The sequence below is a fragment of the Moorena bouillonii PNG genome, from assembly GCF_001942495.1.
Taxonomy (GTDB): Bacteria; Cyanobacteriota; Cyanobacteriia; order Cyanobacteriales; family Coleofasciculaceae; genus Moorena; species Moorena bouillonii.
The window spans coordinates 6,592,872-6,647,520 of sequence record NZ_MKZS01000001.1; the positions used below are offsets into that span (position 1 = coordinate 6,592,872).

The following is a 54,649-nucleotide window of genomic DNA, read 5'->3' on the forward strand; positions in this document are numbered from 1 at the left end:
CTGCATCCTATATCATTGTCTATCAAAAAAATCAGCTGATTGCCACCTGCTTATGTGACCATAATCTCAAGGTTGGCTTGAGCTAGTCAAAGCAAGGAATTGAATTATCTATCTTTTAGGGAGCTGTTGCCGTAATCAACTGCTTCGTAGTCAACATCTACTTCTAAGGTTTCATTCTCAAAATCAACCACAAATTCTCCTACAGCATCCGGTTCTATTTGGGTGGAGTCGTTTGAATTGGACTCTTGAACTGTTTCGTCAGACGCGATAAATTCCGGGTCTGACCCCAGGCTGGCACTCGCGTAAATGATCCCCCCAATTTCCAAGACAGTTTTCTGCAAAGTTTCAATAGCTTCTTTCACCTCCTCGACCTCAATTGAGGGGTCTGTCATTATGGTGTCTAGGTGCTGCTTTTGTTGATCTGCTTGCTCCTTTAGTCCTTGAGCCTGAAGGTTAGCGCTAATCAATTCCCCATGGTCTTTGATAGTAGATTCATAGTTATATAGTAAGCCATCGGCTTGGTTTTTCAGTTGCACCAATTCCATGCGACGGCGGTCTTGGTCAGCATAGTCTTCTGCCTCACGGCGCATCCGTTCCACTTCCGCTGGACTTAATCCCCCCGTATTGGTAATCACAATACTTTGCTCTTTCCCAGTTCCTCGATCACTGGCAGCGACTTTAAGAATGCCGTTGACATCGATTTCAAAGGTAACTTCAATTTGAGGGACACCACGGGGAGCTGGGGGAATACCAGTGAGCAGGAATTTTCCCAGGCTTTTGTTATCTCTAGCCATTGCCCGCTCCCCCTGCAATACGTGGATTTCTACGGAGGTTTGTCCATCAGTAGCTGTGGAAAATACCTGGGACTTACTGGTAGGAATAGTAGTATTGCGCTCGATAATTTTGGTGAACACTTCTCCTAACGTTTCTATACCCAGGGAAAGGGGAGTAACATCCAGTAGCAGGACATCCTCTACTTCCCCGCCCAAAACACCAGCCTGAATTGCTGCTCCCAATGCCACAGCTTCATCGGGGTTAACCGAACGATCGGTAGCCTTACCATTAAAAAACGTTTTAATAGCATCCTGCACCGCCGGGATACGGGTGGAACCCCCTACCAGCAAAATCCGGTCAATGTCCTCTGGCTTGAGGTCACTATCTTTGAGCGCCTGCTTTACCGGTTTTAGAGTTGCGTTAATCAGGTCCCTGGATAGTTCTTCAAACTTAGCCCGGGACAACTCCATCTCTAAATGTTTTGGTCCTGTTTCATCAGCAGTAATGAAGGGCAAGTTGATGGGGGTGGCTACCATGCTAGACAGTTCAATTTTTGCCTTTTCCGCCGCCTCTCGCAAACGCTGAAGAGCCATTTTGTCTTCGGTGAGATTGATGCCCTCTTTGGCTTTAAAGTTTTGAACCATCCAGCGGACAATCACATTATCGAAGTCATCTCCCCCCAAGTGATTGTTCCCAGAAGTTGCCTTTACTTCAAAGACCCCATTCCCCAGTTGCAGAACTGAGACATCAAAGGTCCCACCACCCAAGTCAAACACCAATATAAGCTGGTCTTGATCCAGCTTATCTAAACCATAGGCAAGAGCAGCAGCAGTGGGTTCGTTTATAATGCGCAATACTTCCAAACCAGCAATGGTACCCCCATCCTTGGTGGCTTGCCGTTGAGCATCGGTAAAGTAGGCAGGAACTGTGATCACAGCTTGAGTCACTGACTCCCCAAGAAAGGTTTCAGCATCAGCCTTGAGCTTTTGTAAGATCATGGCCGAGATTTCCTGAGGGGTATACTCTCGATGCCGAATCTTTACATCTACCGTCTCATCACGACCCTTAACACAGGTATAGGGGACACGGGAACGCTCTGTAGCGGTTTCATCCCAACGACGTCCGATAAAGCGCTTGATACTGTAGACACTGTTTTCCGCATTGGTCACTGCTTGACGCTTGGCCAGTTGACCCACCAGGTGCTCCCCTGACTTGCCAAATCCCACAATACTCGGTGTAGTTCGCCCACCTTCCGAGCTGGAAATGACTATGGGTTTACCCCCTTCTAAGACAGAAACACAACTATTGGTTGTGCCTAGGTCGATGCCAATAACTTTTCCCATAGGGTTGCGGCTTAACGGTTATGTTAAGTTATTTTAGTTTGATTTTTTGTTGAGTTGTTGACACTCCCCACGGCGCTTATGCCGGGGGATTCTTGGTTCAACGAGCTGACTTGCTCAACCAGACCGGAATCAGGAAGAGTAGAGGCCAATTCTCCCCAAGCGTTAAGTAAAGTTCCCGTGTGCCCCACGGTACTCAAGGCTCTAGTTAGGATATTTTTGGCGGCATTGTGGTCGCGGTCTAGCCGACACCCACACTGACAGACATGGGTTCGAGTTGATAATGACTTTTTGACCACTTCACCACATTTGGAACAATTCTGGCTTGTATAGGCAGGATTAACTGCAACAGTTATCCGACCAAACTTTTGCCCAAAATATTCCAACCATTCCCTAAACTGGTACCAACCTGCATCATTAATAGACTTAGCGAGACAGTGATTTTTAACTAAATTTTTAACCCTCAAATCTTCGTAAGCGACCAGGTCGTTAGACCGGATTACGCAACTTGCCGGAGACGAAACCTTAGAATAAAGAAGCCTTAATAACAAAGATTTAACCCTTTTATGCATAGCCGACTAACCATAAAGGCTTCTTTATTCTTACGGTAACTTCTAACCAGTCTCTTGGCATGTTCTTCACGTTGCCTACTTATTTTAAGGTGATGTCTACCCAGCCTATTAATTGCGCGTCTTAGGTTAGTAGAGCCTTTCTTTTTTCGGGAAACCCGACGTTGATAAAATTTTAAACGCTTTTCACCTTTTCTGTAAAATCTTGGGTTAGGTTCAGAATACCCATCAGAGTCTGTATAGAACTCTTTTAGCCCAACGTCCAAGCCAACAGTAAACCCAGTTGCTTCTAATTGGTCATAATTATCTACCTTGACGCAAAACTGGACATAGTACCCATCGGATCTTTGAACAATCCGAACTCGCTTAATTAGCTTCTGGTCGAAGCGCCACAAGTCCCAGTTACCTTTGAGCTTGACTTGCCCAATGCCTTTCTTGTCGGTGAATTTTATGGACTTCTTATCTGGGGATAACTTCCATCCAGATTGCTTATATTCGACTGACCTAGAATGCTTTTTGAAACGGGGATAACCTTTCTTCCCAGGGATTTTATTCTGGCAATTATCAAAGAAACGTTTGATAGCGCGTTCTACGTTCTCAACTGATGCCTGACAAGCATGACTATTGAGGTCTTTAACAAACTTGAATTCGTCTCTTAGTTGAGTGTTGTAGCGATAGAGTTCTTTTTTCCCTGTACCACGATTGTCCATCCAGTACCGAAGTACTTTATTGCGGACAAAGCGAGCCGTTCTAATGGCTTCATTTATTGCAAACCTTTGAGGCTCTTTGAGAACAGCCTTGAACTCCATGACCAACACCTAAAACCACCTCCTTGGGGTTAATACATTGCTTACTATTATAGTCGATATATTGAAGCAAAAGTTCGGATCGCAGTTAGGGAATAAATTCCTGTTCGGGCTAACCCCATGGATAGAATCGGTGGGGCGTTGCGCCCTCAGGGTCTTCGGTCAAAATAATAGAACTTCCCTTGGTGCGTTCGTCCCTTTTCGTAGGATGGTCAGAGACTGACACCAAAGGAAGGTTAACCACTCAATGGCAGCTAATTTTCTGACTCAGCAGATTTCTGAGCTTCCGAGGTTTCCTGTGGTTCTGCCGCAGCAGCTACTTTCACCATAGCGTGACGTAACACCCGCTCCCCAAGTAAATAACCCCGCATTAGCTGTTCTATGACTACTCCTTCTGGATAGTCATCCGTTGGTTCTCGCATAACCGCTTCGTGGAGATTGGGGTCAAACTCTTGCCCTTCTGGTCGCATCGCAGCAACCCCAAGGCGCTTGAGGCTATCTACCAGCTGTTTATAAACACCTTGATAGCTTTTGTGAATTGACATTTCCCCATCATTTTGAGGCTTAATTTGGGTGCGCGCCCGTTCAAAGTTATCTACTACTGACAATAACTCAGTGATGGTGTTTCCTTTAACTTGATGTTCCAAGTCTTCTTTCTCTTTAGTTGACCGTTTGCGGAAATTCTCAAAATCTGCCGCAATCCGGATGTATTGAGATTTAAAGGAGTCACATTGCTGAGTTCGCTCTTCTAGTTGAGCTTTCAGGGCCTCATTTTCCTGCTTGATGGTTTCTAGAATTTTGGAATCGTCCTCCGTAGGTGATTCATCGGTAGCTGCTTGAGCTACCTCGGTCTGGGCTTCTTGGTCTACCGACTCTGACTCAGATGCTTCCGCAGCAGAGGATTCAGTTGGTTGTGCTGCTTCAGAGTTGACCTCTGAGTCAGAGGCTACGGCTACCGCTTCCACCTCAAGATTGTCTGCGAGTACCGTAGTGGACTCTTCCTTTGTCTCCTGCGAAGTGTTATCTGACTGTTTTGCTTCGTCAATCATGCTCCACTCATCCCAATTCAATAGACTGCTAGTTTATCTATAATTTCTTACTAGCCAACCAATTTTCCAGCAAATTTTTTAAACTAACCACGTTCAGTCTAACGACTATAGCATCGGTTTGTGACAGCTCCTATACTGACCTTACAGGTTCAGTGTAGGCTTCCCAGCCAGTCCGGCTATCGCTTAGGAGGCGCTGGGCTTTAAGAACGGACTGCCCTTCCGCTCTGTTTTTTATATTTATTGCTGCATTGTGGTCTCTGTCCAAACTGCAACCACAGTGAGGACAATCATGCCACCGAACATGCAACTTTTTAGGGACTTTTTTGCTGCAACTGGAACAGTTCTGTGAAGTGTTCCGAGCACTTACTGGAATCGCCAACAAGCCAGCATTTAAGGCTTTGCTTGCCAGGATTGTCAGAAAGCTAGACCACCCAGCGTCTAACACAGATTTAGCCAATCGAGATAAGACAAGTCCCTTTACGTTTAATTTTTCGTGAGCAATTACATCGTATTTTGACAGCAAATATTTTGCTGTCTTAAAATGAAAGTCTTTTCGCTTGTCCGATACTTTTTTGTGCTGCTTTCCAAGTTGTTTGATAGCTTTGAGTCTATTTTTACCTCCTTTTTTTCGTCGAGATACTCTTTTCTGAATAACTCTCAGCCTTTTCTGAGACCGTCGATAATATTGAGGAATGCTTACTGTTTCCCCTTCAGAAGTGGTCAAAAATTCTTTAAGGCCAACATCAATCCCAATTATAGATTCAGGGTTAATGTCGGGCTTAACCTTGGGAACCGTCTTATCTTCTAGAGACAATACCAGATAATAACCATCACACTTTTTTGTTATTGAAGCTGTCTTTATCTTAAAGCCATTCGGGGTAGCCGACGCTTCGCGAACAGGGATAGGGCGGTGTAATATAATCTTTACCTTACCTATTTTGGGAAGGTTGATTAAATTCCCTTCTAGACACCCTTCTTTTATTTGAGGGTAAGTGAAAGTACGATAGCGGTGCCTTTTTTTGAACCTAGGTCTTCCGCTTCGTTTACCGTTACTATCTCCTTTTATAAACCGATCGAAAGCTAGTTTTACTCTCTTTACTACATCCTGTAGTACTTGAGAATGAATCTCTTTATACCAGGAATGACTTTTTTTGAGATTTGGTAAAGTCTTTTTCTGAGAGTAGTAATCTGGATTGTTTCTTAATTCGGGAATATGACAAACGAGAGGACAAGCATTGATTGAGCAGCGATTTTGCTCATACCAAGAAAATCGCTCAGCCAATAAATAATTATATTGAGCACATAGCATTGATAGCCAGTGATCTATCTTAGCCTGTTGATGTTTTGTCGGTTTTAGCCGGTACTGGTAAGCAATTATCATTTGACTTGCTATGCATGTTTATCGACCTAGTAATATTATACTTAACGTACAGCCACGTCTCAATTCAAAATGAAAAATAAAAAATTAACAATTAGGATTACCAATTTTGAAAAAAGACAGTTAGCACAAGAGGCAGAGCGACGCGGAATGACTCAATCAGATTTAATAAGAAGCTTGATAGCTCGTTTCCCTGTTCGCGTAGCGGAGGCCGTAGGCCAAATCCGGAAGACTCTGTGCAAAATTCATCCCACACCTATGCTACGCATAGGTGTGGGATGAATTTTGCCGGACAGCTAAGCTTATTGAGAGTTGTTACGACCTGACACTTACCTCAACTGTGTGGTCTTCCACGGCCTCCATCAGCAAGAATGCGGGTCTTGGGCAGGGTCGCCGATCAGATCCTTATGGCCTGTACGCTTACTGAGCCACCTACTGTGGTTTTTCCACGGACTGTCTTTGATGGTGCTACTTGAGTTTGCTGGTCTTGTTGCATACTTTGGCTGGCCTTGTTGCATAGTTGAATGTTGTGATGATAAATCGGTCATTAACGAAAATCTAGTAGCATCTGAGATGGTAACCAACCTTGAGCGAGTAGGACTTGATAAGAATTATACAGCAAATGAGTTGGCTTAGTTTTTATGATGTATACTGTGATATTTAGCTAAGACAAATTATCCTAATCCGTCAATCTAACTAAAACGTAAAAATAAGGGAGTGGCTGCCACTCCTATGTCACTTAACATAAGGCTTTTGGGAATACTGTGTAAAGTAAGGAGACTTCCTATTCCGTCATGACTTACTCCTCATCTCAACGACGCGCCCTAGTAGTCCGTAACGATTTTTCTCCCTTTGGTAATAAACTTATTCAGGCTGGTTACGTTAATGCTGACCAGATGCAGCAAGCTTGGCTGGAAACTCGCAAGTCCGGAAGACCCCTGACGGAAGTCATCGAAGCAATGACCGGACGTCAGTTACCACCGGACTTGATCCGCCAATACAAGAAGCAGCAGTTGTTTGAACTGAAAGTTCTGTTTGGTGTTGAGTCTCTAGATCCGGAAATTAGTGATATTTCCACTCAGCAAGTCGGTGGCTTGATCGAAACCCTGATTCCCATTGATATTTGCCGTCGCTATCACCTGCTCCCCATATCTAAGCATGAAACTGAGCCGCCATCGGTTTTGGTGGCAATGGTTTCTCCTGATGATTTAGAAGCCCAGGATGATTTGAATCGGATTCTACGACCTCAGGGAATCAAGTTGAAACGGATGGTCATCACTAAGGAAGACTATCAGCAAATCATTAGTCAGTATCTTGACGATCAGTTGGCACGGCAAAAGCAACTAGATCAACAAAAATCCGTAGATGTAAAGGAGGATTTAGAAAATTTAGGCTCATTTGAGAGTTTACAGGATGCCCCAGAGGAAGCGGAAGCAGACCTAGATTCTTCTTTGAATGAGGCAGGGGGGGCTCCGATCATCAACCTGGTCAACAAAATCCTGGCTAAGGCTTTACAAGAAGGGGTTTCTGACATTCACATCGAACCCCAAGAGGATCAGTTGCGGGTGCGCTATCGCAAAGATGGGGTACTGCGTCAAGCCTTTGATGCCTTACCACAGCGAATACATACAGCAGTGGCGGCTCGTTTCAAAATTATGGCAGATCTCGACATTGCTGAAAGACGCTTACCCCAAGACGGTAAAATTCGGCGTATGTTCCAGGGGCGGAAAGTTGACTTTCGGGTCAATACCTTGCCCAGTCGTTATGGGGAAAAGGTGGTTCTGCGGATCCTAGATAACGAATCCACCCAGTTGGGCTTGGATAAGTTGATCACAGACCCAGACACCTTAGAATTGGTCAGGGAAATGGCTAAGCGTCCCTTTGGATTAATCTTGGTGACGGGTCCGACGGGATCGGGGAAATCAACCACCTTGTATTCAATTCTGGCAGAACGTAATGACCCTGGGGTGAATATTAGTACTGCAGAAGACCCGATTGAGTATTCGTTACCTGGGATTACCCAAGTCCAAGTTATCCGGGAAAAAGGCATGGATTTTGCCTCAATTCTACGAGCCTTTCTGCGCCAAGACCCGGACGTGATTCTGGTGGGTGAGACCCGAGACAAAGAAACAGCTAAAACCGCGATTGAAGCAGCTTTGACTGGTCACTTGGTCTTGACTACTCTACACACTAATGATGCGGCTGGTGCGATCGCTCGTTTAGATGAAATGGGTGTTGAACCCTTCATGGTTTCTGGTGCCTTGCTGGGAGTGTTAGCTCAACGATTGATGCGGCGTGTTTGTTCCAATTGCCGCATTTCTTACCAACCAAGTTCTGCGGAACTAGCGCGCTATGGTTTATCATCCTCTAGAGAAGGGGGGATTACCATCTATCGCGCCAATACCCTGACACCGGAGCAAATTGCTGAAGCTAGGGCACAAGGTACACTCTGTAAAACCTGTAATGGTATTGGTTACAAAGGACGGGTTGGTGTTTATGAAGTTATGCGCATCTCTGAAAACCTCCAAGCCTTAATCAACGAAGGTGCCCCCACGGAGGAGATTAAGGAAGCTGCTGTAGAGGAAGGGATGATCACCATATTAGCCTATAGCTTGAATTTGGTACAGGAAGGTTACACCACCTTTGAAGAAGTGGAACGAGTAACCTTTACTGATTCCGGCTTAGAGTCAGAACTGAAAGCTAAGCGCAAGAGTTCTCTGACCTGTGCCACTTGCTCAGCTCAATTACAGCCGGAGTGGCTAGACTGTCCTTACTGTATGACACCGCGTTTTCAAAATTAATTTAGTTATTAGTTTATTGTTAATTTGAAAGTAAAAATTAACAATTGGCTATTTTATTTTGAGTAATAAGTAATCACTAACGACTATTGACGTTTTTAAGGGAGGCAACATTATGGAACTGATGATTGAAGACTTGATGGAGCAGATGATTGAGATGGGGGGGTCAGATATGCACATCCAAGCGGGTGCGCCAGTCTACTTCCGCGTCAGTGGTAAACTCCAACCCATTGATGACGAAGCCCTAAACCCTCAAGCCTGTCAGCGATTGATTTTCAGTATGCTTAACAATTCCCAGCGTAAGGAATTGGAGCAAAACTGGGAACTTGATTGTTCCTATGGTGTCAAGGGGTTGGCTCGCTTCCGTGTCAATGTTTACAAAGAACGGGGTTGCTATGCGGCTTGCTTGAGGGCGTTGTCTTCCAAGATTCCTAATTTTGACAAATTGGGTTTACCGGATGTGGTGCGGTCGATGAGTGAACGACCAAGGGGAATGGTATTGGTCACCGGACCGACCGGTTCTGGGAAAACCACTACCCTAGCAGCCATGATTGATTTAATTAACCGCACAAGGGCAGAACATATTCTGACAGTGGAAGACCCGATAGAATATGTGTTTCCTAACGTCAAGAGCTTGATTCACCAACGTCAAAAAGGTGAAGATACTAAGAGTTTTGCCAATGCCCTGAAGGGGGCACTGCGGGAAGACCCGGATGTGATTTTGGTGGGTGAAATGCGGGATATGGAAACTATTGGTCTAGCTATTTCCGCAGCTGAAACTGGTCACTTGGTATTTGGAACACTACACACTAACTCAGCTGCTCAAACTGTAGACAGGATTATTGATGTGTTTCCATCTGGACAGCAAGCTCAAATCCGAGCTCAACTGTCTAACTCTTTGATTGCAGTATTTAGTCAATGTCTAGTACCAAAGAAAAATCCTAAACCTGGTGAGTTTGGTCGGACTATGGCTCAGGAAATCATGGTAGTGACACCAGCTATTTCTAACCTGATCCGGGAAGGAAAAACGTCTCAAGTTTACTCTGCTATCCAAACCGGTATGAAATTGGGAATGCAGACCCTGGAACAAGCTTTAGCTTATCAGGTGAAATCTGGCTTGATCTCTTTGGAAGCAGGACTTAGTAAAAGTTCTAAACCGGATGAATTGCAGCGTATCCTTGCTGGTTCTGCAGGGATGAATGCTAAGGGCGCTAGAGCAAAGGCGACTCGCTAGTCTAGAGAAAGCACTGACTCGTACCATCAAACTTGCTATTAGACTTAATCTAGAAAAAAGCCATGCCTACTTTTATTGCTCAAGTTCGGGACAAATCAGGGAAATCCAAAAAAGAAAAAATTGACGCTGCTACTCCTGAACAAGCCCGCACCATGCTAGAACATCGGTATGCTACTGTTGGCAGCGTCAAGAAAAGCATAGATATTGACTTTAGCCTATCAAGCCTTTCTGAAAAATTTACCAATGTCACGATCAAAGACAAAGCGGTCTTTTCTCGTCAGTTTGCCGCTATGGTTAATGCTGGTGTGGCTATTGTCCGATGTCTTGGGGTATTAGGGGAACAGTGTTCTAATCCTAAGCTGAAAAAGGCGTTGATGAACATCAGTGCTGAGGTCCAACAAGGAACTAATCTATCGGATGCCATGCGTAAGCATCCAGATTGTTTTGATGATCTTTACGTGAGTATGGTTCAGGCTGGGGAGGTTGGGGGTGTGCTTGATGAAGTGCTCAACCGATTAGCCAAGCTGCTGGAAGATATGAATCGCCTGCAAAACCAAATCAAATCAGCTATGGCTTACCCTAGTGTGGTAGGATTTTTAGCCCTACTGGTTTTTCTGGCAATGACGATGTTTCTGATCCCAATCTTTGCTGGGATATTCCAAGATTTAGGAACTGAATTGCCACTTTTAACCCGATTTATGCTATGGTTGAGCGGCATCCTTAGAAGTTGGAAAGTTCTGATTCCTATTGTTGTTGTAGCTGCTTTATATACAGCTTTCAAGTATTACTACAAAACCCCGATGGGTAAGTTACAAATTGATGGCTTGCAGTTGAAAATGCCTTTGTTTGGTGAGTTGAATGAAAAAGGCTCTGTAGCTCGCTTTTGCCGAGTGTTTGGCTCCTTAACTCGTTCGGGAGTACCGATCCTGAATTCCTTAGATATTGTCAGAGATACAGCGGGTAACCAGGTAATTTCTAATGCTATTAACTCAGCGAAGAATGAGATTCAACAGGGTGGAATGATTAGCCTCGCTTTACAACGAGAAAATATTTTTCCTCCTTTAGCAATTCAAATGATTAGTATTGGTGAAGAGACGGGGGAGTTGGATTCTATGGTGATGAAAGTTGCTGACTTCTATGAAGATGAAGTCGAGCAAGCGGTTAAAGCACTAACTAGTATCTTGGAACCAATTATGATTGTAGTTTTGGGAGGCATGGTTGGTGTGATCTTGGTATCTATGTATTTACCAATGTTTAAAGTGTTTGACACTATGGGCTAATTCGATGCCTGTTCAGAAATCTGATTACGAAGCTTGGCTAGCAGAGTATAGTAACCATGATGGTGCGATCGCACTCCTGAAATCCTATCGACCTTACCTGGAAATGATTCCTAGTATGCGCCGACCTTACGAGAGTGTGATCACCATTCCCTTGCCAGTAGTGAGAATTCGTCACTCGCCATCCTCCTTAGGGCATAAAAGTGTTAGCCATGGCACTGTTACCGAAGCGGTAGGTTTGCCCTGTGATCTAGCTATGGTAATGTGTGATCCGGAATGGAAAGTCAAGATGGAGATAGAGATTCTCCTATTCATCCATCGTCCCCATGAAGACTTTTCTGACTTGCTCAGTCGCTGGCGTCAGACCCAAGTTTTACTAGACAAAGACTATGAATGGCTAATGCCTCCTGGCTATCAACACATTCTCAGTGATGGCGTCAACCGTATCTATCCCCTGTTTGTGGTTTTCCCAGAGACACCCCAACGGATTCAGCGAGGCTTACTAGGGGCTAGTCTACCATTTGTGGTACAAACGACCGATACCATTAATCTGGAACAGGATGAAACATCAAGCTTAGTTGAAGAGGGTAAGCAGATGGGGAGATGGGGAGATGGGGAAATGGGGAGATAGGGAGGTGGGGAGATGGGGAGATGGGGAGATAGGGAGATAGGGAGATAGGGAGGTGGGGAGATAGGGAGATAGGGAGATAGGGAGATAGGGAGATAGGGAGATAGGGAGATAGGGTAATTATCAGGAAATTATTTCAGTATAGCGTTTTTCTCAGCTATAGACAGAAGAGGGCTCGCCCAAAGGTGGTGCGTTACGGGGCGGACTATCCCAACCCGGGCGTTGAGGCGAAAAATCATGGCAAGTCCGCCCCTAACGCACCCTACGCACGATTCCCGATTCCCGATTCCCTACTCCCTACTCCCTACTCCCTACTCCCTAAAACCGACTATTTCACAAACTGCGGCATAACTTCAGCAGCAGTCAATAGACCATAAATCCCCTTGTGATGTAGGGAAACTCCTGCTTTTAGATAGCCAAAGGCGGGACCACAGACATTAGCCGCCATACTGGTTTCATCACCAAGGGTAAAGGTGTGAGTGGAAATCCTACCCTCAAAGGTGCGACCTGTGATTTGGACATTGGTACTGAGGGGTTTTTTAGGATTGCGGGTATCCACGACACCACCAACAGAAACGCGATCGCGTGAGCAAATCCCTGCTAGTTCCAGCATCACATCATCAGCATGTTCCATATTCTCTAGGCTGATGATGCCTTGGGTTTGATCTAATAACGCTTCGACTTCAGCATCACTCATGGCTTTGGCTCGTTCTACATCATAACCGGGAAGGTGAGCAATATCTTCTCGAATGGTGGCTCGATAGGCTTCCCAGTTAGCAATCCCTACCCCAAAGGTAATGTTGACACTATGAATCTCGGCATAGCTTTGAGATGCGATCGCAGCAGCAGCGGTCAATAGTCCTGGTGTAGCACCGCAGCCAGTCATATAGGTAATTCCAGCAGCTTGCAATTCATCTTGCAGTTGCAACAGTTGCTCTACAGCACTAGTGCGCTTGAGAGCATCTACTAACACTCCCTGCCAACCCGATTGAATAAATTGCTTAACCACCGATGCCATAAAGGTATTCGGTAAATTTGGCAGTGCTAAGAAATATCCATCTACTGTCGCGTTTTGGATTAAGTCTTCGATACTGTTGCTACTTAAAGTGCCACCTGGTTCTACATAACCCAATGAACCTTGGGATTGGTAGGTCTGGATACAACGGTCAGGATTTAAGCCAGCTGGGTCATAAACATAACCTTTCCGGTCAGCTGCTGCTACCCAAAGCATTTCTCCCTTAGGAGCTAAAACTCTGGTAGCGGCTTGACCTAATCCCCCAAAGCCTAAAACCCCTACTCGTATTCGCTCTAATCCATTGGGATTGGCGGTTTTGGGGTTATTTACACCTCTGACTTGCGTTTCACTCATAACTTATAGACTGTTTAGCCGAACTTTAATAATTCATACTTCATACTTCATACTTTGCCCAGTCCCCAGGGTAAGGGAAAAAATCAATAAAGAGGAATTATTATCAATATTATTGATATAATCATGCAATAGTGCTGAAAAATCTTGGCATTATATAGTCATAATCCTTGAGCAGTATCACATTTTGGCTCAATTTTTTTTTGGCTTACCCTGGCCTAGTCCCCTAGGTTTATATATAGCCGTTTATAGCTTGTGGCCCACGGCCTCAGTCCCTTAATTAAAAAACCCTATATTTTTTTTAACAAACCACTTTTGGGTTATACCACCCCTTGACGATTCCCTAAAGTTACGAGAAACTTACAAAATATTAAAGTAAACACTCGATTTACTATAAACTTATGTTAATGTTGTTTGCGCCATGATCTAAATTATTATCATTTGATTAATGACCAGCTATAGCACTGGTCAGTGATCAGTGATATAGCGCTACGCGCAAGGCAAAAGGCAAAAGGCAAAAGGCAATAGTTTACTAGAACTACTTTTGCTGCTTGTATCAATGTCAAACACCTTAATGCGTAGTGTGATATCAATCCGGGATTAGATACTCCTGGACTGGTGCAACAACCGGTGCCACAACCTGTAAATAGGCATAAACCGAGCACTAAGGCAACTATGGAAACATTAGAGTTTGTCATTTATCCAGATGGTCGAGTCCAGGAAAAAGTCACTGGGATCATCGGAGCATCTTGCGCAGAGGTAACAGCTGCTATTGAAGCTCAGCTAGGACGAGTCGTATCTGTTGAGAAAACATCAGATTACTTCGACCAAAAGCTTGAACTGTCGGCAACAGCGACAACTCAAGCTACGGTTAGCCATTGGTAAATTTTTCAGGACTTAGCCATTGCCCCCTAAATCCCCCAATACTGGGGGACTTTGACATAATTACCCCCCAGTATTGGGGGGCTAGGGGGGCAAAACTAACTAAACTTCGTAAGTCCTATTTGTGTTCCAGTTAGTAAATTCGTTTAATTACCAAACATGTCTCATTTCAGCACTATCAAAACCCAAATCCGTAACCGTTCATCCTTGGAAACTGCTTTAACTGACTTAGGGATTGATTGGGAATCTGGTCCTAGCTCTGTGCGCGGTTATCAAGGTCAAACTCGCACTGCTGAAGTAGTGATTGAGCAAGAGAATGACTACGACATCGGTTTTAGTTGGAATGGTAACGCCTACGAACTTGTTGCTGATTTTCAGTATTGGCAACAGCCTTGGTCTGTAGATGGTTTCCTACAACGGGTAACCCAGCGTTACGCTTACAACACAGTAATTAAGGAAACTGCTAAGCAAGGCTTTGAGGTTGCTGAGCAACAAGATAATAAAGATGGTTCAATTCGTTTAGTGGTACAACGCTGGAGCGCATAATGTCTGAGTTCTCACCGACGCCAGAGCGTTCGGGTTTAGAACCAGAGTTAGGGGGTGTCTTTCGAGATGCTCCAGAGCGGTCTGGTTTTGAGCCAGAGCTAGGGGGTATTCTGCGACAAAAAGGTGTTTACGTTGATGAAATTACCTGCATTGGCTGTAAACACTGCGCCCACGTCGCTCGAAATACGTTTTACATGGAAGCCGACCACGGTAGATCCCGGGTTTTTCGGCAAGATGGCGACCCAGAAGAGGTGATACAAGAAGCGATAGACACTTGTCCAGTAGATTGTATCCACTGGGTTGATTACACTAAGCTTAAAAATCTAGAAGAGGAGCGACAATATCAGGTAATTCCTAGAGCAGGATTGCCTATTGAACCAAGTGTTGTTGCTGCCAAAATTAAGGAGAGGAAGCTGGCAAGGAAGCGTAGGAAAAAACGTACCTAGGCTGAATGCGATCGCTAATATTAATTAATCCTCGATGGCTTAGAGCTGTTGAGGGTTTTATGTTGTCTTATCGCAATGGTTGGATTTTAGGGAATCGGGAATCGGGAATCGGGAATCGGGAATCGGGAATCGGAAAATGCGATCGCATCCTTGATCGCATCCAACAACAACAATACTTTAAAAATGGATAGTATTATATTATAGCACATAAATCTCTTGATTTATCACAACATCAAAAATTCTTTAGATCTCTTTCTTACTACTCCCTACTCCCTACTCCCTACTCCCTATTCTTCGCCTACGACCAAATCCCACAGCGCATCAATACCACTGCCCACATAGTCAGAATCCTGGTGTTGTTCAATCCATTCAATCACAGTAGGGAGAATATGATTGGATGTTTTGCCCAATTTGCCCAAGGCATTGGCTGCGCTCCTACGCGCAAGAGAGTGCCGATCTTGAAGCCGTGCTAGGAGAGCGTTGACTACGGTTTCTGAGCTGTTGCCCAATCTGCCCAAGGCATAGGCTGCGTTTCCATGCCAAAAAGAATCCTCATGCTGAAGCCATTCTAGGAGGGTGCTGACTACGGTTTCTGAGCTGTTGCCCAAGTCCCCCAAGGCCAGCGCTGTCCACCCACGCACATCAGAATCCTCATCCATTAGCTGTGCTAGTAGGGCGCTGACTACCGTTTCTGAGCTGTTGCCCAATTTCCCTAAGGCATAGGCTGCCCTCCAACGCACATCAGAATCCTCATCCATTAGCTGTGCTAGTAGGGCGCTGACTAACGTTTCTGAGCTGCTACCCAACTCGCCTAAGGCCAACGCTGCTTTACTACGCACATCAGAATTCTCATCCATTAGCCGTACTATAAGGGCCTTGACTACGGTTTCTGAGCTGTTGCCCAAATTTCCCAAAGCTGAGACTGCGTTCCGACGCACCTCAAAGTGCTTATCCATTAGCCTTACTAGAATGGCGTTAACTACAGTTTCTGAGCTGTTGCCCAAACTGCCCAAGGCATCGGCTGCCGTTCCACGCACAACATAATTCTCATCCTGAAGTCTTGCTAGCAGGGCGTTGACTACTGGTTCTGAACTCTTGCCCAATCTGCCCAAGCCATAGGCCGCCTGCCTACGCACATCAGAATTCTCATCCTGAAACCTTGCTAGCAGTGCGTTGACTACCGTTTCTGAACTGTTTACCAAATTGCCCAAGGCTCTGGCTGCCATCTCACGCACATCAGAATTCTCATCCTTTAGTCGTGCCAGCGATGTAGTAACTACTTGATCTTTATCCCCTAAGTCATATCGATATTTCAGCAATCTTATCTCATTAATTAAATCTGATTGCTCCTTCAACATCTCCAGAGCTTGCCCCTCAAAATCCGTTTCATACAAACTACAAATTATCTGAAAAACCTGCTCGCGAACCCTTTTGCCAACTCGCTCCTCACTACTCACCTCTAACTCAACCAAGCGCTCTAAAATCTCTTCCACCAAATCACTATCAGCACCACGCAAATTTTTCGGGTCTTCTGCTAAACACTTACCAGCAAATAACAAATTTATATGTAACCAATTCTCATAGTTACTATTATTAGTAAATACTGATCGAATTGCCTTCGCGGCATTTTTTGGTTTTTGTTGTGCTATCAGCAATAGTAACACTTGGAGCCAGTGGGAGTCATGCAAATGCTGCCGAATATGATTCAAAACAATTCCAAAATCATACTCATTCTCCGCTTGATAGTTAATCTCCTGAGCACACAAATATTCCTGAAACGTCTTATGGACAAAAGCATAACAATCTTGCCCCTGCTCATTCAATAAACCGGTGCGATCGCGAATCAAATTTACAAATACTTCCGCCTCTTCTTTGGCTTGATATAAATGCACCTGCTTCAAGGTTTTAATCTGCTGACTCAACTGAGCAATCAAATCATTTTGGTTAATCAAGGTGCCGCCTTCGTTATCTTCACTATTTCCTTGGCTATGAATCCAATAAGCCAATAATTCCATCAATCGACGCAAATCATAGAAATCTAGATACTTAAATATTTTCTGATTGCTGATTTCTTTATTAGCATCCCAAGATGTTAACAAGGTTTTGACGGCGCAGTTATAAAGCTCAAACCGTTCTTTGGGCAATAGGGCTTGATACCGATGAATTAATGCAATAATTGTCAACAATAAGGGATTCCGTGCCAACAAGGTAATCCGGTCATTATCATTCAGCGCTCTTCGTAAACTTTGCTTGCGCCTTTCCGCTTCTGCTTGGTCTTGAAAGCGACTGTTATACCAGTTATCAATAAATGCTGAAATCTTCTGGTCATCAAAGGGTTGGATGTGATAGTGGGGAAATTCCTCAGTGCGAAAAAAGTCCCGTCGATAACCAGCGGGTCTAGATGTAATAATAGCGCGATTTCTGTCAAACTGTCCTAAAAAATTCTCGATGCGCTTGACTACATCATGGCGTTTAGCCTCTTCTGCTACTTCATCCAAACCATCCAGCAATATCAAGGCTCTACCATCAGACAACCAATGCTCAAAAAATCCCACTGGTAAGGGTTTGACTGCCATGGTGTTTTCTGCAAATATCCGAGCATAGTCGATCAGGCTTTTATCGAGATGTCTAGCAAAGTCTCGCATCCTGATTAAAATCGGTAGCCAGTCAGTATCACCATCTAATCCTAAAATGTCAGGATTTTGCTGAGCTAACATTACCGCAAAATAGCTCATCAATGTGGTTTTACCAGAGCCTGGGGCACCCAAGATTACCACTCGTCTCCACTGACTTTGGCTCAATAACTGCTGAGCCAAGAATTTCCGGCCAGTTGTCTTTTCCAATAGCAGCTTTTCTGGCTTTTCCCCACTACCAGCTGCTAACAACTCCCGCTCCCAAGCGCCAGCAGTTGATACGTCTTCCACTACATCTGGCATTACAAAAATTTGGGCTAACTTCTCGGATTTTTCTACTTCTTGCCCAGGCACAGCAATGCCAGCAAATTTAACATCATCAAACCAGTTAGCTAACTGTTGATTATAATCCCCTTTAGCTACCTGAAATTTTAGATAAGTATCTGTGTGCTGAAAATACGCATTAATAAATGTCTCTACCCAAGGCTTGAGACTGTCTTGATTTAGTTTAATAGTCTTGGCTTCAGCTTCTTGTTGAAATACGGTGCTTAAAATATCCCGGTCTGGTTTCCCTTGATTAAGTAACGGTTTCTGTAATTCCGCCAAAACTGCTGAATGAGTAAAATAGCCCTGCAAAAACCGATTAACTCCATTCCAGCCATCTGGGGGAGCGTGAAAAAATAAGCGCTGTTGACTATCCAGTTGTTTGTCCCATTCATCAACGGCTTCTGCTCCAGCTTTGATGGCTTTTTCGATATCGCTTTTAGTCAAGGCTTGAGTTAAGCGCTTCCCAGCTTCTTTAGCAACAATACTTAACAATGGTGGCGCTATTTGCGATAGTTCCAAACCAGCGAAAAGGGACACGGGTTCCATAATTTATAGGTAATTATGTTGGATTGGTTTAATTATAGCAATTTCGGGAGCAGGGAGCAGGGAGCAGGGAGCAGGTTTTTTGCATGGGTTGTGATCCCCCTAAATCCCCCTTAATAAGGGGGACTTTACAGAGCGATTTCCGGACTTCCCTCTTATTAAGTAAAGGGAGAAAAAGTAGATAGATTTCCGGACTCCCCCCTTATTAAGGGGGGCTGGGGGGGATCGTACTAGAAAATGGCATATAAAGGGTTTCATCCCCGATTATATCCCGCATGAAAGGGAGAAAAAGTAGATAGATTTCCGGACTCCCCCCTTATTAAGGGGGGCTGGGGGGGATCGTACTAGAAAATGGCATATAAAGGGTTTCATCCCCGATTATATCCCGCATGGAATGGGGAAAAAGTAGATAGATTTCCGGACTCCTCCAATCTAACACCATTACTCTAATTCATCATCCCTAATTCATAATCCCTAAAAAAAGGCGATAGTCTGATCCGCTAAACTATCCCATGATTACAGTCTCAAATTAAATGCGATGCTCTGAAAGAGCCGCTACGCGATGAAGCGTTTCGGCAAAGCCGACGCTACGCGAACGCAAAGCGTGGCCTTTGGCCTCAGCTTCCGCTAAAAGCGAACGCTAATTAAAAATATCAGCCAAAAAATACTAATCTAGTTTTTTTATATATACCCCCTCCCGAAAAAAAATCTAAAAAAAATGTTGAAAAATACTTGACAAACTAACTAATTATTTATTAACATAAAAATGTCCCAAAAACAACAGCAAAAAACATTATGGACATCGAAAACTTTCTCCCAAATTTTGAGTATAATCCCAACAATCCTAATTTCCATGAATTATTTGGCCAACCCCAGCCAGGACGGGAGCAAATCAAACATATATTGATCGGTTCTCCCAAAACCGTGCGGGTCACAATCTATAATCTTTATAGCCGTGGCTACGCCCAAGTTCATGAGTGGAGTGCTCCTCAACCTACCGGAAATCCTGGTGAGGTTATCAGTATATTGATTCGACATCTGTTGGTAGATTAAGATAGCAATTTGCCAGGGATGCCAATCCCTGGCTACAGGAAAAAACTCAGGAGAAAGTACGACGTCTTAAGTCTGAAATCTAAGTTTGTCTGTTGTTGATTTGGTGAACACATAGTCAAGGACCATAAGGCTCTTGACTATTACAAAAAATAATTCGGTCAAGGATTGGAATTAACCAGAACTTGACCGAATTTTTTTTGTTGAGGGAACAGGGAACAGGGAACAGGGAGTAGGGAATCGGGAATCGGGAATCGGGAATCGGGCAGTAACGCACCACTGGGTCAAGCAGCTTTAATGACATGCACTCACATCACCCACAGCACCCATAGTGATAATGCAATAGTTTTTCTAACTTCCCACGCTAACCACTCATATCACCCCTGGTGTTAATGCAATAGTTTTTCTATCCGACCACCCTCATAACCCTCATAACCCTCATAACCCTTTCGATGCTTCTCACCCACCTCTTGCCTCTTTTCGGAAATCCTGTTACAATAACAATATCGTTAAAGCAATGGTTTTGCCGCCATTATGATTTCTACCGCACAAGCTGCTGAATTACTAGGTATCTCTGCCACTCGCGTCCGTTTCCTGTTGAGCAAGGGCAGAGTCAAAGGAGCTTATAAGGTGGGTAGAACTTGGGTAATTCCTTTATTTGATGGCATGCCAGTAGTTACGCCTGGCACTCGCGGACCGAAGCGGAATTGGTCAAAGCGTACAAATTACACTAAAGCTGTGATCCACGTAAATCAGAAAGTGATTCGCCAAAATCTCAAGACCGGCGAACGCAATCCCGTGATTACCGTTAAACGAGGCTCTAAAAATACTTACGGTCATACTGTGGAAGTCAATGGCCCTTGTCGGGTCATGTATCGCCCAGATGATCCCCTACATTGTGGAGCACGGGTATGGATTGAGACGATTTCTGATTTTAAGGTGATCGCCTAAGCGGTCAGCGGTCAGTGGTCAGCCGTCAGTTCATGTAGGGTGGGCAGTGCAGCAGAATACAGATAATTAAGCTTGCAAACCACATTGCACTGCCCACCATACGATTAATAGACCTCTTGCTGAGCAAGGGTGTGGAAAGTGTGGTTGGTTTGGGGCGAGAAGAGGAAAAAACAGGAGAGTTTAGGTTACAGAGCTAGGTTTTTAGTATTTAGCTATTTCCTTTTCATTGGAGAGAGCGAAATTATCTAGAGAAACCTTTGCTGAATAGGCAATCCCATCCCGCTGATACAAAATTAATAGGCTATTTGCTTTTAGAACCTTGTAACCCAAAAATTTATCTACTCCACTTAGGACTTCCTGATAGTCATTACCATTGAAATGGGTAAATGCTATTGTGAGCAGATCATTGTTTGTTAATCTTCCATCACCATTGGTATCTTGTTTAATAATTTGGTATAAAACGGCTATAACTGGTTTCGATTTAAGCCTATTATTCTCTTTATCATTAGTTCCTGAAATGAAGCGATCGCTAGCAATTAAATAGTCATTCTTAGCAAAGAGCCATTTGCTATTACCTGTTTCACTATCCAAAAACAAATAGTTTCTAGTTGAGCGTGTAGACTTGCTATAATAGGATTGGGTATAAGATTGGTCTGAGTGAAGCGGCACCATTAGATAGGTTGTGCCTGACCATTAAAACGGTATAAAACGGTATTTTAGGCAACAAAATAGACACTTGACAATTTTATAGCGCTAAGGTATCATTAAAGTACCAAGATAATTAACGACGATGGCTAAAAAAGTAGGAGTAACTAAGAAAATATCAACTCAAATCGTCCCTGTTGTGGGGACGACTGAGGCGGTTGAGTCTGAGTTGCTGTCTACAATGAAAAAGCTTGGCATCGTCAGGGCTGAGTCTTACAACAAGCTGGGGAGTATTAGCCACTGGGGGCTTGACTGGAAAAAGTCATACCCAGAAGTCAGAAGCTTCAGGACTCCCGAATCATTGGGACTGCCCTCTAAGTTGATGGAGTGGACAGTCAGCGATGTCGCCAAAGCGATCACCGCTCAGCAGGCAGCTTGTACTGAAGCGGTGATTAAAAAGATTTACAAAAGGTTTCCTGGGAAGGACAACCAGAAGATAAAAAAAGAGCTTTGTAAACAGCTTAAAACCTTAGCTTTTCTGGACAATTCACTCCTACATAGACTTGTTAGGAAGGAATATCAGAGAGGCCATTCTTGGGTAAGGAATCAAATAGTTTACCAACAAGGAGGGTACAAGTGCAAGCGACTCTCCCGTAACACTTGTCAGCTGGAGTTAACCGGGTTAGTAAGAAGAAAAAGGAACAAGATAATTGTCAAGTCTAACCGCAAAATTAGCGGGCAAATTAGGCTAATATACAATCAGCTACTACAGAGATTTGAGGTTCACTTCTTAGTAGACTACGGAACTGTAGAGGTATCTGCTGAACGCCGTTCTATAGGGGTGGATAAAGGATACACAGAGGCTTTCTACGATTCAGATGGGCAGGCTCACGGAGAGGGGTTGGGTAAAGTAGCGACCAAGAAATCCGATAGAATCTGTGCTAAGAATCGTAACAGAGGCAAGCTATGGGCGCTTCATAGAAAATTAGAAAAACTTGACCCAGATAAGTCAGCTCGTATCCTTGAAAACAACCTGACCAGAAAAACAGAGAATCGCCGTTACAGGCAAAACCAATCAGAGCTTGCAGCTATCATAGGAGCTGCATCTAAGTCCCTTTTCAATGGGGAATCGCTAAAAGTATTTTCTGTTCGCGAAGCGTGGCCTACGGCCTCAGATTTAACCCAACCAATAAAAAATAAACGTCAGTCCAAAACCATGTCTCGCAGGCTTAATAGCTGGATCAAGGGTCAGATGCGGGACTCCTTGCAGAAATGGGCTGATTGGACTGGCTCGGTTGTCACAGAAGTTCAACCTAGTTACACGTCGCAAATTGACTCTAGGAATGGAACCCTGTTGGGGAAAAGGACTGGGGACAATTTTACCGGATTTGATGGGGTCGTGTTACAGGCTGATTGCAATGCTGCATTGAACATCCTTGCTCGCGGTACCGACTTCGAAATAACTCGGTACATGAATAAAACCGAGGTTCAAGCAGTGTTGTTGCGTCGTACCGCGCGTTTCTTGAAAGGGTTGGGGCTTAGCCTGCTAGATGCAGTCGAGCTTGGTTGGCTTGATTGTAAGCATACCTTGGCTAAGGCTTTCAAGCAACTCCTCAACGGGATTTGAGGAATGCCTAGAAAGACGGGTGGTTAGAAGTTACCGTAAGAATAAGGCAGCCTTTATGGTTTGTCGGCTATGGGTAAAAGGGTTAAAACTTTATGATTAAGGCTGCCTTATTCTAAGGTTTCGTCTCCGGCAGGTTCAACTCCAATTACTGTATAACCACCCCTCACTCAGGCAACAATACATTGCACCTTGACCGTTTTGTAAGGGTTTATCCCGATTAATTACGGTTTAAGAGTATCCCATAATAACAATAGCATTAAAGCGCCACACAAAACGAAAAAATTTATTTTCTTCCATGTTTGTTCACCTTTGACGGTTCAAGGTTCACTATTGACGGTTGACTATTGCTCTGAGTAATAAGACTCAATATGAGGTAAAATTAGGTAATATTATTAAACTATTGAATTTTCGGGGGATACTATGATCTCTGCAGCGATCGCTTACTTTGGACTTCTAGCTGGTGCCACTGTTGTGGCTCTGACTCTATTTTTTGGACTTAGAGCAGTTAAGTTGATCTAACTACTGTTGTTTCCAAGATCATCAAGGCAGTATGGCGAGTTAAAACATTTAATTGTTTTGACTATCGCCGCCTACTGTAGCGCTATACATAAAAATCTATCGTTATCAAGTTATAATTAGCAAACTATACTTATAACTATCTATAATTAGCCATATCGTAAGCTATCAGCTATCAGCTTTGGGCTGACGGCTGACTGCTGACTGCTGATGACTGAATACTTACCCATATCAACTCTCTAAGCCAAACACGCTTCAATTGTTGCTACCACCGACTGAGCTAGAGCAGTGAGTTCATACCCGCCCTCTAAACCAAAAACAATCCGACGAGTTAGTTGCAGACAAGAGTTGGTAAATAGCCCATAATCTTCTGGCTGCAAGGCAATATTTGCCAAGGGATCGGCGGCATTAGCATCATAACCAGCACTGACAATCAATAAATCTGGCTGAAATTTGGTTAAAAAGGGCATCACTTTCTGTTCAAACATAGGCTGGTAATCTGCTAACGTGCTGCCTGGTGCCATGGGAAGATTGAGGACATTATTGTGAAACCCCTGTTCACTGGCTTGGCCTGTACCAGGATAGCAAGGGGATTGATGAAGGGAGATGTAGGCAATGCGAGCATCTCGTTCGACAACATCTTGAGTGCCATTGCCGTGATGGACATCCCAGTCTAGGATGGCAACTCGTTCTACTCCCGATTGCTCTAAGGCATAGTAGGCTGCGATCGCAGCATTGGAAAATAAGCAAAACCCCATCCCTCTCTGACGTTCAGCATGATGACCAGGGGGACGGGCTAGAACAAAGGCTGAATTATTGGTAGTGAGGACTTGATCTACCGCATCTAGCCAAGCACTAACGGCGAGTAGGGCAACATCGTAACTGCGGGGGGATATCCCTGTGTCCGCATCTAACCTGCCACCATTACTCAAGGCGATTTCTTCAACTGTATCAATGTAGCGCTGGCTATGAATTTGTTGTACTAGGGGCATCACTCGACGAGTTTCCACCGCTGTCGGTAACTGCCACTTAATTTGGTCAGCCCAAGGTGCAGCTTTGATGGCATCCACAATGGCAGTTAAACGTTCTGGTCGTTCTGGGTGAAACCGACCGTTATCGTGTTCAAGAAACTCATCGGAGTAAATGACAGGAAACATATTATAGCACGATTCAGCCAAAATGATGGAAAAACGCTTTAGGTCAAGGTAATTGTAAATAAATTAACCTTACCGATTACTTCATCAGGTGATCCCTAAACAGACCAAACACGACACCAAAGGCGATTATAGCTAGAGCGAGGCTGATAGGGATTAAATCTGGTCTCAAAACGATGGCAAAAATAGCTAAGCCGATCAAAACATAGGATAGTTTCATCAAAAACTCCTTAGTTGTTGGAAACCTCTGACGTTTGGTCAGGGGAGGAAAACAACCTGGTGGCATAAACCGCCAGTCAACATGAACAAGAACAGGTGAATTTTCTAAGCTACCCTAGGAAATTTTCTGTCTTTTTCCCATAATTTTTGCACAAGAACCGCGAATCTGCTCATTGTCTAAGCCTTGCCTGTGGTTCTGTTAGCGGCTATAGTATAGATTTTGTGTTAAAATTTAAAAATAACCAGCCAAATTTGAAAAAAAAACGTGTTAAAAGCCTCTTTTGAGAGATTTTAACCGATTTATTTAGCAAAATCCTCGATAATAAGGGAGTTTGTCCAACTATGAGTACATCCCAAGAACGCATTGTCCCGACAAATTTGCGGAACGAAATGTCCCGGTCTTATTTAGAATACGCTATGAGCGTTATTGTAGGTCGGGCATTACCAGATGCTAGGGATGGGCTCAAGCCAGTACACCGAAGAATTCTCTATGCCATGCATGAGCTGGGTTTAAGCCCAGACCGTCCATTCCGCAAATGCGCTCGTGTGGTAGGGGAAGTGTTGGGTAAGTATCATCCCCATGGGGATACTGCTGTTTATGACGCTTTGGTGCGCATGGCTCAGGATTTCTCCATGCGATCGCCTCTAATTAATGGTCATGGAAATTTTGGCTCAGTAGACAACGACCCCCCAGCGGCAATGCGTTACACAGAGTGCCGCTTGCAAGCGATCGCTACCAATGCCCTACTCCGGGACATTGAGTCAGAAACTGTAGACTTCGTTGATAACTTTGACGGTTCCCAGCAAGAACCGACTGTCTTACCGGCACGGATTCCCCAATTACTGCTCAACGGCTCATCGGGGATTGCTGTGGGTATGGCAACCAATATCCCCCCTCATAACCTGGGAGAGTTGGTGGATGGCTTAGTTGCTGTTATCCATAATCCCGAAATCACCGATAAGGAGTTAAGGCGGTATATACCTGGTCCAGATTTCCCCACTGGGGCACAGATTTTAGGCACATCGGGTATTAAAGATGCTTACACCAGTGGTAGGGGTTCTATCACCATGCGAGGTGTGGCAGAAATTGAAACGATTGGGCAACGAGGTCGTCCAGACAAGGAAGCCATTATAATTACTGAGCTACCTTACCAAACCAATAAGGCAAGTTTAATCGAAAAGATTGCTGAATTGGTTAATGATAAGCGCATTGATGGCATTTCCGATATTCGGGATGAAAGCGATCGCAATGGCATGCGCATCGTAATCGAACTAAAGCGCGATGCTTATCCCAAAGTTGTCCTGAATAATCTCTACAAGCAAACCCCTCTCCAAACCAATTTTGGAGCGAATATGCTAGCCCTGGTGGGCAATGAACCCCAGTTGCTGACCATAAAGCAGTTCTTAAACGTTTTCCTGGATTTCCGCATTGAAACCATTACCCGACGGACTCAATATCAATTGCGCAAAGCTGAGGAACGGGATCATTTACTGCAAGGGTTACTAATTGCCCTAGATAGCTTAGATGCTGTGATTGCCGTGATTCGGGGGGCGGCGGATACGACTACAGCACGAGGACAATTAGTTACAGAATTTAGTCTATCTGAAGCCCAAGCTGATGCTATTTTGCAAATGCAGCTGCGCCGTCTGACTGCTTTGGAAGCCCAAAAGATTCAAGCTGAGCATGAGGAATTACAAGTTAGGATTGCCGATTTAAGGGATATCCTAGCTCGCCGAAGTCGCATCCTGGAGATTATTGAAACTGAAGCGCAGCAACTGAAACAGAGCTTTGCCACACCTCGTCGCACACAAATTCAACAGGTTGAAGGGGAACTGGATGATACTGACCTGATTGCTAATGAAAAAGCTGTGATTCTGCTGACTGAGCAAGGGTATATCAAACGCATGCCTGTGGATGAGTTTAGAGCTCAAGCTCGGGCAACTCGTGGTAAAGCTGCTGCCAGGATCAAAGATGATGATGAGGTAGAGCATTTCTTCACTTGCTGCGACCACGATAGCATTTTATTTTTTAGCGATCGCGGTGTAGTCTACTCTCTACGTGCCTACCAAATCCCCGCTGCATCTCGCACCGCCAGGGGGGTACCGATTGTGCAGATGTTACCCATTCCCCACGAAGAAAAAATTACTTCTATTGTACCGGTATCTGAATTTACAGATGATGAATATTTAGTCATGTTAACCCACAAGGGTTACATCAAGAAAACTGCTCTAGATGCTTTCAGCAAAATTCGGGCGAATGGATTAATTGCTATTTCCCTCGGGGAAGGAGACCAGTTGCGGTGGGTACTTCGTGCTAGGCAAGAAGACAGCATCATAATTGGGTCTCGTCATGGCATGGCAATTCACTTCAAGTGTGACAATGATCAACTCCGCCCCCTCGGTCGTGCGACCAGAGGAGTTAAGGCTATGAAACTCAAGGGTGATGATGAATTAATCGGTATGGATATTTTGTCCGGTCAAATCATCGCTAGTCTAGCTGCTGCTGAGGATTCAGAGGAAGAGACAGAAGACCTTAGTGATTCTGAGATGGTGGAAACAGCGGCTCAGGGTCCTTGGGTATTAATTGTTACCATGGGAGGCTATGGCAAGCGGGTACCGGTATCCCAATTCCGGCTACAAAACCGTGCTGGTATGGGAGTTCGCTCAACCAAATTCCGTTTACCCAAAGACCAACTGGCAGCACTACAGGTAGTTAATGAAGGGGATGAATTGATGATAGTCACTAGTCGAGGGATTATCATTCGTCAAGCTGTTGATGCTATTTCTCCCCAATCTCGCATGGCAACTGGGGTCAGAGTGCAAAAGTTAGATGATGAAGATGCGATCGCAGCGGTTGCTTTGGTCCCCATTTCAGATCAAGAGCAAGAAATCGAAGAGCCGGAAATCGAAGAGCCAGAAACCGAAGAGCAGCAAGAGTCAGTAGATCAATAGAAATAGGCCACTAGAAGTTAACCAATAGGTTTTTGTTGACGGTTGACGGTTAATCGTCAACAAAAACCACCTTAACTATACTAAGAAACCAGTGCTCTAGGAGGCAAATCAAATGATTCAAACTGCCAAAAAGTTTTACACATTTGAAGACTATCTTTCCTACCATGATGACACTGACTACAAGTATGAGCTTGTTAATGGAGAGCTTATTGCTATGCCACCTGCTAGTGGACTACATGCCCTGATTATGCTTTTTTTATTCAAGCAATTTGATAGAGAAATTGAGAGGGTTAGTTTAGATTGGGTGGTTATGCCTGGTAATCTTGGGGTTCGCACCGCTGAGAATAAATCTAGAATTCCTGATTTAGTCATTATCTCAGAAAGTCAGCGGCAAGCTATCCGTTCCATGTCATCAGCGGTGCTGGAATCAGCACCACTACTAGCAGTAGAAATTGTCAGTGCAGGTAATCCCCAAGATGATTACCGCTACAAGCGTTCTGAATACGCAGTGCGGGAAGTGCCTGAATATTGGATTGTTGATCCAATTAAGTCTAAGGTCTCGGTTTTGCGTTTAGTTGATGGGTTTTATGATCTGACAGAATTTACAGGAAATAAAAAGATTGAATCACAAACATTTCCCGAGTTAGCTTTGACAGTTGAACAAGTATTTGCCGTTTAAACTAATTGTTAATGATTAAGTATTAAAATCAGCTCTTGAACCAAGTTTAAAATTTATCTGTTTTTATATCAATCATAAGTTTACCTATCAAAAAATGCTATAGATATAGCGGACTTAGTATTACTTCTCCACCCGATATCCCAACTCTAATAACCGTAAGCGAGATTGTCGCCATTTCGGTTTTACTTTCACAAACAATTCCAGGTAAACTTGACCAGCAACTAACTTTTGAAGTTGCTGACGAGCCGCAGTACCAATTTGTTTGAGCATAGTACCCTTTTTGCCAATCAAAATCCCTTTTTGGGAGTCTCTCTCTACATTAATCGTAGCAAAAATACGGGTAATTTTTGGTTGCTCCTCCACTAAATCAATAGTAATAGCAACCGAGTGGGGCACTTCCTCACGAGTTAGGAGTAAGATTTGCTCTCGAATCAATTCCCCCATGATAAACCGTTCTGGCTGGTCGGTTAAGAAGTCAGGGGGATAATAATATGGCCCTGGTTCTAAGCATTCAATTAATTTCTGCTGCAATAGGTCTAAGTGATTACCTGTTAGGGCAGAAAATTTTACGACTTCCCAGCCTTGAGCAGTAGCTAGTTTAGCGTAACTAGCATCGATTGATTTTCCCCTACTCTGGCGAGGTTGTATATCTGATTTGTTAACACCCAAAATTACTGGTGTCTTAGTATTACTCAGTAGATCAACAATAAAGCGATCGCCTCCTCCCGCCTCTACTGTACTATCGACCACCAAAAGCACCACATCCACTAACTCAATGGCTATTTGGGCATTTTTTACCAATACCTTACCCAGTTGATGATGAGGTTTGTGAATTCCTGGCGTATCCACAAAAATCAACTGAGCTTGCGGTGTGGTCAAGATACCTCGCAGCCGATTTCGGGTAGTTTGAGCCACTGGCGAAGTGATGGCAATTTTTTGCCCTACCAGTTTATTCATCAGTGTGGATTTGCCCACATTCGGGCGTCCCACAATCGCCACAAAGCCAGACTTAAAGCCCTCTGGAGCAACCGGAATAGTTTCTATAACTGATGGATTGATAACTTTTTCCTCTAGGTTATCTTGGGAAGAGTCTATGGTCGAATCCTCTTCCGAGTTTTGTTCGTCTTGGATTTGAGAATTGTCAGTCATTGAAGCAATCGTAGTTTTTATGGTTTTCTTATTAAATGTATGTTACCAACGTAGATAGGGACTATGTTGAGGATGTTGTTACATGGGATAACACCCCGGTTAATTGACCAACAGTATCATAAATACAATTGATCGTGGGCTTGAAATAAAAAATTCTAAGTTAGTTGCCCACACTAAAGCAGTTTAGACTAAATACTACTGATGACCAATACCGCTACTTTCCCTGACCTGGAAAATCATTGGGCGAGAGATTGTATCAACCAACTGCGGGAGCGTAAGTTGGTCAGTGGTTACCCGGATGGTAAATTTCGTCCTAATTCTAGAATTACCCGTGCTGAGTTTGCCGTCTTAATGCTGAATGCGTTTCCCTCAGCGCCGATTCAACGAGGTGGTATTCGTTTTCTGGACGTACCTAGTAATCATTGGGCCAAAAATGTGATTCAAGATGCCTACAAGCGGAGATTTTTTTCGGGCTATCCTGGCAGACGATTTAAACCGAATGAGTCGATTTCACGAGTGCAAGCGATCGCGGTCTTAGCAGGAGCCAAGAATTTCCCTATCCCGTCAGATCCCGATGGAACTATCAGACGGTATTTTACTGATGCTAGCCAGATTCCCCAATATGCTAAAAATGCGATCGCATCCGCAGCAATTAATACTATTGTGGTTAACTATCCCAATATCAAACAGGTCAAGCCAAATCAGAGTGCTACCCGTGGTGAAGTAGCGGCTTTGCTGTGTCGGGCCTTAAACATCTATGCTGTTCCACCTCAGTATATTGCTGGAGTGGACGTTTCTCCTGATGATGTTCGTAGTTTACCAGGACAGTTGGATCAGGTGCCTGTCTTTAATAGCAATAGTCCAGAACTAGTCAGAAGTGAGGGAATTTTGCTGTCTACGTTTTCACCGGAAGGGAAACAAGTTCCTTCTGGCCACCTTGACTATGGCTTTAATGGACGGTTTGATATTTTTACCCACCATATTGCTAGAGCAGAGACTCAGGCCGAAACCCATCCCCTTTACCAAGGATTGATAGTTTATAATCCCAATGACACACCTGTTACAGTGGAGGTCTTGCAAGGGGCGAGTTATCTGTCTACCCCAGATGCACCGTTTATCTCGTTGCCGGATATGGTGGATAATCCCAATGGTACAGTCTATGCTGGTCCTGGCAGTCGGACGATGAATGATGTACTCAGGGGAATTCTCCAAGAACTATTTTCCGCCAAACTGGTGCTGAAGGCAAAACAAAGCCAGATGTTAATGAATCAGCCAATTCCAGTTAAACGATCACCAGCTTCCAATGGTCGTTCTACCATGATGCGCTTACGGAGTGATGGAATGGTTTATCTGGCTAACTTAGCGATGAAAGCCCCTCGTGATGGCAATGGAAACTATCGGGAACCTACGGTAGCAGAATGGCAACACTTACTGGATACGGGTGGCTTAGCTCAACCCCGTGGACCGATACCCACTCCTCTCGAACCACCTCAAGAACCGACGGTGTTTGGTCGGGTGGCTGGTGTTTCCCAAGGTTCTAAATGGCAAGTGCTGATTCAAGATAATCCAAATGTTAACTATTTGAGTATTCCTCAGCTAGGGCAGGCGTTTTCTTATGTGCTGGGGACTCTACATCTGATTACTCTGAGTACAGGGCAAATTCAAAGTGCACCGATGTTAAGGCGCTATCCCGATACGGCCTACTTTGCTCACAGTAATTATGGGGTAGAATACAATCTAACTTTGCCATTGAAGAATACTACCAATCAACCCCAAACGGTGACGGTATCGCTGCAAACGCCATTGAAGGATGAGGGGGGTACTGATCGACTGCTGTTTTTGAACCCACTGGTTGAAAACGTGTTCTTTCGGGGTACACTCAGAATAAATTATGATGATGATGATCGAAAGGCTCAGACGCGCTATGTGCATTTAGTGCAGCGACGAGGACAGCCAGGGCATCCATTGGTGACGTTGAATTTAGCCCCTGAAGAAGTTAGGCAGCTAGAGGTGGATTTTCTCTATCCCCCGGATTCGACACCACCCCAGGTGCTGACAGTTCGGACTTTGGAGGGTTAGTAAAGTTGGAAATCGGCTCACAAATGCAAGGTCGCAATTGTGCGATCGCACGATCAAATATTGATCTCAATTCTAGTAGTCTGACGGATTTAGCCTGAATCTGCTATTGTTTAACGTTAGCAGCATACTGAACTTTATCAAAAATAGCTGATGCCAGCAAAAGCGATCAGTATTAACTATTTAGGAGTTTATTTATTGCTGACGAAGTTTTGCCTAAGATCATCAAACCAGCAGAAATGCTTACTCTAGATGATAGAGATGATCTAGTTACGGCAGCCAGTGCCTAGGGATATACCTAGAATTGCTGTCGGCACCAGAACAACTATATCACACTCAGGTTGCTTGATAACTTTTGCTAGATAACTATTGATATCTTGACCACTTATGCCTTCTCAAACCTTTATCGTGCGTGCTCACACTCGTACGATCCATACCCGTCCAGTTACCTTTTTTTGCCCCAAATGCAATCATATGACTACTCGTGAGTGCTATCCTGGTAAGCCTCCTAAATACTGTCTCGAATGTAGTCCGAGACGAAAACGTCAGCAAGATGAGCTGTATATACCCGAAAAGGGGATGTTCAAGCCAACACACAACTTGGTGAATCTTACCAGTGGGCAGAAGACACCAGTATGTCTGGAGAAGTCTCCCCAAGCTGGGTGGCTTTTTGTGAGGACAGCCCTAGATTGGTTTAGCGGGGAAAGCATCATCAAGTATCACACAACTAAAGGGGTTTACAGCCAGGAAGTGCCGTTGGCAGATTATATCGTCGAAGCTCTCCCAGCTGACGATGTCACTACAGCATTTCCATCAGCTACCTCTGGAACTAATACACAAAAGAAGATTACTCCTGCTAAATCTTCATCAGAGCTAATTTTAGTAGAACCCTACAGTGTGAAGAAGATGTGCGATCGCTTCCGGTGTGGGGACAGGTTACTCAAGAGGATGCGCACTGACCCAAACTTCAGCCAGTGGAGTCGCTCTCGAGATCCCGAGGGCATCACTTGGGAGTATCGGCAAGGAAAATATTTTCCTTTAGTTGATCAGCTTAATCAGGTTAATCAGGAATCATCAGCCACCTCTGAACCTGAAATAGAGGATACTACCCCCACTACTAATGGGTTATCGCAAGGTTTTTTAGTAAAACCCTACAGTGTCAAACAGATGTGCGATCGCTTCCGGTGCGGGGACAGGTTACTCAAGAGGATGCGCACTGAGCCACACTTCAGCCAGTGGAGTCGCTCTCGAGATCCCGAGGGCATCACTTGGGAGTATCGGCAAGGAAAATATTTTCCTTTAGTTGATCAGCTTAATCAGGTTAATCAAGAATCATCAGCCACCTCTGAACCTGAAATAGAGGATACTACTCCCACTACTAATGGGTCATCCCAGGGTTTTTTAGTAAAACCCTACAGTGTCAAACAGATCTGCGATCGCTTCCGTTGTGGGGACAGATTACTCAAGAGGATGCGCACTGAGCCCAACTTCAGCCAGTGGAGTCGCTCTCGGGATCCCGAGGGCATCACTTGGGAGTATCGGAAAGGAAAATATTTTCCTTTAGTTGATCAGCTTAATCAGGTTAATCAAGAATCATCAGACACCTTTGAACCTGAAATAGAGGATACTACTCCCACTACTAATGGGTCATCCCAGGGTTTTTTAGTAAAACCCTACAGTGTCAAACAGATCTGCGATCGCTTCCGTTGTGGGGACAGATTACTCAAGAGGATGCGCACTGAGCCCAACTTCAGCCAGTGGAGTCGCTCTCGGGATCCCGAGGGCATCACTTGGGAGTATCGGCAAGGAAAATACTTTCCTTTACTTAATCACCAATAGTTCATTAATCTCAAACCAAGTCAGCAGATGCGCGCTTCGTAGCGCCGACGCTACGAAGCGCGCATCTGCTTTATTATTTCTGGGATACGAGAAAGTTTGGTCTTTCCCAACTTGGGGTATCTTCGAGTCTGTTCTGCCTCTTCCCCTTCTCCAGTTTCTAGTCAGGGAAAGTAGTTAGTGATTTTTCCTTTCCCTGCGCTAGCTGCTACGCTCGACCTAACCTTTAGCTGCCATAGATAAGATTAGGTCAATCATCCGGTTAGAGTAACCCCACTCATTGTCGTACCAACAGACAACTTTAAAGAAATTAGAATTAAGTTCCATTCCCGCTCCAGCATCGAAAATGCTTGAATGAGGGTCGCCTTGAAAATCGGTGGACACCACTGGCTCCTCTGTATAGCCCAAAATTCCTTTCATCGCCCCAACTGACGCTGCCTTCATTGCTGCACAAATCTCTGGGTAGCTGGTTGCCTTTTGAGTCCTGAAGGTCAAATCTACCACTGATACATCCGGTGTTGGTACCCGTAATGCCATGCCAGTAAGTTTACCTTTCAGTTCCGGTAACACTAGCGTTACAGCTTTGGCCGCACCCGTAGAAGCGGGGATAATGTTCTGAGCAGCACTTCGCCCCCCCCGAAAGTCTTTCTTACTTGGACCATCTACCGTTGGCTGGGTAGCAGTCATAGCATGGACTGTAGTCATTAACCCTTCCGCTAGCCCAAAATTGTCATTAATCACTTTAGCAATGGGAGCAAGACAGTTAGTTGTGCAACTGGCATTGGAAACGATACTATCTTTACCCGGGTCATAGGTATCATGATTGACACCCATCAACAGAGTGGGAACCAAATCAGGGTTTTTAGTAGGAGCAGAGATTACCACCCGCTTCGCTCCTGCTTCTAAATGCTTAGATGCCCCATCATAGGTGGTAAATAGACCAGTAGATTCTACTACATATTCCACACCGAGTTTCGTCCAAGGCAGTTCCTCTGGGTTTTTAATTGAGACACAGGGGATTTTCTTGCCATTGACCACAATTCCATCAGCTTCAGCTTCTACGGTACCTTTGAAACGACCATGGGTTGAGTCGTATTTGAGTAAATAGGCGATAGTCTGTGGTGGAACTAGGTCATTAATGCCCAGCACTTCGATTTCTGGGTAGTTGAGGGCAGCACGGAATACGAGTCGTCCGATACGACCAAATCCATTGATACCCACTTTGACAGTTGCCATGGACAAATCTCCTTTAAGAGGTTTACAAATTTACGTTGGTCGATAATTAATAATCCTCATCCAGCGATGCAGAGGTGCGACCCGTGATGGCGAGCAATCCCTTGACCGTAGGTCACGCGGGGCGCGTTCGCCATTACGGTCTTGGAGAAACTCCCATTCGCTTTCTGCATCAAAACAATGTCAACAACAAAGAAAGATTAATTCTTCCTTTGTTGTTGACAGCTGGGAGCATCAAAACTATCATGAACGGATTGCAAAGCAACCAGATGTGACTCAATGATTTTTGCTAGGCATCCAAGCTATTGTTTATAGCTCACTCTACTCATTATTTGTTAATCCTTTAACTTAATTTAAGACTGTGGTAATTGGTGTCAATCTCTACCACTGCTCTGTGTTAAACTCCAAAGAAAGAAAAGAGCAGGTAAGCATTTAGATGACCGCTGATAGCTGACTGTTAAATGCTTGCCATAAAATTAACCTTTTCTTTAAACCTACTCTTTAAATTTTTATCTACAATTTAATTAAGCTGGTTTTGGCATTACCTCTATGAAAGTCGCTGTCTTTAGTACCAAAGTCTACGACCGACAGTTTCTGGAAGCTGTTAATTCCCAATACGGTCATGAATTAACTTTTTTTGAACCGCACCTCGATACTCAAACGACTATTTTGGCATCAGGATGTCCAGCAGTATGCGTTTTTGTCAATGATTCCCTCAACGGACAAGTGTTGGAAAAGCTGGCGCAACAGGGAACTCGTCTGATTGCTCTACGCTGTGCTGGTTTTAATAATGTGGATGTCACAAAAGCGACAGAATTGGACATGACAGTAGTGCGTGTTCCGGCTTACTCCCCTTATGCGATCGCTGAACATACGATTGGCTTAATGCTAGCCCTGAATCGCAAGATACATCGTGCTTATTCTCGAGTACGAGAAGGAAATTTTTCCCTAGATGGACTCTTGGGATTCGATATGCATGGTCGAACTGTAGGCATCGTGGGAACTGGTAAAATTGGTGTTATCGTAGCCCAAATTCTCACTGGTATGGGGTGTCAATTAGTGGCATATGATCCTTATCCAAACCCGGAGTGTCAAGCTTTGGGGGTCAAGTATGTAGAGCTAGCTGAACTCTTTGCTATCTCTGATATTATCACGCTACACTGTCCCTTAACTCCTGAAAACTATCATCTGATTAATTCCGAAGCTCTAGAGCAGATGAAACCAGGTGTGATGCTAATTAATACTAGCCGAGGGGGATTGATTGATACCAAAGCCATTATTGGTGCGCTCAAGTCTAAGAAAATTGGCTATCTCGCTCTGGATGTCTATGAGCAAGAATCTGCCTTGTTTTTTGAGGATTTGTCTAATGAAGTCATTCAAGATGATATTTTTGAACGTTTACTCACGTTTCCTAATGTAATTATTACTGCTCATCAAGCTTTCTTCACTGAAAATGCCCTCGATAACATTGCTGAAACTACACTATCTAATATTACTAACTTTGAGAAAGGTGTTCCTTGTCCGAATAAAATTATTATTAATAGAGAATAGGTCATAATATTAAATCAGCTTGAATACCAAATCTTAACAACTAGTGACCTCGGCAAAATTCAATCAAGATTTTAGTAATTGGTAATCCTAATCTAATTACAATTATCAATTACCAATTACTAAATTAGCCTAAAGTAAGCATTCAGCCGTCAGCCGTCAGCCGTCAGCCGTCAGTGGTCAGTGGTCAGCTTATTTTATTCAAAAGTACCGATTGCGCTACGCGCACGCTGCGCGAACACTAGCCTGACCATTTCCGTAGCGTGGCCATTCGCGTAGCGTGGCCCAAAAGCCAAGGCCAAGGTCTTTGGCTGATAGCTGATAGCTGATAGCTGAATGCTTACAGTCTAAAACGCACTAGGAGGAGGGGCAACAAAGGAACGAGGAGGGAAGACTTGTAAATCAATATGCTGCTCTGGACTGAAATTAAGACCTGCTTGTAGTTGAGCAAATTGTTGCTCTTCAAAGGACAGAGCACCTGTAGTTTTATTGTAGGAGATTTGATCAATATCAAGTTCCCCAAAACTAACAATTTCAATCCTGTCTCCCTGTTGGATATTGAAATCGGTAATCCTGTCAATTCCGCTTTCAGGTCGTGGAACTTCCGAGTCAGAGTTACTCGATAATAGAAAACTATCAGTTATGTTGATTCCCGTTGAAGGTTGTAGCGGTTGTGATGGAGGCATTGAAGGCGGGAAGATGGGTAATGGACGATTTGTAAATGTGAACTTAAAGATATCAGCTCCGTGACCACCAGTCAGGGTATCGCTTCCTTCGCCACCTACTAGAGAATCATCACCATTGCCACCAATTAGAGAATCATTCCCACCACCAAAGACATTTTGATCATCACCATCACCAATTAGGGTATCATTGCCAGTGCCACCAATGAGAGTATCACTGCTACCTCCACCTTCGAGGACATCATTTCCCTCTCCACCATCAAGGATGTCACTACCTGGATTATAGTTTATGGGAATTCCAGTCAAACGCCTACGAACATCACCTAAAAGGGAATCATCACCAGCTCCGCCTTTTAGGACATCATTCCCATCTGCTCCGTTGAGAGTGTCATTTCCTGTTCCACCATCGAGGAAATCATGATCAGATGTCTGTTTAACCTCAAACAAACTCAATCCAAAGCTAGGACCCGGTCCACCAGTAAGGACATCATTCCCTGAGCCACCAATCAGGGTATCATTACCCTCTCCACCATCGAGAGTATCCGAATCCTCCTCCCCTTCAAGACGGTCATTACCTCCTCGACCATTGAGAATATCATCCCCAGCTCTACCTTTGAGGGTATCATCCTGTGAGCCACCGTTGAGAGTATCGTTGCCACTGCCACCTATGAGAATTACACTAGTATTTGTAGTATTTGTTTCCAACCCCACGAAGTTAAAGTTAAACATTTCTTCGAGCACCTATTCCTATCCAACTCCGACCTCCTTTATTGTCTGGTCTTAGGTATGGTAACGGTAGCCAAATTGGCAGTATTTGGCCAATTTGACCGATTTCTTGGTGCGCGTTCACGCTTCTCGGGTTTCCCGAGCGGGGTCGCACCGCAAAATACCGTTAAAAATGCTCAATAACTATTGACGTTTTCCGAAAATTTTGCTCCCTAGGCGAATCATCGTTGCCCCTGCTTTAATAGCCTGCAAATAATCTCCCGACATTCCCATTGACACTTCTTTTAAATTTAAATGAGTTGTTTGATTAAGCTTTTCCTGGAATTTAGCAACTTCTACAAATGCATCAAAAATTTCAGCTTCCGATAACCCCAAGGGAAGAATCGTCATTAACCCTTGAATATCTAAGGAATCGCAAGCTTCCAATTCTGGTAACGTTTCTAATAACTGCTCAACAGACCAACCATATTTATTAGGATCGGGCAAAATCTTGATTTGTAAACAAACCTTAGGTCGTTTATTTAACTCATTGGCACGCCGATTTAAACTCTGGGCTAACTTTAAATCATCAACGGAATGAATCCAGTCCATTGTTTGAACAGCAAGTTTGGCTTTATTCTTTTGTAAGTGACCGATAAAATGCCAGGAAATACCCTCTAAATCTTGTAACTGTTCCTGCTTAGCACAAGCCTCTTGCAAGCGATTTTCTCCAAAATCACGAATTCCAGCACCATAGGCTTCCCGCATTTTGTCTACAGATACGGTTTTGCTCACCGCAATTAAACGGACATTAGGTTTTAACTGTTGACGAATCTGCTGGATATTATCAGTAATACGTGTAGTCATAGTGAAAGGTATTTTTTCCATAGTCTTCCCTATTCCCTTTTTCCTCCATACCTTTAACCACCAATCACTTTGGACAAATCTTGCAGGATTACCTCAGCTGACTGGTATCTATCAGCGAAATGATAGCTTACCATCTTTTCTATAATTTGGGCAAATTCTTCAGGTACATCTGCCAGGTTGCGCCAGATCACTTCACCAGTTTCTGGGGAAATGGGCAAATGATAGGGACGAATTCCAGTTAATCCTTGAATCCCAATCATACCTAAAGCATAAATATCACTATTGAAACTGGGGTGTCCCGCTAATTGCTCTGGTGGGGCATAACCACGAGAGCCAATGGCAACCGTATCATTTTTTTCCTCACTTTGCTCTGGGCTTTTAATCTGTTTAACTGCTCCGAAGTCAATTAGTACCAGTTGACCATCAGTTTGACGACGGATAATATTGCCAGGTTTGATATCCCGGTGGATGACGCCGTATTTGTGGATAAAGACGATAATTTCTAAAATATCTTTCAGTATATCTGCGACTTCCTTCACTCCAAGCCGTTTATCTACTGGTAATTCGTCACTAAGGGACTGACCGGGAATATATTCTTCCACTAAGTAAAATACTTGATCTTCTTCAAAATAAGCTAGTAGTCGAGGAATCTTTAAATGATTACCCAAAATTTCTAATATGTCTGCTTCAGTGCTGAATAGGCGTCTGGCAATTTTCAAGAATTGCGGATCGCTACGAGCCGGTTTCAATTGCTTGACCACACACTGGGGTGAACCAGGTCGCTGAGTATCTTCTGCTAGATGCACTAGACCAAACCCACCCGAACCCAGAACACGCTTGGTTTGGTAGCGTCCAGCTAGGAGGTTATGTTGGGGTCGGTACTCTACCGATGTGCCATCAGGGTCTGCACCTGCTGTTGGGTTCCAAATTGCTGTGGCATCTTCTTGAGATAAATCGGTTTGTGGTATCGGTATAGTTTTGGTGTTAGTGCTGGAGATGGTTTCGTTTTTTTCTTTCAACAACGCCTGTAACAAGGCTAAGTTCTGTTCCTGTTCTTGAGCTTTTGCTTCAATTTTGCGGCGCTCTTGCTCTGCTTTTATGCTCTCCTGTTTAGCTTTGTAACCGGTGTAAGTCATTACACCAGTACCCGAAAGGATTAATGCCAACGCAGGTGCCACGACAGGTATCCATCCTGAGTTGAGAAATAGCAGGTAGGATGTTCCTACCAAAATACCTAAAGCAATACTCTCAGACAGTACTAACTGTCGAGTGTTGCGGCTTACCCCAACTAACACGCCCCCGATTAGTGTCCAACCCCAAATCCACAAGCCTTCTGTCCACTCAGACCAAAACCAAAACTGTTCTCTTCCCTCTCCAAGTGCGCCACTGACCAGTTGACTCACAATTTGACCATGTATCATGACTCCTTGCATATGCTTGCTTTCTTTTTGAGCAAAACTGTAGGGTGTTAAGAAGTCATCATCTTTGATACTAGGAGCATTCATACCGATTAGGACAATCCGGTCTTTGACCAAGTCCGGTTCAATCTCCTCATTCAGCACCTTACTTAAGGTAACGGTATCAGCAAGGTGATCAGCAGAGCGGTAATTCAATAAAATTTGGTAGCCTCCCGTATCTCCCTTTTGGTAACCTCCAGCAGTAGGAGATATCTTGTTATAGACTGTTTTTCCTAGCTTCATCTGTTTTGGGGAGATGTTTTCGGGCTTGATTCCCCGCTGTTCCAAATAGCTTCGCGCTAACTGAAAGCCAAATGCTAATCTGGTGGTGCAACCTGGGATGCTGGTATTCTCAAAATATAATGGAGCCCGCCGGACGATTCCATCCGGATCTTCAAGTAGATTAACAAAGCCTACACGATGCTGAGAAATGTTTGGGGGGGCTGCAACACTGGATGCTTCTGATTGACCCCGATAGCAAATTGGAATTATGCGATCGCTACTTTGCAGTAGTTCAGAAAATTCAGCATTACCCGGTTCTACCGGACTGTCTCGAAAGATATCCACACCAATAACGGCTGGTTGATGTTGCTCCAGCTTCTGTAATAGCTGATACATTACAGCATCTTTGATTGAAGACCCTCCTGGAGCTGTTGTGCCTTTTAAATCTGGCTCAGTTACCTCTACTACTAAGAGGCGCTCATCTGGTGGTAAAGCTGGTCGCAGCTCTATCATCCGGTCGAAAGCCTTTAACTCAAAAAACTGTAACATTCCTAGGTGCTTAGAGCCTAGCATTAAACCAGTTACGGCCAAACTCGCTACCAATGCTGGGTTTATCCCAACATATTGCCCCAAGCGTTTCAGCCGCGACCAAGCTTTCGCTGATTTTGGTGGCGGGGGGGAGGGATTTTCCTCTTGGGGGCTAAGTTTTGATTTTTTTGGTGACTCTTCTGTCGCCACTTTTACCAGCTGAGCACTCATATAAAATAGTTATCACTAGAAACTATCACCATTGATGATTCTATAAATAATACGATCAACGGTTTGATCACCCTGCATCGTAGTGACTCATTCCTTGATTCTTAGCCCTGACCTAAGTTGGAAACGTTGCTGTGAGTATTTTCCCGATCGATTTAATCGATTTAGGAAAAGCAATGGAAGCCTTGTTGCTTACACTACCATTTTGCTTTTTCTTGGTTAGGAAGCAAGTCGTCCTTATTCTGTCAAGCTATCAATCGGAGCATATTAAATTTCTCTTCCAGTTCGCCGTGGTCAACCACCCTTATGCCAATTATTATTGATGCCCACCTGATTCATATATTGGCTAATTCCACGTTGATAGTTTTGACAGCAAAAACTTGCACTTAGCTTATACAAACAGCTTTCTGTATTTTAGCTTAACAATCAGTGGATAGTATGTATCCCAGATATCGGCAAGCTTTACTACTCACAGGATACCCTACTACGAACGTTCCTGTTTTTGATTGCTTTATCCACACTATTCGGTTCAATCCCTGGTTGATATTTCCTACAGGCGCACTATTAATCTACACCATCATCAACCCTGCCAACTGATCATCCCACCATGACCTAAGGGGTTCATAGGTGGGATGAATCGTAGGGCTTATTGATTACGTAGTCTTCATCACAGACAAAGGTTGGTCAGGTATTGAGGTTACTTTCCCACAGATTCATCCGTCGGGTTTGTACTACTCACTTCTGACACAACCTAGAGCTTTTTGGGAGATATGTCTAAATTTGTCAATATTTATCGATCAAACCAACCCCTAGAGCCAAACCGGTTTTCTAGCGGGGCAGAAGTTTACCGGAAACCCACGGCGGCTTGCCAGACAAAGGCTAGCAGCAAGAAGAACACAGGGATGACTGGTAGAACGTCCACCACTGGACCAAAAATAGAGTAAGCTTCGGGTAATGTTCCTAACAGGAGTGCAGCTTCCATATCTTAAATCTTCCTTTCCAACACAGATTTAATAATTGACATGTATCTTAACATGAAGTGAACAGCCATTGACATACTCCCACCGCTAAATCAAAGATTATAGCGGGGGATTCCTAAACCTCACGATTTAAGTTTCTGCTTCATAGCAACAGCCTCCACCCTCAAGGGGTTTTCTGGTCTTACGCTCGCTCCACAGACTATCCCCGCAAGCCCTGCGGTTCTCATGTGTCGATTTTTGACAAAGTAAAGTATTGATGTACTTTTTGATTCAAGGGTTGGACTTCCATTGCCCCATCCTCTTTTCCCGGTCTACCGATTTTGCTGCGCCGCCAGGTTACTGGACTTCGCTCGTATAGGCTGTCTGAATCCATCGTCTCGGGTGGGTCATTGACCATTCTAATTTTAGCAAATTTATCGTTAAAGACGCAATTCCTGAGGGGCTGTGTGCGGAACCTGCGTCCGCACACAGCCCCGTCTCTCGCTAACCCTACAGGTATAACGAGAGTCTCCTTGCTCTTAAGGATGAGCAAATTGTGTAGTGAATTGATCACTTAAGATGGCTGCCCTGATCGCTTGAGTAAACCGAATTAGCTCAGTCACATTGTGGTGAGAGAGTAACATATAGCCTAGAGATTCACGCGATCGCACTAAATGGTTCAGATAAGCACGACTGAAATTCTGACAGCAATAGCAAGGACAACTGGCATCTAAGGGGGAAAAATCTTCCCGAAACCGGGCATTTTTCAAGTTCCAGCGTTCCCCCTGCACTAAGGCAGTACCATGACGTCCCAGGCGAGTGGGAATAACGCAGTCAAACAAGTCTATGCCAGATGCGATCGCTAAAACCATTTCCCTGTAGGTACCGACCCCCATCAGATAACGAGGCTTATGCCATGGCAGTAATGGAGCGGTTGTCTGGACAATTTGGTGAATCAATTCAGCCGGTTCCCCCACACTGACACCACCAATGGCATAACCTGGTAAATCCAACTCAACCAAGGATTCGGCAGCCTTTTGACGCAAATCTAGGTATACCCCGCCCTGAACTATACCAAACAAAGCTTGTTGATCAGGGCGATTGTGGGCAACAATACAGCGTTTGAGCCAGCGATAGGTTCGTTGAGTTGCTAATTCCACCTCAGTGCGCTCAGCTGGATAGGGGGGACACTCATCAAATGCCATGATCACATCTGCTCCCAAGGCATGCTGAATTTCCATACACCGTTCTGGGGTTAAATCAATCATCCGCCCATCCCGAGGAGATCGAAACGTCACCCCCTCTTCAGTAATAGTACAGAGCTGGCTTAAGCTAAACACCTGAAAGCCACCAGAATCAGTTAAGATTGGTCCGTGCCAACCCATAAATCGATGCAGCCCACCGGCTTGTTTAATGATGGCTTCTCCCGGTTGCAGATGGAGATGATAGGTATTAGCCAAAACCATTTGGGCCCCAGCTACCTCTAACTGGGCTGGTGTTAGAGTTTTTACCGTTGCTAGGGTGCCTACTGGCATAAACCTGGGAGTTTCCACCACACCATGGGGGGTCACAAACACCCCAGCTCTTGCTTTAGTGTGGCTACAGGAAGCCTGACATTGAAATGAAAAATTATTTTTCTGTTGATTCAAGTTGATCTAGGTCTTGAACTATCGTTAACTAGACCATACCGTCTAATTCAGTTAACCCAGTTGACACTCCCCGCCCTGGAAGGACGGGGATTCTTGCTTCAATGCGGTGACTTGTTTAACCAGGCCGGAGCCAGGAAAAATAGAGGTCGCCTCTCCACAAGCGTATTTGGTCTTCGACCTAGGTTTCGGTGTGCCCCACCGTACCTTTTCAAAATCTATTTAACTAGATACTTTTTTATCTAAATGTTTCATAGACGTTTAAGTCGTTAGACCAAATTACGCAATATGTATCTCTTACATATTTTTTACGTTGCCTACTTATTTTTAGATAGTATTTATCTAGATTTTTAGTTTATTGTAATGGTTTTTAACTTAACACGCTCTGTGAAAACTGTCAAGTTTTAGCTGAAAAAGAAAGCCGTCCTATCAGGACGGGGCGCGATTACCCAATTTTTTCGGTAACCTGTAACCTGTAACCTTCTAACCTTCTAACCTTCTAACCTTCTAACCTAAAAAGGACAATCTCCATCATCATCAATTTGCACATCCCATTTCGCGCTTAGAACCTGTGTGAGCATAGCTTCAAGGGCTTCCGCCTGAAGTTGTTCAACACACTCTTGTTGCAAGGGATTCAACAGGGGAATCAGCCGCAACTGACGATTTTCGTGAATTAGGTCAAAGTAAGCTTCTTGCTCTGGAGACTGACTCAGTTGTAAATAGTCAAAACTATGGACATTGATGTAAAGTGTCCGATTAGCAATCAGGGTAGAGCAATGGGGATCAGCAAATACTTCCTGAACTAACCCTTCCCCCTGGTTTTTTAGTTGACCATCGAGAGTGTGAATGTAACGGACGCAACCTAAATCACCAAGCAAGCGTTTCATATCTCGCTTGTTGATGATAATGCCAGTTTCAATGATGCAAGGAGCTGGGAGTTGGTGTCGAGATTGGTGTTGACTCATGGATAAAAGCCTATAATGCTTTTCAGGGCTGATATTGACATGCAACTGGTTAATTTAATTGATTGGTGAGGCAACCCTAAAGGTGAAACCAATTGATGAGAACACAGCTACGGCAACGGGTTAAAACCAACAATAAAGGTTAATGGTGTTAGGTTTTGGGTTAATGGTTATCGGACTTTATACCTAATCTAAGCATGCTTAATGGTTAATACAAGGGTATAAGCATGTAAGCGTGCGGCGTTGCGCAGCAACAGATAATTCCAATAGATGCAGGGAATAATCGCGTGTTAGGTGTTTATCTTGAATTAGTTCACAGTCAACTAGTCAAATCTAGACAACTAGATTACTCCTTATTGAGTAAACACCAACAGCTTATATCCCAAATGGGATCAACCCATTGCCAACTACTTTTCGACCAAGGAATGTTGATTGAGCCGTTTTGGTCGGCACGAACTAACTAGATTAGTAGCCCGTTGCTGTTGAGACCTAAGCCATAGGGTGAGGTAACTTGCTGCTTATAACAACAGCTTATGACACAATACTATCTCAATCTTTCGATGGTGCTCAAAGGAAAATTCCATAAATTTCAGTAACAGCAGTTACTCATGAAGTATTTCACTGGACAACAATTTAGGCAATGGGGACGTCAACTTTTCCGTTCTTTGAGTAGTGCTGTAACTTTTTATACTATTATCCCCCTACCAGCTAGCTGGGGAATGGAGTTTCGGGGCATTGCCCGTTGGGCACCGATGATCGGATTGCTGATTGGGGGGATACTTGTAATATTAGACATCTTATTGCAACAGTTAGGGATGCCAGCACTCACTCGCTCTGCTGTAGTTGTGGTCAGCTGGGTTGCCCTGACTGGAGGATTACACTTAGATGGGGTGATAGACACAGCTGATGGTTTAGCAGTTCCAGATCCCCAGCGCCGTTTAGATGTAATGGCAGATAGTGCTACAGGAGCCTTTGGGGCAATGGCAGCCTGTACTCTATTACTGATCAAAACCGCTGCCCTAACTGATATCGGGGCTTATCGCTGGGCAGCTTTGATGGGAGCAGCTGCTTGGGGACGTTGGGGACAAGTAGTAGCGATCGCATTTTATCCCTATCTCAAACCCACCGGTAAAGGGGCATTTCACAAACCATGGATACGTATTCCCCAAGATATTCTCTTGGGATTATTCGTTGTCTTAAGTTTATCTCTAGTGCCAGTGTTGCTAGATCCCACAAATACTTGGTTATCCTTAACCATGGCCATGGCAGGATGTGCGATCGCTCTACTGACTGGCGGCTGGTTTCACCGCCAGCTAGGGGGACATACTGGAGACACTTACGGAGCAGTGGTGGAATGGACAGAAGCCCTGTTTCTGTGCTTACTGACCCTCATCCTTCACTAATTCTTTCACTCATTCTTTGCCAAAGACCACCTGTTGCTTACTTGACCACTGACCCCCTCGACCACTAACCCCCTAAATTGGTTTAAGTCTGGTTATCTTTAATCTGAACTTGCCACCGCCGGTTGAGCCAAAGGCACGCACCCTGATAATGTACTCATCTGTCTCAGTAATGCGAGCAAATAACAAGGAGTTAGTACTGCCATCTGGTCCATCATCATTTTCCGCTACCGTAGAACCATCAGAAGCGATCACAGAGATCATCGTGTCAAAGTTGTCTGAGATTAGGTCGATGGCAACTTGGTCTCCCGCATCAAGAGTTACTACATAGTCTCGGGCAAAGCCACCATCCCCGATCGGAATATCTTTCTGAGTCAGGGTGTCAACAATTTCTTTGCTATGAGAAATCGGCTGCGGATTGTACAGGTTTTGTGCTCTGGCTACCGGTGCAGTTACGCTCGTTGCCAACAACGTTGCTGCCACAGGCATAACCCAGCTAAACCAAGCAGCAAAAGCTTTACTCATTTAAATATATCTTTACGTTAGTAACATTTCTAACACTGTACCCTAACCCCCTTAAAAAATGAGGGTCATGTTGAATATGGGCTTAAAGCAGACCCAGGCTATCCCCTGACAATACAACCAGCTTACTCTACTGCTGACAGGATGTCTCACCGCCAAATTTCTGATATTTTCCGTACTTTACTCTAGTTATTTCACCACAAAAAAGCATACATTCAAAGCGATCGCTATTTCCACCTCACTTCGATATCACCAACTTTATCCAAATAATTAAAACCTTCGAGTCAGTTCTCCTCACTCCTCAAAAAAAACTCCAATTTCTGACATCAAACTGAGGGTATTAAACTCAATATTTTTTTCGGAAGAGTTTTTTTTACTAGCACTTGTCAATGATTCATTTTTTCAATATAATAGTAGTGTCGGAAGAGTTAAGGAAAAAGACAAATGAACAAGTGTGTTTGTACTACAGAAGCAGCATCTCTCTTAGGTATTTCTTCTCGGCGATTGCGCCAACTTCTAGAGTCTGGGCGAGTTAGGGGTGCTTATAAAAGTGGGAAATTCTGGATTATTCCCTTGTTCAACAATCTCCCCCAAATCACTAAGGGCACTAGAGGACCAAAAGGGAAATGGCGCACTAATCGTGCTCCGGCTATAGCTAAGATCAATGTCAACCGCAATAACATTGGCTCGAATATCCACAAAAGCCCCGAGGAACGGAAGCCAGTGATTTCCGTAAAACGCAGCGGCAACAATCTATACGGCAACCAGGTAGAAATCCTTGGCCCGTGTCGGATTGTCTATAATCCAGATAATCCACTATCTTGTGGTGCTCGTCTATGGATCGAGACCTTCAGTGATGTCCACTTCATTGGTGGCAGTTTCCCTGCCACTAGCTAATGGTGGATTTTGGAGCGTCCGCTCACCATAGCGCAATAATCGTTGGATCGTTTCCAGACGGTTGTCCCATACCTGGACTTGATACGGTTGCTCAACCGATTGTCCAAACATCCACGTTTGAAAGCGAGTACGGAAGGATGACATGGACAATTGTGCTGATAGCAAGCTCATCATGGATGGCTTGTCCGCTAGTCGATTCAGCAACAGGGAAAGGGTATCGGCTTGTTGTCCCCACTCTGAAAGGTCTGGTTCCCCAATTACTATTTGATTATTTGCTAACATAAAACTCCATTCCTGTTGCAGAGCCTGATAACGTTCTGCTGCAGCTAGGAACGGTTGACGGTAAGGTACTTGTACTTCAGTGGTAGGCTCTTGTTGTCCTTGAGTGCGAGTCAAGATGCCCCTGAGATTATCATTGAGATTTTCTACTGCAAATAGGGCATAGCCAGGAGCTGGTAAATCTCGCAGCAGTTGAATTTGGTCAACAGCTACAATATCGGGCAAATTCAATAGGCGAATTCCTGGCAAAACTAACGCTGAGCTGAGGGAGGATTTTTTTAGCCATGGTTGGGCTAATTTTTGTAACTCTTCCGTTTCCAACGCATAAGTCATCGGTACCATCAGGTCAATCTCACCCCGAGACGCCCAATCTTCCCAGTTTTGTTGGATTTTTTGCAATCGGTCTTCCCTAGGCATGGGAAATACAGCAGCAGAGATAATCAACTCGGGACGTTTCTGCCGCAGCATTTGTGACACTGACTTGACTAAAGTGTCGATTTGCTCTATACGAAAATCTGTCCACTGTCGCCATAAGTTCTGATTCTTTGGGTCAATCTCAATGGGGTCAACACCGGTCAATTCCTGGAACTGTTCACGGGCGGCCTTACCATAGCCAAAGGTATGACCAGCTTTGGGGTCTTGAAACGGGTAGCGAATATAGTCGAGCTGAATCCCATCCACTTCATAGTTGCTGGCTATCTCTTCCAATAGCTTGGTTAGATAATCCCGCACTTCCGGATTAGCGGGGTCAAGAAATGCCTTTCTAGTTCTCTTGTGAAACACACGTTTTTCGTTATCCAAGATTGCCCAGTCTGGATTCTTCGATAGCACTGGTCCGAGATAGTCTGCTGGTTGATCCAAAACCGCATTGTGACGCTGGTTAGCTGCAGCAAACATCCAAACCCAAGCGTGCAATTCCATCCCTCGCTCATGGGCTAACTTCACTGCCGCTTTTAGAGGATCCCATCCCTCAACCAGGGGATTTTGCTCTGGTGCGATCGCACTCGGGTAAATCGTATAACTAGCGTTAACCGTTTCAAAAAAGATGGTGTGAAAACCAGCTGTAGCCAATTTGTCAAAAATCTTAGCTAAATCTTTTTCAGACTTCGCTTTAACAATAGTACCCCGGTCTAGCCAAATTGCTCGAATCTCTGACTGGGCTAGTTTACGATCAGTTGGGTAGTTTTCCCATAGGGTATTTCGTGCTGTCATCCACAGCTGACTTGCCTTTTGATACTCTCTGCGAGCCACTGCTCGACGGAAATTTTCCAAACCCACTCTGGCCTGATGCAATGCCTCAATAGCTGAGTCAGTAGCTGAATCAGTTTCATCCGTTTTACCCTCAGAGGTTTCCTCGGAAGTTTCCGACACTTGCTTAGTACCAGCAGTGACAAATTGTTCAATAGCAGTGCCTGTAGATAAATTCAGATTACTGTTAGCTGCATCGGCTCTTAGCAAAGCACTTTCAAACCGACCAATCAGATTTTCCAACTCCCGCTCCATCGCAGTAGCTTGCTTTAGGGTTCGAATTCGTCTTCTATATCGTGGTGGTGGGGCTTTTGCTGGCTTGGGTGACGGTGCTAATCGGGAATTAGTAGGCTTGGCTGAAGCATCTGTGTTATTGCCAGACTCTGCATCTTCTGTTTCCACCTGTTTCTGGGCAATAGTAGTGTCGATATCCCGACAATGTTGTGGTGAGTGATCAGAGGATTCAGACGATGTAGATGAATTAGTGATGAGTTGGACATCAGTAAGTTGGACATCAGTGACTTGGACATCATAGCGACCAAGAGCCGCTCGTAACCAAGCACTATCGACTTCTGCCGGAGCTACCCGATCGATACCCCAGCGCCAACCAAAAAACGTAGCATTATTAGAGGTTACTACAGCAGGGGGCTTGTCAACCTGACTCCAGACCGCAACAGTAGTGGAATTAAGATCAGCAGGAATAAGAGTGCCACCCTGGATGATACCTGTAATTCCAGTATCCTGCACCCATGTTTGGTTACTGTCTGGGGAAGGATGGAGGATAGAGGGTTGGGTCATCGCAAACCCCCAATAGGCACCCAAAAGCTCACGCAATTGTTTGCGGATGTCAGGTTTGGAAAGTAACCCAGTAGGACCGCTAACAATAACTTTTCCTCCTTGTGCGATCCATTCCTGTAACGCTTGGAATTGTTTGGGGTGGAGGAACTCGACATTGGGCAAAAATAGCAAGTTAGTGTTCTCGAAGTCAGAGGCTTTCTTAACGTCAGTCAAGTCAACAATACAGTAGTTAACTCCAATTGAATGTAAGCGTTCGGTAATGCCAGACCAATGCCCTTGATTATCTCGACTTTTAACTACTCCCAGTTGCACCGTTTCAGCTCTAGCAGCTGGTAACCATGGTAGACAATTGAGCAAAAGCCCAATCAAGGTACTAACTACAATAGTCTTGGGCTCGATAGGATTAGATTTGACTCTGGTTAAATCTCCGATCAAGGGGGTTAGCTGCTTGGACAGATACCACTGCCAATTGGAACTATCGCTACTCCTGAACACCGTTCACTCCTTAAAATTAGTTATCAAAATCCTAACCCCTCTTGGCAATTAACAACGTTAGCTAGAAGTGCGGATTTAGATCAGTGCGATCGCAGTAGGTATAGCGCTACGCGCCAGGCATGCTAGCAATAGGCATGCTAGCAATAGGCAATAGTGAAGAAAAAAGCTTACTAATCAAGGGATTGAGCGATTTTAATTTTTCTTCATTTATCAAACACCATAGTGCGTAGTGGTATATTGGTTTAATTGTAGTTTATGACTTGTATAACCTATATGGGTGTATCTTGTCTGGTGGGCAAAAACCGTTTGATTGTTTTGAGTATTAATGATTATCTTACTTTGCCCACCCTACTTTAATTACTCTGATAGCTATCAGCTTGTCTGGTGGGCAAAAACCGTTTGATTGTTTTGAGTATCAATGATTATCTTACTTTGCCCACCCTACTTTAGAGCTTGTCTATCTAAGCGAATAGAAATCGCTTTTTTAGTAATCGGTTTAACCATTTTGGCATTTTCCCAGAAATTATCGTCTAACTCAGGTATATCTGAGGTATCAATTTCAGAGTCAGGAATATTTTTGATTTCTTCAAGTCGTTTGGGCGAGATACTCATAATACTTTTTCCTTGTCTTGGAGCGGTCAGCGGTCAGCGGTCAGCCGTCAGCTTTCCATAACTCAGATTAAACTAATGGTTACCTGTTTTATTCAAAAGCTGTTATCTTTGCTTACCCTATGCCCATAAGCATCTCAAATAGCCTGTCCATACCCCATAAGCTGATAGTTGTTCGCGTAGCGCATATGCTTAGCTACGGAGTAGGAGTATGAAGTAAGGTGAAGCAAATTGGATGGCTCTAATAATTATTAAAAACGCTAGAATTATTTGTGTATAAAAATAAAACGTAAATATTCAGGTAAGCTTATGGGCATAGGCTGATAGCTGATAGCTGTTCGCGTAGCGTGCGCGTAGCGCTTAAGCTGATAGCTGATAGCTTACGATAAACCCTACCGAAATTAATATCCTAGATAGGTTGGGCATCTCCCATGAAAACTAATAACCATCGGTCAGTCTGTGGGAAATTAAAGCAGCAGTTAAATAACAGAGTTAAACGCTGGTTTAATTCCCCTAAAATTCGTCATAGCAGCATCACACAACCAATAACTGTTACTGTGGCAGAGCCTTATGCTCCCTACAAACCTCCCTCAACTCCTCAACAACCTAACCACGGCAACGACGTAAGTCATCTTACCTGGCCTCGTGGTTATCGGCTACATAAGGGTAAGTACAGTATCGAAAAAAAACTAGGAGAAGGTGGGCTGGGTATTACCTATTTAGCCCGAACTAAAACAGGCGATCGCATTGTTATTAAAACTATCCTTAATCATGTACTACGCCAAGATAATTTATTAGAATATTGGAAAATTTTTGCCAACGAAGCAGTAAAGTTAGCCCAATGTAGCTGTGGGAATCCTTATCTAGTCCGCTTATCTGAAGAAATCATCCGAGAAGGTGAATTGCCCTGCCTAATCATGGAATACATCGAGGGGGAAACCTTGTCGGATCTGGTGAAACGGCAGGGTGTGCTTTCGGAAGATAAAGCTTTGCTTTACATCGGGCAAATTGGTAGCGCCCTCTGGGACATTCATCAGCAAGAGTTGCTCCATCGGGATGTTAAACCTAATAACATCATGGTCCGGAACGATGGTACTGGTGCGGTGTTGATTGATTTGGGTATTGCTACTAAGTTTGTCCCTGGGGTTACCCAAACTCATCTTTGTGCTGTGACTCCAGGCTATGCTCCGCTGGAACAATATGAGTTCCGAGCGCAACAGGGTCCCTACACCGATGTTTATGCTTTAGCCGCTACTTTGTATGTTCTGTTAACTGGGAATGAACCACTACCAGCTGACGAGCGGATTGAGGGAGCTGAATTACCACCACCAAAGGATTTGAATCCTCAGATTAGCGATCGCACAAGTCAATCCATTCTCCATGGCATGAATCTGGTGGCTAGGGATCGCCCTCAGTCTATACCAGAATTTTTAAACTTACTGGGTATTGAATTACCAAATAATAATAGCACAAATAGCACCAATAATCAACTACATACAACGGCTCAAGTTGGAGACTTTTATATAGAACGTCCCCAAGATGCTGAGTGTTATCAAAAGATTTTACAACCAGGGGCACTAGTTCGGATTAAAGCACCGAAGCTGATGGGTAAAACCTTACTCAGTCATCGGATTCTTGATTATGCTAAGCCTTGGGATTATCGCACAGTTTATTTGAATCTGAATGAATTCCCTTGCCATGACTTGGATATATTTTTACAGTCTTTTTGTGTACGGCTTGCTCAAAAATTGAAATTACCCAATCAGTTGCAAAATTATTGGGAAGATATTTTTTTTACCAGTGAAGTCAAGTGTAGCACCTACTTTGAAGAGTATTTGTTGGTTTCTTCAGAGAGTCCTTTAGTTTTATGTCTCGATAACCTGGAGCGAGTTTTTCCTCATCAACACGTTGCTGAAGGGTTTCTTACTTTGCTGCGGAGTTGGCATGAAAATGGCCAGTTTTATGATACTTGGAAAAGACTGCGCTTGATAGTCGTTTATGCTACGGAAGTTTATATTGAATTGGCTATCAATAAGTCGCCTTTCAATGTAGGATATCCTGTAGATTTAACTGATTTGACTTTGAATCAGGTTCAGAATTTGGCTAGATTTTATGGCTTAAATTTATCAGTTAATTCATTACAACAATTAATTGCTATGGTAGGAGGACATCCTTATTTATTACAGTTAGCTTTCTCTACTCTTAGCAAAAATTCCAACATCACCATCGAGCATCTTTTAGAAACCGCCCCGACAGAATCAGGGATTTATCGCCATCATTTGCGAGAACTTTTAAATAATCTCATGCTCCATCCCAACTTACTAAAGGCTTTCAAAAAATTACTGACAACTACTCAAGCAGTGCGCCTGGATTATAAAGAAACCTATCTGTTAGAAAGTCTGGGATTAGTCAGAGCAATCGGTAATGATTGTATTCCGAGATCTAATTTGTATCGTGAGTATTTTAGTAACAGACTTTTGTAGTTAGGGAGCAGGGAGCAGGGAGCAGGGAGCAGGTAAGAGGCAATAGGCATGCTAGCAATAGGCAATAGGTAAAAAATCCTGTGTACCTCATAGCTATAATAAACGCTATAAAACCAAATACTACTCGAATATCTTCACTACTGTTCCCGATTCCCGATTCCCGATTCCCGATTCCCGATTCCCGATTCCCGATTCCCGATTCCCGATTCCCGATTCCCGATTCCCTACTCCCTACTCCCTACTCCCTTTCCTACCATGAGCAACCAACCAACAATCTATCAAGTTGGGGGAAGTTTACCTAACGATGCTGCTACTTATGCAGTCAGAAAAGCTGATACGGAAATTTTTGATGCTTTGATGGCTGGGGAATTTTGTTATGTGCTCAACTCGCGACAGATGGGTAAATCTAGTTTGCGGGTAAAAACCATGCAAAGACTAATAGATAGGGGAGTAGCTTGTGCTTCTGTGGATGTTACCCAAATTGGTAATTACGTAACGTCAGAGCAATGGTATGCTAGCTTAATTAAGAGTCTGGTAAATAGTTTTAAGCTATCAGATAAATTCAAGGTCTTACCTTGGTTACGAGAGCGTAAGCAACTCTCCCCAGTAATGTGGTTGGGTGAGTTTATTGAAGAGGTGCTGTTGTCAGAGATTCAAGAAAATCTTGTTATCTTTCTGGATGAGATTGATAGTATTATTAAAGTAGAGTTTAAAGATGATTTCTTTGCCTTTATTCGCAGTTGTTATAACCAAAGAGCAGAAAATCCTGTCTATAATCGGCTGAATTTTTGCTTGCTGGGAGTAGCAACTCCAGCGGATTTGATTCAGGATAAACAGCGCACTCCCTTTAATATTGGTCGGGATATTGAACTGACTGGCTTTACCTTTGAAGAAGCCAAAAAGCCTCTGCTCCCTGGTTTAGTAGGGAAAGTGGATAATCCTGAACAGGTGTTAGCTGAGATATTGACCTGGACAGGAGGACAACCGTTTCTGACCCAGAAGTTGTGTAAGTTAATGGTGGAGCATTCTCAAGCTTCCCCCTTATTAAGGGGGACGGGAGGGGGATCCATCCACAGCAGTTCAAGACTGGGATCCCCCCTAACCCCCCTTAGCAAGGGGGGAACTTCTGGAGGGGGATCCATCGATAGCACTCCGGGATTGGGATCCCCCCTAACCCCCCTTAGCAAGGGGGGAACTTCTGGAGGGGGATCCATCGATAGCACTCCGGGATTGGGATCCCCCCTAACCCCCCTTAGCAAGGGGGGAACTTCTGGAGGGGGATCCATCGATAGCACTCCGGGATTGGGATCCCCCCTAACCCCCCTTAGCAAGGGGGGAACTTCTGGAGGGGGATCCATCGATAGCACTCCGGGATTGGGATCCCCCCTAACCCCCCTTAGCAAGGGGGGAACTTCTGGAGGGGGATCCAT

The 54,649-nt window shown here is 44.2% G+C and carries 44 protein-coding genes and 2 pseudogenes; 23 read left to right on the forward strand and 23 right to left on the reverse strand.

Going from position 1 to position 54,649, the window contains the following annotated elements; translation table 11 throughout:
• Positions 1-104 precede the first annotated feature (104 nt).
• The 4 genes and pseudogenes from dnaK to BJP37_RS26855 all read right to left on the reverse strand — a co-directional run bounded on the left by dnaK (position 105) and on the right by BJP37_RS26855 (position 5,919).
• Positions 105-2,117, reverse strand: a complete 2,013-nt coding sequence (dnaK, locus tag BJP37_RS26835) for a molecular chaperone DnaK (RefSeq protein ID WP_075903426.1) — start codon at positions 2,115-2,117, stop codon at positions 105-107.
• 23 nt (positions 2,118-2,140) lie between these two features.
• A pseudogene (locus tag BJP37_RS42885) lies at positions 2,141-3,492 on the reverse strand (RNA-guided endonuclease InsQ/TnpB family protein).
• A gap of 251 nt (positions 3,493-3,743) precedes the next feature.
• Positions 3,744-4,538 carry a nucleotide exchange factor GrpE gene (grpE, locus tag BJP37_RS26850; RefSeq protein ID WP_075903432.1) on the reverse strand — a complete coding sequence of 265 codons (795 nt, stop codon included), beginning with the start codon at positions 4,536-4,538 and terminating at the stop codon, positions 3,744-3,746.
• A gap of 130 nt (positions 4,539-4,668) precedes the next feature.
• Positions 4,669-5,919 (reverse strand): RNA-guided endonuclease InsQ/TnpB family protein, encoded by a 1,251-nt coding sequence (locus BJP37_RS26855; protein WP_075903434.1) that lies wholly within the window; start codon positions 5,917-5,919, stop codon positions 4,669-4,671.
• 69 nt (positions 5,920-5,988) lie between these two features.
• On the opposite strand from BJP37_RS26855, the gene BJP37_RS45170 reads away from it, so the two are divergent.
• The 5 genes from BJP37_RS45170 to BJP37_RS26880 all read left to right on the forward strand — a co-directional run bounded on the left by BJP37_RS45170 (position 5,989) and on the right by BJP37_RS26880 (position 11,856).
• Positions 5,989-6,198 (forward strand): ribbon-helix-helix domain-containing protein, encoded by a 210-nt coding sequence (locus BJP37_RS45170; protein WP_438941513.1) that lies wholly within the window; start codon positions 5,989-5,991, stop codon positions 6,196-6,198.
• A 512-nt stretch (positions 6,199-6,710) separates the two neighbouring features.
• Complete coding sequence (locus BJP37_RS26865; protein ID WP_075903436.1) at positions 6,711-8,717, forward strand: GspE/PulE family protein; 2,007 nt, start codon at positions 6,711-6,713, stop codon at positions 8,715-8,717.
• Between the two features lie 112 nt (positions 8,718-8,829).
• Entirely contained in the window at positions 8,830-9,948 is a 1,119-nt protein-coding gene (locus BJP37_RS26870) for a type IV pilus twitching motility protein PilT (protein ID WP_075903438.1), read from the forward strand.
• A gap of 62 nt (positions 9,949-10,010) precedes the next feature.
• A complete protein-coding gene (locus tag BJP37_RS26875) occupies positions 10,011-11,228 on the forward strand; it encodes a type II secretion system F family protein (RefSeq protein ID WP_075903440.1) in 1,218 nt (405 codons plus the stop codon).
• Positions 11,229-11,232: 4 nt separating this feature from the next.
• Positions 11,233-11,856 carry a hypothetical protein gene (locus BJP37_RS26880; RefSeq protein ID WP_075903442.1) on the forward strand — a complete coding sequence of 208 codons (624 nt, stop codon included), beginning with the start codon at positions 11,233-11,235 and terminating at the stop codon, positions 11,854-11,856.
• A gap of 325 nt (positions 11,857-12,181) precedes the next feature.
• On the opposite strand, the gene bioU is transcribed toward BJP37_RS26880, so the two are convergent.
• Positions 12,182-13,222, reverse strand: a complete 1,041-nt coding sequence (gene bioU, locus BJP37_RS26885) for a (S)-8-amino-7-oxononanoate synthase BioU (RefSeq protein ID WP_075903444.1) — start codon at positions 13,220-13,222, stop codon at positions 12,182-12,184.
• A gap of 672 nt (positions 13,223-13,894) precedes the next feature.
• Between bioU and BJP37_RS26890 the strand changes: the two genes are divergently transcribed.
• The 3 genes from BJP37_RS26890 (at position 13,895) to BJP37_RS26900 (ending at position 15,093) form a co-directional block, all read left to right on the forward strand.
• Complete coding sequence (locus BJP37_RS26890; RefSeq protein ID WP_071108026.1) at positions 13,895-14,104, forward strand: DUF2997 domain-containing protein; 210 nt, start codon at positions 13,895-13,897, stop codon at positions 14,102-14,104.
• Positions 14,105-14,260: 156 nt separating this feature from the next.
• Positions 14,261-14,647: a DUF1257 domain-containing protein gene (locus tag BJP37_RS26895; RefSeq protein WP_075903446.1), complete on the forward strand. Its 387-nt coding sequence runs from the start codon at positions 14,261-14,263 to the stop codon at positions 14,645-14,647.
• Positions 14,647-15,093 carry a ferredoxin gene (locus tag BJP37_RS26900; RefSeq protein ID WP_075903448.1) on the forward strand — a complete coding sequence of 149 codons (447 nt, stop codon included), beginning with the start codon at positions 14,647-14,649 and terminating at the stop codon, positions 15,091-15,093. Before BJP37_RS26895 ends, BJP37_RS26900 begins: the two co-directional genes overlap by 1 nt.
• Before the next feature lie 86 nt (positions 15,094-15,179).
• Here BJP37_RS26900 and BJP37_RS43980 read toward each other — a convergent pair whose 3' ends face one another.
• Both BJP37_RS43980 and BJP37_RS26905 read right to left on the reverse strand, forming a co-directional pair.
• A complete protein-coding gene (locus tag BJP37_RS43980; RefSeq protein WP_269087075.1) occupies positions 15,180-15,302 on the reverse strand; it encodes a hypothetical protein in 123 nt (40 codons plus the stop codon).
• A gap of 78 nt (positions 15,303-15,380) precedes the next feature.
• Positions 15,381-18,599: a sister chromatid cohesion protein PDS5 gene (locus BJP37_RS26905; protein ID WP_075903450.1), complete on the reverse strand. Its 3,219-nt coding sequence runs from the start codon at positions 18,597-18,599 to the stop codon at positions 15,381-15,383.
• Positions 18,600-19,391: 792 nt separating this feature from the next.
• Between BJP37_RS26905 and BJP37_RS26910 the strand changes: the two genes are divergently transcribed.
• On the forward strand, positions 19,392-19,649 hold the full coding sequence (locus BJP37_RS26910; RefSeq protein ID WP_075903452.1) for a hypothetical protein: 258 nt from the start codon (positions 19,392-19,394) through the stop codon (positions 19,647-19,649).
• 115 nt (positions 19,650-19,764) lie between these two features.
• On the opposite strand, the gene BJP37_RS37520 is transcribed toward BJP37_RS26910, so the two are convergent.
• On the reverse strand, positions 19,765-19,950 hold the full coding sequence (locus BJP37_RS37520) for a hypothetical protein (RefSeq protein WP_143727814.1): 186 nt from the start codon (positions 19,948-19,950) through the stop codon (positions 19,765-19,767).
• A gap of 227 nt (positions 19,951-20,177) precedes the next feature.
• Here BJP37_RS37520 and BJP37_RS26915 point away from each other — a divergent pair, with 227 nt between their 5' ends.
• Complete coding sequence (locus tag BJP37_RS26915; RefSeq protein ID WP_075903454.1) at positions 20,178-20,597, forward strand: helix-turn-helix domain-containing protein; 420 nt, start codon at positions 20,178-20,180, stop codon at positions 20,595-20,597.
• A 201-nt stretch (positions 20,598-20,798) separates the two neighbouring features.
• On the opposite strand, the gene BJP37_RS26920 is transcribed toward BJP37_RS26915, so the two are convergent.
• A complete protein-coding gene (locus BJP37_RS26920) occupies positions 20,799-21,188 on the reverse strand; it encodes a hypothetical protein (protein WP_143727815.1) in 390 nt (129 codons plus the stop codon).
• A 199-nt stretch (positions 21,189-21,387) separates the two neighbouring features.
• Here BJP37_RS26920 and BJP37_RS26925 point away from each other — a divergent pair, with 199 nt between their 5' ends.
• Both BJP37_RS26925 and petL read left to right on the forward strand, forming a co-directional pair.
• On the forward strand, positions 21,388-22,869 hold the full coding sequence (locus BJP37_RS26925; protein ID WP_075903458.1) for a zinc ribbon domain-containing protein: 1,482 nt from the start codon (positions 21,388-21,390) through the stop codon (positions 22,867-22,869).
• A gap of 420 nt (positions 22,870-23,289) precedes the next feature.
• A complete protein-coding gene (petL, locus tag BJP37_RS26930) occupies positions 23,290-23,388 on the forward strand; it encodes a cytochrome b6-f complex subunit PetL (protein WP_070395182.1) in 99 nt (32 codons plus the stop codon).
• 236 nt (positions 23,389-23,624) lie between these two features.
• On the opposite strand, the gene BJP37_RS26935 is transcribed toward petL, so the two are convergent.
• Positions 23,625-24,542, reverse strand: coding sequence for a histone deacetylase family protein (locus tag BJP37_RS26935; RefSeq protein WP_075903460.1), 918 nt, complete (start codon positions 24,540-24,542; stop codon positions 23,625-23,627).
• Between the two features lie 76 nt (positions 24,543-24,618).
• Entirely contained in the window at positions 24,619-24,759 is a 141-nt protein-coding gene (locus BJP37_RS40160) for a hypothetical protein (protein WP_158069798.1), read from the reverse strand.
• 341 nt (positions 24,760-25,100) lie between these two features.
• Here BJP37_RS40160 and gyrA point away from each other — a divergent pair, with 341 nt between their 5' ends.
• Both gyrA and BJP37_RS26950 read left to right on the forward strand, forming a co-directional pair.
• Entirely contained in the window at positions 25,101-27,710 is a 2,610-nt protein-coding gene (gene gyrA / locus BJP37_RS26945; protein WP_075903464.1) for a DNA gyrase subunit A, read from the forward strand.
• 112 nt (positions 27,711-27,822) lie between these two features.
• Positions 27,823-28,389 (forward strand): Uma2 family endonuclease, encoded by a 567-nt coding sequence (locus tag BJP37_RS26950; RefSeq protein ID WP_075903466.1) that lies wholly within the window; start codon positions 27,823-27,825, stop codon positions 28,387-28,389.
• A 120-nt stretch (positions 28,390-28,509) separates the two neighbouring features.
• On the opposite strand, the gene era is transcribed toward BJP37_RS26950, so the two are convergent.
• Entirely contained in the window at positions 28,510-29,538 is a 1,029-nt protein-coding gene (gene era, locus BJP37_RS26955; RefSeq protein WP_081431345.1) for a GTPase Era, read from the reverse strand.
• Between the two features lie 201 nt (positions 29,539-29,739).
• On the opposite strand from era, the gene BJP37_RS26960 reads away from it, so the two are divergent.
• Together BJP37_RS26960 and BJP37_RS26965 are read left to right on the forward strand one after the other, a co-directional pair.
• Positions 29,740-31,617, forward strand: a complete 1,878-nt coding sequence (locus tag BJP37_RS26960) for a DUF3370 family protein (RefSeq protein ID WP_075903468.1) — start codon at positions 29,740-29,742, stop codon at positions 31,615-31,617.
• A gap of 471 nt (positions 31,618-32,088) precedes the next feature.
• Positions 32,089-33,453 (forward strand): hypothetical protein, encoded by a 1,365-nt coding sequence (locus tag BJP37_RS26965; protein ID WP_143727816.1) that lies wholly within the window; start codon positions 32,089-32,091, stop codon positions 33,451-33,453.
• Between the two features lie 216 nt (positions 33,454-33,669).
• Here BJP37_RS26965 and gap read toward each other — a convergent pair whose 3' ends face one another.
• Complete coding sequence (gene gap / locus BJP37_RS26970) at positions 33,670-34,686, reverse strand: type I glyceraldehyde-3-phosphate dehydrogenase (RefSeq protein ID WP_075903472.1); 1,017 nt, start codon at positions 34,684-34,686, stop codon at positions 33,670-33,672.
• An 86-nt stretch (positions 34,687-34,772) separates the two neighbouring features.
• Here gap and BJP37_RS26975 point away from each other — a divergent pair, with 86 nt between their 5' ends.
• Both BJP37_RS26975 and BJP37_RS26980 read left to right on the forward strand, forming a co-directional pair.
• Entirely contained in the window at positions 34,773-34,958 is a 186-nt protein-coding gene (locus BJP37_RS26975; protein ID WP_075903474.1) for a hypothetical protein, read from the forward strand.
• A gap of 274 nt (positions 34,959-35,232) precedes the next feature.
• Positions 35,233-36,234, forward strand: a complete 1,002-nt coding sequence (locus tag BJP37_RS26980) for a 2-hydroxyacid dehydrogenase (RefSeq protein WP_075903476.1) — start codon at positions 35,233-35,235, stop codon at positions 36,232-36,234.
• A gap of 344 nt (positions 36,235-36,578) precedes the next feature.
• On the opposite strand, the gene BJP37_RS26985 is transcribed toward BJP37_RS26980, so the two are convergent.
• From BJP37_RS26985 to BJP37_RS27015, 7 genes are all read right to left on the reverse strand, one after another.
• The gene (locus BJP37_RS26985; protein WP_075903478.1) at positions 36,579-37,643 is read right to left on the reverse strand and encodes a calcium-binding protein; all 1,065 of its coding nucleotides are present in this window, start codon (positions 37,641-37,643) and stop codon (positions 36,579-36,581) included.
• Positions 37,644-37,823: 180 nt separating this feature from the next.
• Entirely contained in the window at positions 37,824-38,486 is a 663-nt protein-coding gene (locus tag BJP37_RS26990; protein ID WP_075906509.1) for a YggS family pyridoxal phosphate-dependent enzyme, read from the reverse strand.
• 53 nt (positions 38,487-38,539) lie between these two features.
• Positions 38,540-40,924 carry a CHASE2 domain-containing serine/threonine-protein kinase gene (locus BJP37_RS26995; protein ID WP_075903480.1) on the reverse strand — a complete coding sequence of 795 codons (2,385 nt, stop codon included), beginning with the start codon at positions 40,922-40,924 and terminating at the stop codon, positions 38,540-38,542.
• Between the two features lie 841 nt (positions 40,925-41,765).
• Positions 41,766-41,903, reverse strand: coding sequence for a photosystem II reaction center protein K (locus tag BJP37_RS27000; RefSeq protein ID WP_008177837.1), 138 nt, complete (start codon positions 41,901-41,903; stop codon positions 41,766-41,768).
• A gap of 221 nt (positions 41,904-42,124) precedes the next feature.
• Positions 42,125-42,298, reverse strand: coding sequence for a hypothetical protein (locus BJP37_RS40165; RefSeq protein ID WP_158069799.1), 174 nt, complete (start codon positions 42,296-42,298; stop codon positions 42,125-42,127).
• Positions 42,299-42,419: 121 nt separating this feature from the next.
• Complete coding sequence (gene tgt, locus BJP37_RS27010) at positions 42,420-43,529, reverse strand: tRNA guanosine(34) transglycosylase Tgt (RefSeq protein WP_075903484.1); 1,110 nt, start codon at positions 43,527-43,529, stop codon at positions 42,420-42,422.
• A 509-nt stretch (positions 43,530-44,038) separates the two neighbouring features.
• The gene (locus tag BJP37_RS27015; RefSeq protein ID WP_075903486.1) at positions 44,039-44,491 is read right to left on the reverse strand and encodes a hypothetical protein; all 453 of its coding nucleotides are present in this window, start codon (positions 44,489-44,491) and stop codon (positions 44,039-44,041) included.
• Between the two features lie 605 nt (positions 44,492-45,096).
• Between BJP37_RS27015 and cobS the strand changes: the two genes are divergently transcribed.
• Positions 45,097-45,891: an adenosylcobinamide-GDP ribazoletransferase gene (gene cobS / locus BJP37_RS27020; protein WP_075903488.1), complete on the forward strand. Its 795-nt coding sequence runs from the start codon at positions 45,097-45,099 to the stop codon at positions 45,889-45,891.
• A 72-nt stretch (positions 45,892-45,963) separates the two neighbouring features.
• Here cobS and BJP37_RS27025 read toward each other — a convergent pair whose 3' ends face one another.
• Positions 45,964-46,413, reverse strand: a complete 450-nt coding sequence (locus BJP37_RS27025; protein ID WP_075903490.1) for a PPC domain-containing protein — start codon at positions 46,411-46,413, stop codon at positions 45,964-45,966.
• Positions 46,414-46,854: 441 nt separating this feature from the next.
• Here BJP37_RS27025 and BJP37_RS27030 point away from each other — a divergent pair, with 441 nt between their 5' ends.
• Positions 46,855-47,307, forward strand: coding sequence for a MerR family transcriptional regulator (locus tag BJP37_RS27030; RefSeq protein ID WP_075903492.1), 453 nt, complete (start codon positions 46,855-46,857; stop codon positions 47,305-47,307).
• Here BJP37_RS27030 and BJP37_RS27035 read toward each other — a convergent pair.
• A complete protein-coding gene (locus BJP37_RS27035; protein ID WP_229415457.1) occupies positions 47,245-50,127 on the reverse strand; it encodes a glycoside hydrolase family 10-like protein in 2,883 nt (960 codons plus the stop codon). The two genes, BJP37_RS27030 and BJP37_RS27035, sit on opposite strands and share 63 nt — an antisense overlap.
• Positions 50,128-50,574: 447 nt before the next feature.
• Positions 50,575-50,739, reverse strand: a pseudogene (locus tag BJP37_RS27040) (BrnA antitoxin family protein); the annotation flags it as partial.
• A 428-nt stretch (positions 50,740-51,167) separates the two neighbouring features.
• Here BJP37_RS27040 and BJP37_RS27045 point away from each other — a divergent pair.
• From BJP37_RS27045 to BJP37_RS37530, 3 genes are all read left to right on the forward strand, one after another.
• Entirely contained in the window at positions 51,168-53,219 is a 2,052-nt protein-coding gene (locus BJP37_RS27045) for an AAA-like domain-containing protein (protein ID WP_075903494.1), read from the forward strand.
• Positions 53,220-53,299: 80 nt separating this feature from the next.
• Positions 53,300-53,521: a hypothetical protein gene (locus BJP37_RS37525; protein WP_143727818.1), complete on the forward strand. Its 222-nt coding sequence runs from the start codon at positions 53,300-53,302 to the stop codon at positions 53,519-53,521.
• Positions 53,475-54,649 (forward strand): AAA-like domain-containing protein (locus BJP37_RS37530; protein ID WP_198954198.1); only part of this gene is annotated, 1,175 nt, incomplete at its 3' end. The genes BJP37_RS37525 and BJP37_RS37530, both read left to right, overlap by 47 nt.

What these genes read in the sequence shown, in the direction of transcription:
- dnaK (WP_075903426.1), bottom strand. Translation starts at nt 2,117, where the DNA reads ATGGGAAAAGTTATTGGCATCGACCTAGGCACAACCAATAGTTGTGTT.
- grpE (WP_075903432.1), bottom strand. Translation starts at nt 4,538, where the DNA reads ATGATTGACGAAGCAAAACAGTCAGATAACACTTCGCAGGAGACAAAG.
- BJP37_RS26855 (WP_075903434.1), bottom strand. Translation starts at nt 5,919, where the DNA reads ATGATAATTGCTTACCAGTACCGGCTAAAACCGACAAAACATCAACAG.
- BJP37_RS45170 (WP_438941513.1), top strand. Translation starts at nt 5,989, where the DNA reads ATGAAAAATAAAAAATTAACAATTAGGATTACCAATTTTGAAAAAAGA.
- BJP37_RS26865 (WP_075903436.1), top strand. Translation starts at nt 6,711, where the DNA reads ATGACTTACTCCTCATCTCAACGACGCGCCCTAGTAGTCCGTAACGAT.
- BJP37_RS26870 (WP_075903438.1), top strand. Translation starts at nt 8,830, where the DNA reads ATGGAACTGATGATTGAAGACTTGATGGAGCAGATGATTGAGATGGGG.
- BJP37_RS26875 (WP_075903440.1), top strand. Translation starts at nt 10,011, where the DNA reads ATGCCTACTTTTATTGCTCAAGTTCGGGACAAATCAGGGAAATCCAAA.
- BJP37_RS26880 (WP_075903442.1), top strand. Translation starts at nt 11,233, where the DNA reads ATGCCTGTTCAGAAATCTGATTACGAAGCTTGGCTAGCAGAGTATAGT.
- bioU (WP_075903444.1), bottom strand. Translation starts at nt 13,222, where the DNA reads ATGAGTGAAACGCAAGTCAGAGGTGTAAATAACCCCAAAACCGCCAAT.
- BJP37_RS26890 (WP_071108026.1), top strand. Translation starts at nt 13,895, where the DNA reads ATGGAAACATTAGAGTTTGTCATTTATCCAGATGGTCGAGTCCAGGAA.
- BJP37_RS26895 (WP_075903446.1), top strand. Translation starts at nt 14,261, where the DNA reads ATGTCTCATTTCAGCACTATCAAAACCCAAATCCGTAACCGTTCATCC.
- BJP37_RS26900 (WP_075903448.1), top strand. Translation starts at nt 14,647, where the DNA reads ATGTCTGAGTTCTCACCGACGCCAGAGCGTTCGGGTTTAGAACCAGAG.
- BJP37_RS43980 (WP_269087075.1), bottom strand. Translation starts at nt 15,302, where the DNA reads ATGTGCTATAATATAATACTATCCATTTTTAAAGTATTGTTGTTGTTG.
- BJP37_RS26905 (WP_075903450.1), bottom strand. Translation starts at nt 18,599, where the DNA reads ATGGAACCCGTGTCCCTTTTCGCTGGTTTGGAACTATCGCAAATAGCG.
- BJP37_RS26910 (WP_075903452.1), top strand. Translation starts at nt 19,392, where the DNA reads ATGGACATCGAAAACTTTCTCCCAAATTTTGAGTATAATCCCAACAAT.
- BJP37_RS37520 (WP_143727814.1), bottom strand. Translation starts at nt 19,950, where the DNA reads ATGTCATTAAAGCTGCTTGACCCAGTGGTGCGTTACTGCCCGATTCCC.
- BJP37_RS26925 (WP_075903458.1), top strand. Translation starts at nt 21,388, where the DNA reads ATGGCTAAAAAAGTAGGAGTAACTAAGAAAATATCAACTCAAATCGTC.
- petL (WP_070395182.1), top strand. Translation starts at nt 23,290, where the DNA reads ATGATCTCTGCAGCGATCGCTTACTTTGGACTTCTAGCTGGTGCCACT.
- BJP37_RS26935 (WP_075903460.1), bottom strand. Translation starts at nt 24,542, where the DNA reads ATGTTTCCTGTCATTTACTCCGATGAGTTTCTTGAACACGATAACGGT.
- BJP37_RS40160 (WP_158069798.1), bottom strand. Translation starts at nt 24,759, where the DNA reads ATGAAACTATCCTATGTTTTGATCGGCTTAGCTATTTTTGCCATCGTT.
- gyrA (WP_075903464.1), top strand. Translation starts at nt 25,101, where the DNA reads ATGAGTACATCCCAAGAACGCATTGTCCCGACAAATTTGCGGAACGAA.
- BJP37_RS26950 (WP_075903466.1), top strand. Translation starts at nt 27,823, where the DNA reads ATGATTCAAACTGCCAAAAAGTTTTACACATTTGAAGACTATCTTTCC.
- era (WP_081431345.1), bottom strand. Translation starts at nt 29,538, where the DNA reads ATGACTGACAATTCTCAAATCCAAGACGAACAAAACTCGGAAGAGGAT.
- BJP37_RS26960 (WP_075903468.1), top strand. Translation starts at nt 29,740, where the DNA reads ATGACCAATACCGCTACTTTCCCTGACCTGGAAAATCATTGGGCGAGA.
- BJP37_RS26965 (WP_143727816.1), top strand. Translation starts at nt 32,089, where the DNA reads ATGACTACTCGTGAGTGCTATCCTGGTAAGCCTCCTAAATACTGTCTC.
- gap (WP_075903472.1), bottom strand. Translation starts at nt 34,686, where the DNA reads ATGGCAACTGTCAAAGTGGGTATCAATGGATTTGGTCGTATCGGACGA.
- BJP37_RS26975 (WP_075903474.1), top strand. Translation starts at nt 34,773, where the DNA reads ATGGCGAGCAATCCCTTGACCGTAGGTCACGCGGGGCGCGTTCGCCAT.
- BJP37_RS26980 (WP_075903476.1), top strand. Translation starts at nt 35,233, where the DNA reads ATGAAAGTCGCTGTCTTTAGTACCAAAGTCTACGACCGACAGTTTCTG.
- BJP37_RS26985 (WP_075903478.1), bottom strand. Translation starts at nt 37,643, where the DNA reads ATGTTTAACTTTAACTTCGTGGGGTTGGAAACAAATACTACAAATACT.
- BJP37_RS26990 (WP_075906509.1), bottom strand. Translation starts at nt 38,486, where the DNA reads ATGACTACACGTATTACTGATAATATCCAGCAGATTCGTCAACAGTTA.
- BJP37_RS26995 (WP_075903480.1), bottom strand. Translation starts at nt 40,924, where the DNA reads ATGAGTGCTCAGCTGGTAAAAGTGGCGACAGAAGAGTCACCAAAAAAA.
- BJP37_RS27000 (WP_008177837.1), bottom strand. Translation starts at nt 41,903, where the DNA reads ATGGAAGCTGCACTCCTGTTAGGAACATTACCCGAAGCTTACTCTATT.
- BJP37_RS40165 (WP_158069799.1), bottom strand. Translation starts at nt 42,298, where the DNA reads ATGGTCAATGACCCACCCGAGACGATGGATTCAGACAGCCTATACGAG.
- BJP37_RS27015 (WP_075903486.1), bottom strand. Translation starts at nt 44,491, where the DNA reads ATGAGTCAACACCAATCTCGACACCAACTCCCAGCTCCTTGCATCATT.
- cobS (WP_075903488.1), top strand. Translation starts at nt 45,097, where the DNA reads ATGAAGTATTTCACTGGACAACAATTTAGGCAATGGGGACGTCAACTT.
- BJP37_RS27025 (WP_075903490.1), bottom strand. Translation starts at nt 46,413, where the DNA reads ATGAGTAAAGCTTTTGCTGCTTGGTTTAGCTGGGTTATGCCTGTGGCA.
- BJP37_RS27030 (WP_075903492.1), top strand. Translation starts at nt 46,855, where the DNA reads ATGAACAAGTGTGTTTGTACTACAGAAGCAGCATCTCTCTTAGGTATT.
- BJP37_RS27045 (WP_075903494.1), top strand. Translation starts at nt 51,168, where the DNA reads ATGAAAACTAATAACCATCGGTCAGTCTGTGGGAAATTAAAGCAGCAG.